This is a genomic window from Intestinirhabdus alba (genome assembly GCF_009711095.1).
Lineage (GTDB): Bacteria > Pseudomonadota > Gammaproteobacteria > Enterobacterales > Enterobacteriaceae > Intestinirhabdus > Intestinirhabdus alba.
Window position 1 is genome coordinate 1 of the sequence record NZ_WMJZ01000026.1, and the last position, 57,036, is coordinate 57,036.

Genomic DNA, 57,036 nt, shown 5'->3' on the forward strand with positions numbered 1-57,036 from the left:
CGTCCTTTTTTACCCGCCCATTACTGGGGATTCCTCAGCGCGTGAGCGGGGTTTCCTGCAACCCGTTAGCGATTACGCGCGAACGAAGTCGATATGGGTCAGCTTCGGCTTGAAAGCGTGACGCTGTACGGCCTGAGCTTTAACTTTTACTTCTTTACCGTCAACAACGATGGTCAGAACTTCAGTATAAAAACCTTCTTTAGCCTGCATGTTCATGATCGAATCGTGATCCAGCTCGATAGCAATCGGGGCTTCTGCGCCACCGTAGATGATTGCCGGAAACTTGTTAGCGGCGCGCAGGCGGCGGCTCGCACCCTTACCCTGCTCTTTACGAACTTCAGCGTTAATAGTAAACATTTGAATCTCTCTTCAATAATTCCTGCTACAGGCGACCCAGCAGCAGGTAAACATTCTGCTCTGCGGATGCAAAAGCGGGCGAGATTCTATACTCAATTGGCCTTCACGGCAACGAAAAGTGCGCCCGGCCGCGTAATTCATGCGCCCGGCGGAAGCGTCCCTCATAGTCAAACACCTTTTCGCGCACCTGCCAGTATTGGCCCTTCATCCGGGCGACGACGAAGTCGGGATGACGCAGCAGCGGCAGCTGCGCCACGATGTCGGCGGCGGTTATCCAGCGCAGCGGCACGCCCGGCGTGCGGGTGTGAGGGCGAATAAACAGCTGCTCGAACGCCGTGCGCTGAGCCGGAGTCCGCAGGCGAAAACGCTCGCTGACGTCGGCACCGTCTTCATCAAAATAGATGATTTTCAGCCATTCGCCTTTCTCGTCGCTGCCGTGCTGCATGGTCATACCGCTGCAGCGCAGCACCAGCGCGTCCTTCAGCTTCAGCGCCGCTTTCAGCATATCGTCCGGGTCCACCAGCACCGTATCGCACTCCCGACAGCGGCGGGCCGCAATGTCGTTTTCCGCATTGCACTGGGGACAGTTTTTAAAGCGGAAGCGGAAGTCGCACTGTTCACGATGGCCCTCGTCATCCTCAAACCAGCCCTGGCAGCGGCGGCCAAAGTGTTCGATCAGGGTGCCGTCAGCGGTGGTTTTTCCCCAGAAAGTGTTGGCGAAGCCGCAGGCGGGACAGAAGACCTGCACCGGCACGCTGTCGCTTTTGCCTTTCGGGCTGCCCACTTCCGGCGAATAGAGATCGTGAGGGTTACCGGCATAGTCGAGAATCAGGCAGTCGGTCTTGCCGGGTGCCAGGCGCAGGCCGCGGCCAACGATCTGTTGGTAAAGGCTTACCGACTCGGTCGGGCGCAGGATGGCGATGAGATCGACATGTGGGGCGTCGAAGCCGGTGGTCAGCACCGCGACGTTAACCAGGTATCGAAAACGCTGCGCTTTGAAGGCCTCAATCAGCGTGTCGCGCCCGGCACCCGGCGTTTCGCCGGTAATCAGCGCCGCCTCGTCGGCGGGCAGCAGGCCAACAATTTCCTTCGCGTGCTCTACGGTGGCGGCGAAGATCATCACCCCTTTGCGGGCTGCGGCGAACTCGACGATCTGGCTGACGATGTGCGGCGTAATGCGCCGCTGCTTTTTCAGCTCCCGGTTCAGGTCGGCCTCGCTGAACAGACCGTTGTTCCGGGCCTGCAGACGGCTGAAGTCATACTGCACCACCGGCATGTCCAGTCGCTCCGGCGGCGTCAGGTAGCCGTGCTTAATCATGTAGCGCAGCGGCAGCTCGTAGATGCAGTCGCGAAACAGCGCCTTCTCCGTGCCGCGCACCATGCCGTGATAGTGGAACTGGTAAATCCAGCCTTTGCCCAGGCGAAACGGGGTGGCGGTCAGGCCGAGCAGGCGCAGGCGGGGGTTGACGCTGCTCAGGTGGCTAAGGATTTGCTGGTACTGACTCTCCTCATCGTCGCTGATGCGGTGGCACTCATCGACAATCAGCAGGGAGAACTCGCTGCTGAAAGCCTCCAGGCTGCGGGCCACCGACTGCACGCTGCCGAACACCACCTTGCCGTGGCTCTCTTTGCGCTTCAGCCCGGCGGCGAAAATATCCGCCTCCAGGCCCAGCGCAAGATACTTGGCATGGTTCTGTGCCACCAGCTCCTTCACGTGCGCCAGTACCAGCACGCGCCCGCGGGCCAGGCGCGCCAGCTCGGCGATAACCAGACTTTTGCCCGCACCGGTGGGCAGGACGATGACCGCCGGGGTGCGATGTCGACGAAAATGGGCAAGCGTGGCGTCCACGGCTTCCTGCTGATAGGGGCGAAGAGTAAAATTCATATTTTCACAGTACGTCGTTAATTCAGTGAGATTCCGCTATTCTGCGGGCAGGCAGTGCCGTCCGGCCCGCGCCGTTGACCCGGCTGCGGCGTAAGCCGACGCGCCGTCTGCTCAGGTGAGGTTCTCTGGCGTCAGAATAAGTAAGGCACTCTTCCTGCGCGCCGGTCATCGCGTTCATAGCCCGCGCCGCGCGCGTTAGTATGCCACGATTCTTTTTCCCTTGAGGGAAGTTGTTAGCCCGTTATACTGAGCGGACTTTAGCGCTGTTTTTCAGGCACCGCACCTGACTTTCTTATCTTTACAGGCCAAATCAACGTTATGCGACTTGATAAATTTATCGCTCAGCAGCTCGGCGTCAGCCGCGCTATTGCCGGGCGTGAGATCCGCGCTAACCGGATCACCGTGGATGGCGAAGTTACCCGAAACGCCGCGTTTAAACTGCTGCCGGAACACCGCGTCGCCTTTGACGGCAACGCGCTGGCGCAGCAGCATGGCCCGCGCTACTTCATGCTGAATAAGCCCCAGGGCTATGTCTGTTCCACCGACGATCCGGATCATCCGACGGTGCTTTATTTTCTTGATGAACCGGTCGCTTATAAGCTACATGCGGCGGGACGCCTGGATATCGATACCACCGGACTGGTGCTGATGACCGATGACGGACAGTGGTCGCACCGCATCACCTCGCCGCGCCATCGCTGCGAAAAGCGCTATCTGGTGACTCTTGAGTCCCCGATAGCGGAAGAGACCGCCGCGCAGTTTGCCAGAGGGGTACAGCTGCACAATGAGAAAGAGCTGACCAGGCCGGCGCAGCTGGAGGTGATTACCCCGACCCGGGTGCGTCTGACCATCAGCGAAGGCCGCTACCATCAGGTGAAGCGTATGTTTGCCGCAGTGGGCAACCACGTGGTGGAGCTGCACCGTGAACGGATCGGCGGCATTGAGCTGGATCCCGACCTCGCCCCCGGCGAGTATCGTCCGCTGTCCGCTGACGAAATTGCCAGCGTCGGCCTGCCGTCGTAAAAGAGGACTCAGCCAAATGAGTGGCGCGCTTGCCATTATAAAGCACAGAGCGCGACCCCTTCAGCGAGCGCACGCCGGGTCTGAACGACAGAGGAAGACGCCAGGCCCGCGAAATTTTTTAATCGCCCGTTAACTCCAGGAGCATAATGTGACCACCCGGCAGCACTCATCACTTGCCATTGTTTTTATTCTTGGCCTTCTGGCCATGCTGATGCCGCTGTCTATTGATATGTATCTTCCGGCGCTGCCGGTGATCTCGGCGCAGTTCGGCGTGTCGGCAGGCAGTGCGCAGATGACCCTGAGCACCTATATTCTGGGTTTTGCGCTGGGTCAGCTGATTTACGGGCCGATGGCCGACAGCCTGGGGCGGAAGCCGGTGATTCTTGGCGGTACGCTGGTGTTTGCGGCGGCGGCGGCAGCCTGCGCGCTGGCGCAGACCATCGATCAGCTGATTGTGATGCGCTTTTTCCACGGGCTGGCCGCCGCCGCCGCCAGCGTGGTGATCAACGCGCTGATGCGCGATATCTATCCGAAGGAAGAGTTTTCGCGGATGATGTCGTTCGTCATGCTGGTTACCACCATTGCACCGCTGATGGCACCCATCGTCGGCGGCTGGGTGCTGGTGTGGCTGAGCTGGCACTATATCTTCTGGATCCTGGCGCTGGCGGCGATCCTCGCCTCGGCCATGATTTTCCTGCTGATTAAAGAGACGCTGCCGCCGGATCGCCGACAGCCGTTTCGTATGCGCACCACGCTGGGCAACTTTGCCTCGCTGTTTCGCCATAAGCGCGTGCTGAGCTACATGCTGGCCAGCGGCTTCAGCTTTGCCGGGATGTTCTCATTTCTGAGCGCCGGGCCGTTTGTCTATATCGAGATCAACCACGTTCCGCCGCAGGAGTTTGGCTACTACTTCGCGCTGAACATTGTGTTTCTGTTTGTAATGACCATCTTCAACAGCCGCTTTGTACGGCGCATTGGCGCACTGAATATGTTTCGCGCCGGCCTGTGGATCCAGTTTGCGGTGGCGATCTGGCTGGTGCTCAGCGCGCTGACCGGCATCGGGTTCTGGGCGCTGGTGGTCGGGGTGGCGATATTCGTCGGCTGCGTGTCGATGGTTTCCTCCAATGCGATGGCGGTGATCCTGGATGAATTTCCGCACATGGCGGGGACGGCCTCTTCGCTGGCGGGCACCTTCCGTTTTGGTATCGGGGCCATAGTTGGCGCGCTGCTGTCGCTGGCGACCTTTAACTCGGCGTGGCCGATGATCTGGTCAATTGCGTTTTGTGCCGCTAGCTCAATTATCTTTTGTATCTATGCAAGCCGCCCTAAAAAACGGTGATCGGATACACAACATGAGGCTCCTGTGGGCTCCTTTCTTGACTCAGGTCAAAGAAAAATCGTTCATTTTTTCGCTGTTTGTTTAGTTTATGTAAAATTCATTTATTTAAAAAGTCACGTTCTTGTAGTTAAATAGGTTGAGTTGGATCGCAAAAACGAGTACATATAGCCCGTAAATGTATCCTTGCCTGAATTATTTATTTTAACAATGGTTTCAGAAGCCACGTGGGATAAGGAGCGCAGCAGCTGGCAACGGTTGGAAGACGGTTTGTCAACGCTGTGTTAATATGGATGTAAACAAATTGTGAAGTGACTGTGCTTCCGGGGAAAGAAAGTGATGACATTACAGCTCTCAATCGTTCATCGTTTACCACAAAACTATCGTTGGAGCGCGGGTTTTGCAGGTTCTAAAGTTGAACCGATTCCGCAAGACGGACACGCTACGGAAAACGAGCTGGTGGCGCTTAAACTGCTGAGTCCGAACGGCGACAAGGCGTGGCCGGTGATGCACAAGCTCAGCCAGGCGCTCAGCGATATCGAGGTGGCCTGCTCCGTGCTGGAGTGCGAAGGCGAGCCGTGTCTGTTCGTCAATTGTCAGGACGAATTCGCCGCTACCTGCCGGCTGAAGAACTTCGGCGTCGCCATCGCGGAGCCTTTTTCTCACCATAATCCATTCTGACCGCGCCGCCTCTTCGGGGCCTGGCGATGGCCGCCGGCGCACCGGAGCAGGGCGGCCAGATCTGCCACGACTCTTCCCGCGCCGTAGAGCGCGCTGTTCATCCACTCAGATCAAAGGCAAGCGTGAACGCTTCGCGCACGCGCCAGTCGCTGGACGTTAAAAAACCAGCCTGAGCGAGCGATAAGGGACGCAGCGTGCGCTGTGAACCGGACAACGGGCGACCGGTGGAGCAGACACATGCCGTGCAGGGCGTAAGGCCATTTTCGCGGTGGGTGAAGGCTGGCGTGGGACAAAAAAAGCACCGCTTGCGCAGTGCTCTCTATTTTGACGTCCTGTCAGACCCCAGGGAAAATAACCAGCTGCGTCAGCTGCGGTTCAGCACGCGCCTCGCCTCGTTATAGCGTTTATTCCAGTAGGGATCGTTCATGCTGGAGATCATCACGCCGCTGCTGGTAGAGGCGTGGACAAACTGATCGTTACCAATGTAAATGCCTACGTGACGGCCCGTAGAGCCGGCGCGGAAAAGCACCAGATCGCCGGTGCGCAGATTGCTGCGCGAAACGGATTTGCCAATCGCCCGCTGTTGCGACGTTGAGCGCGGCAGCTCTAAACCAAACTGTTCACGAAAGGTACGCTGCACAAAGCTGGAGCAGTCGATACCTTTTTTACTGGTGCCGCCCAGGCGGTAGCGCACGCCCTTCCAGTCGGCATATTGATCCATAATCCGCGACTTGACGTCGAGATTACGCACCATACTTTCAAATTCATCCTGAGAGGCTTGCAGTGAAGAGCTTTCTTGCCCCACAGCATGCGTCTCAGAATGCACGTTCTGTGCGGTATGGGTTGTGCTACAAGCAGAAAGCAGTACCGCGACCGCCGCTGCAGGAATTGCCCGCAAAAAATATCTCAAAAAAGGTTGAGATTTGACCATTTTGTTTATGTTCCCTTGAAGTCCTTAACGACAAAATATCGTTATAAAAATGTCAAACGTGACGAGACTAATTACCAGCGCACTATCAGACAATTCTTTAAGCATAAAAATGTGGGGGATCGCACAGTTTTATTTTGCAAGGCGAATTTTTGTCCCGCGAGGCAAAGCGAGTTCGAGATTAACCGATTGTCCCGCCCAATGCGAGGGGTTTGGCGAGATTTTATATAAGGAAATATGATACGGAAAGTAAATATCCCCGCCATCCTTCACGTTGCCTGTACGCTGGCTTTATTCGGCCCTGGCCCTGAAGGGCCGCCGCCAGCGGCGTTCAAATCGACTAAGCCGATTTGTCCTCGCTCACTCATTACAGCCAACATCCGGGAGAAGAGGCAACCCGTTAATTTTAATATGAAATTTATCAGGGAAGGAGGAGGGGAGACGCTTTGCGTTACTTCTTAAACATCATCAGGCATGAGGCGAAAGCCTGATGATGTTAATTATATTTACTTTTCTGTTTCAATTTTGTACGAATTTCCCGGCAGATAATTGTCGAACAGGGAAATCAGCCGATCGCTTAATGAGGTCATTAGCCACCACGGCAGGCCAATCAATGCCACGGTGAAAGAACCTACGGCGATATCGGTAAACCAGTGAGCGCCGATGATGACCCGTGGAAAAGCGAAAACCACAAAAATAATAAGGGCGACCACGCCTGCTCCCTTCCCGAAATACCGCAGCATAAAGGCGGAAAAAATAAGCAGCATCATACCGTGGTCGCCGGGAAAACTGTCTTTAGAGGCATCTTTAGTGGGAAGAGACAGCAGATCCTTGACCCGATGGACGTGCTCAAAGGTCAGGGTGGGGCTGGCGCGTTTTACCGGGAGCAGGGCCTGGCCAAGCTGGTTCAGCACCACCGCAGCCAGCAGCATCACCAGCCCGATAATCAGGATCCGTCGGCGACCTGCCGCGCTCTCTTTACGCCAGAAGCTGAGCATCAGCGCCCCCATCGCCAGCAGTGAACAGCCGTCAAAGGCCCGGTTATTGGTTAATGCCACCAGCCAGAGGAACGCCCGGCTTTCAACCAGCTTCTGGTTAAAAAAGTGAAACATCCCGGCATCGAGCGCCGACCAGAAGCCGTGTCCGGCGGGAAGATACCATGAGAGAAAAAGCGCAACCCCCGCTATATTCAGGATCAGTATCCGGGGCCACTGGGTTTTTATATCCATGTTTCGGTGTTCAACATTCACAGGCAATCCACCACTTTACAAGATTTCAGTTAAACGAAGCTTCAACAGTGACGACTGCAGCGCATTCCAGTCCGCTTCATCGCTTGAGATAAGTTCTATCCGGCTGTCCGGCGGGGCGACGCTCTGGGTCTCGATATGCAGATCCTCGCCCTGGCGGTTAATGCGCACCAGCCCTTCTGCAATTCGCATGACGCCCTTTACCCGTCCGACCGGCGCGAGCCGCGCCCACTCCAGCAGCCCGATAGTGTCGAAGACGGTCCCGGCATCAAAAATCCAGCCGCAGGCCTGGTAACCCTGCCCGCTGTTCAGGCTGCGACGCCAGCGCTGGTGGGCCGGCAGGCTGAGGGCGGCCAGCCCTTTTTTCTCCCCCTGACCGTGCGGGTGGGCGGCGCTGGCGGGCAGCGTGACCAGGTTATGGCGCGGCCGATCGAGCAGCCGAGCGTCAATCTGCCCGCGTTCGGCGTGTACAAGCTGGCGCTCGCCGCCGTAGTGCTGCCACCAGGCCTGCAGCGCGCGTTCGCTCTCCTCGCTGGCGCGATCGCCTTTGTTGGCGAGGATGATATCCGCAGCCGCCAGCTGATCGCGGAAGTTTTCATTAGTGACCGCCCGTTCATCCAGCAGCTGGCGAGGATCGAGCACGCACAGGGTGGCGCGCAGATCGATCCACGGCTCGTAGACCGGGGCGGTCAGCAGATCGAGGATCTGCCTGGGATGCCCCAGCCCGGTAGGCTCAATCAGCAGCCGGTCCGGTCTGCCCTGGCGCAGCAGGGTATTCAGGCCCACCTGCATCGGCAGGCCGTTGACGCAGCACATGCAGCCGCCGGGGATCTCTTTGAGCAGCGCGCCGCTGTCGGCGAGCAGCGCGCCGTCGATGCCGACTTCGCCAAACTCATTGACCAGCACCGCCCATTTCTCCGTGGGGTTCTTCTGCGCCAGTAAATGAAGAATAGTGGTGGTTTTTCCGCTGCCGAGGAAACCGGTGATAAGGTTAGTTTTGGTCACTTCTGCTCCGGGAGAGTGTGTTATCCGCGATCCTTCAGGCTGACTCCGGGCGGGGACGCCGCGACGCGCGTTTGTTAACAGGACGCCCGTCGCAACATCCGATCCTGGCCATCCTGTTATTCATGACGCAGGCTCTTGCCCTGTACAGCCTGAGCGGTTCAGGCGGTAGACGGTGATGTTGTCGTTAATCCTGGCTAAAAAAAGGGAAAAAGAGAAGGAAAGGGCGAACGAAGCGGTGCTTCGTTCGCCTGAATGGCAGGAAAGGTTAAATTTTTAACGTCTCAATCACCGCCCGGCGAGCGCCGAGGTGGGTGAGGCGATGCCATGCCTGTTCGACGGACGCCACAAAGCGAGGGTCTTGTCCGAGGTCCGCGCCGAAAATTTCCTGTAAGGAAAGCAGCGCCCGGACGCGCTCATTCTCGCTGCTGCCGGCCACCGCCGCGCGGATTTTGTCGGCCAGCGGATCGCGCACGTCGATGGCCTCCCCGGCGTCGTCAACCCCGTTGACGTAGCGCATCCAGCCCGCAAGCCCCAGCGCCAGCAGCGGCCAGTCGCTCTGCCGCGTCAGGTGAACCCGGATCCCCGCCAGCATCCGCTGGGGCAGCTTCTGGCTGCCGTCCATCGCGATTTGCCAGGTTCTGTGCTTCAGGGCCGGGTTGGCGAAGCGCTCCAGCAGGCTGTCGGCATACTGTTCCAAATCTACGCCGGTAATGCGCAGGGTCGGTGCCTGCTCTTTCAGCATCAGCCGCCGGGCGGCCTCGCGAAACGCGCTCTCGTTCATGCAGTCGCTGATGTGCTGAAATCCGGCCAGGTAGCCGAGGTAAGCGAGAAACGAGTGGCTGCCGTTGAGCATACGCAGCTTCATCTCTTCCCACGGCAGAACGTCACTGACCATCTGCACGCCGGCCGCCTCCCAGGCCGGACGCCCGGCGACGAAATTGTCTTCAACCACCCACTGGATAAAGGGTTCACAGCTGATGGCGCAGGGATCGGCCACGCCCAGGGCGCTGGCGATCCCTGCGAGCGTTTCATCTGTCGCGGCCGGAACGATGCGGTCCACCATGGTTCCGGGAAAGCTGACCTGCTCTTTAATCCATGCCGCCAGCGCGGAGGAGCGTTTTTCCGCCATCCCCAGCACCGCGTTTTTCACCACGTGGCCGTTATCGGGAATATTGTCGCAGGAGAGGACGGTAAACGGCGGCAGCCCGCGCTCGCGGCGACGGTGCAGCGCTTCGACGAGGATCCCCGGCGCGGAGTGCGGCTCGCCGGGGTTTTGCAGGTCATGGATAATACGCGGGTTATTGACGTCAAGAGCGCCGCTGGCCGGATCGATGCAGTAACCTTTTTCGGTAATGGTCAGCGAAACGATGGCCACCTGCGGCTCGCAGAATTTTTCGACGATCGCCGCCAGCGAATCCAGCCGGGCGTTAAGGCACTCGTTGACCGCGCCCACGACAATCGCCTGACTGCCGTGGGCACCTTTCTCCAGCACGGTATATAAATGATCCTGCGCGCGCAGCTGGCTCATCAGCACGTCGCCGCTGAACAGGCTAATTTCGCAGATCCCCCAGTCGCCGCCCTGGGCGTTAAGCACCCTGTCGGTGAGCAGCGCCTGATGGGCGCGATGAAACGCGCCGAAGCCAAAATGCACGATACGCGACCGGAGCTGTCGACGATCGTACCGCGGGGTCTGCACGCCTTCCGGCAGCGCTGCTGATGCAATAGTAGTCATTGATGCCTACACCTGAATAACCGTTAATTAACAGCGCCAGTGTAAAGTTATATGACAAAAATTTGAATTGGTAAGCCGTATTTATCGGGGGAGTGTGAGCTGGATCAACCAATCATGCCCCCCGGATTGATCCTGTTGGGGAAGCCTGTATGGTAGTCATCATTCAGGTAACTTATTTTGGTATAACAACTTGTGAGGTGAAGCGATGGAACAAACCTGGCGTTGGTACGGACCTGGCGATCCGGTCTCCCTTGATGATGTGCGTCAGGCTGGCGCAACCGGCGTGGTCACGGCGCTGCATCACATTCCCAACGGCGAAGTGTGGCCGGTGGAAGAAATCCAGAAACGTCAGGCGCTGCTGGCTGAAAAAGGGCTGACCTGGTCGGTGGTGGAAAGTATTCCGGTGCATGAAGATATTAAAACCCGCTCCGGCCAGTACCAGACCTGGATCGCCAACTACCAGCAGAGCATCCGCAACCTCGCGACCTGCGGGATTGATACCGTCTGCTACAACTTTATGCCGATCCTCGACTGGACACGTACCGACCTTGAGTATGAGCTGCCGGACGGATCAAAAGCCCTGCGCTTTGATCAGATCGCGTTCGCCGCGTTTGAGCTGCATATACTCAAGCGCAGCGGGGCCGCGGCGGATTATACCGCGGAAGAGCAGCGCCAGGCGCTGGAATACTTCAACGGGATGAGCGAAGCGGATGTTGCAAAGCTGACCCGCAATATTATCGCCGGCCTGCCGGGGGCGGAAGAGGGGTATACCCTCGATCAATTCCGCGCGCGCCTGGCGGAGTATGACAACATCAGCAAAGACGATCTGCGTGAAAATATGGCCGTTTTCCTGCGCGCCATCGTTCCGGTAGCCGAAGAGGCGGGCGTGCGCCTGGCGGTTCACCCGGACGATCCGCCGCGGCCGATCCTCGGCCTGCCGCGCATTGTCTCAACCATTGAGGATATGCAGTGGCTGAAAGAGACCGTCGACAGCATTTATAACGGCTTCACCATGTGCACCGGCTCTTACGGCGTACGCGCCGATAACGATCTGGTGAAGATGATTGAAACCTTCGGTGACCGCATTCACTTTACCCACCTGCGCGCCACCTGCCGCGAAGCGAACCCGAAAACCTTCCACGAAGGTGCCCATCTGCAGGGCGACGTCGACATGGTGGCGGTGGTAACGGCGATCCTCAAAGAGGAGCAGCGGCGGAAAAAGGCGGGCGATCTGCGGCCGATTCCGATGCGTCCGGATCACGGCCATCAGATGCTTGACGATCTGCGTAAGAAAACCAACCCTGGCTACTCGGCAATTGGTCGTCTGAAGGGGCTGGCGGAAGTGCGCGGCGTAGAGCTGGCGCTGAAAATGACCCAGTTCCGCGATCTGCTGTAATTCGTCCGGCAGAGGTAAAAAGGAGACTGATGACAAACCCCAGGCCGAACTCGTTCAGCCATAACCACCACAAAAATAAACAAGGAAAATCAATGTATTGATTTTCGGTTGCTAACCACAAAGAGGGAAAAAAGACATTTTTCCCTCTTTAGTCATCAACCTGAAAGGGACGGCCTGCGGGCCGTCCCTTTTTTATAATGCTCAGCGGTTATTCCGGCTGGCGCAGGCCGCCTGAACGCAGGGAAAGATGAGTGGCGAAGCGCTTCCCCACGTCCGGTCGGGTTCAATAACCTTACGGGATAATCGCTTAATCGGCGCGGCCCATATAGCGGCGCTCTTCGATGTGAATGCGAATTTTCTCCCCGGCGCTCAGGTATTCCGGAACCTGGATCACCAGGCCGGTGCTGAGCGTCGCGGGCTTGTTGCGCGCACTGGCGGAAGCGCCCTTAATGCCCGGCGCGGTATCGACGATTTCCAGATCGACGGTCTGGGGCAGCTCAAGGGCCAGCAGCTGGCCGTCCCACAGCAGCACCTGCATATCCGGCATACCACCCTCCGGCATGAACTGCAGCTCCTCTTCAATCTGATCTTTGGTGAAGGTATAGGGGGTATAGTCTTCTTTATCCATGAAGACGTATTCGTTGCCGTCGACGTAGGAAAAATCAACGCCCCGGCGGTTCAGGGTCACGGTATCAACGAGATCGTCGCCCTTGAAGCGCTCTTCGACCTTCAGGCCGGTGCGAACGTCGGAAAAACGCATTTTATACAGCGTCGCCGCGCCGCGGGCGGTGGGGGATTGAATATCGATATCTTTCACAATCAGCAGCTTGCCGTTGTAGTTCAGTACCATACCCTTTTTAATTTCATTCGCTCTTGGCATTTACAAAAATCCTGTTGTGGAGAGTGTGAAAATATCGCGTCAAACTACTCGCGCCGCAGCGTTCAGGCAAGTGGAAATGTCACTTTTGCCGGCCTGAAAAAGATGCGATACACTTCCCGCGCCCGCTCTCTCCGGGCGCGTACTGTGCGGATGCGCGGGTATCTGCGTCGCTCCTCGCAGGCGTAAATGAGTTATTTACCTGCCGCTTCGGGCATTCGTGTAGCGCGTTGGCACCTGTTAAATAAAGAGAATACGTTATGGAATGCCGTCCGGACTGCGGCGCGTGCTGCACCGCGCCTTCGATCTCCAGCCCCATTCCCGGTATGCCCGAGGGCAAACCGGCCAACACGCCCTGCGTCCAGCTGGATGAGCATCAGCGGTGTCGGATCTTTCACTCGCCGCTGCGGCCGAAGGTGTGCGCCGGGCTGCAGCCCGCCGCAGAAATGTGCGGCCGATCGCGGGAGGAGGCGATGACCTGGCTTATTGCGCTGGAGGCGCTGACCGCGCCGGAACGTCCTTAATTCGCGCCAGGCAGACAAGGGTGCCGACGATCATCACCAGCGCGAACCAGAAGACCGCGTGATAGTTCCAGATTTCGGCCGCCACTCCCGCCAGCGAACCGGCGATAATCCAGCCCACGCGGATGGTGTTGGTGTACAGCGTGGTGGCCGATCCCGCCTGGCCCGGCATCAGATCCTGAAAATAGAGCATCCCGATGCCGCCAAGAATACCGATATAGATGGCGTTCAGCAGCTGTAGCGCCAGCAGCGCGGCGGGCGAATGCGCCACCAGCATACCGGCATAGAAGCAAAAGCCTCCCGCGGCGGCAATGCACATCAGCAGGCGCTTACCCAGCCGCCTGGCGAAATAGCCGGCGATCAACATGACAGGGATCTCCAGCCCGGCGGCGGTTCCCATCATCACCCCCGCCAGCTTCGCCGGCAGATGCAGCTCGTTAATGATAAACAGCGGCATATTAATGATGTACAGGCTGTTGGTGCCCCACATTAAGGTGCAGATAATAAACAGCAGCAGCGCGTCGCGACGGTTACGGCGCGGCGCTTCCAGGCTGCCGGCAGCAAGCGGAGCCTCTTTACGCATTGAGGGGAGAAAGAACCAGACGATCGCCCCGCAAACGATGAAGGCCACCGCCGCGCTCAGGTACATCACCACGAAGCTAAAGCCCATTGCCAGCGCCCAGGCCAGCGGCGGGCCAATCACCCACGCCAGCGAGACCTGAGCGCGAAGAATCGAACTGAACATCACCGCTTCCCGGCCGGTGCGATCGGCGTGCTCCCGGGCCAGCGCGAACATCTGCGGGTTGGCGGTAGAGCCAAAGCTGCTGAGGAACACGCCGAGGAACAGCAGAATGAAATAGTTGCGGTTCCAGGCAAACAGCACGCAGGCCAGCGTACCGAGCAGGCAGCAGAAGACAATCAGCTTTTTACGATCGCCCTTGCGGTCGGAGCGGCCGGCGAGAAACTGGCTGACCACAATACCGATGACGGCGCTGCCGGTGAAGAAGAAGCCGACCATACCGGGGCGGGCGTGAACCTCATCCGTCAGAAAGATACTCAGGGTGGGCGTCTGTAGCGCGCCGGCGATGCCGGTCAGAAACGCGACGGTCAGGAAGGCCATCGACGTCAGGTCAATTGATTTTGCAGCGGCGGCTGGGGCGTTATGCATGTTTCTGTATCAGTGATGAAAAGAGGCGGAGTTTACGCCGCCCGGCGACAAATAAACAGATATTGAAATCAAATTGCCACGAAAAATCAAAAGCGTAATGCGCACTGTGACGGCGGCAGCTGAAGCTGCTGAAGCCTCCCGGCGGAACGCCGAACCGGCTGCCGCTGCGGGCGCGGTGCAGAAAAAAATGTGCATTATCTCTAATTTTTACGATCAAAAAGAGGGGCTGTTGTTGCGCGCGGCGGCAGAAAGCGTAAGATCTAGTGAAACGTTTCAGTGATATCCTCTCATTCATGACGCAACGCCGCGTCTTTTCTTACGCAGGCGGGATCGCTTTGGTCCGGCAAGCGCCTGTAACCCAGCATTATTAATAAACTAACAGTGAAATTATCGTGAACAGTATTAACGGAAGCAGCAAATCAGCCGATGGAAAGCGCCTGATGCAGGCCGCGGCTTTGGACGTCAGATCCGGCGTCCGGCGGGCAGATGCTGAACGGAGGCTGACAGCCGCCGGGGCCGGTTCGGCGGAGGGGGCGCAATGAGCAGACGTGTTGCCACCATTACTCTTAATCCGGCCTACGATCTGGTCGGTTTCTGCCCGGAAATTGAGCGTGGCGAAGTCAACCTGGTGAAAACCACCGGCCTGCATGCGGCAGGCAAGGGCATTAATGTTGCGAAGGTCCTTAAGGATCTCGGCATTGACGTTACGGTCGGCGGTTTCCTCGGTAAAGATAATCAGGACGGGTTTCAGCAGCTGTTCAGCGAGCTGGGCATCGCCAACCGCTTTCAGGTGGTGCCGGGGCGCACCCGGATCAACGTTAAGCTGACGGAAAAAGAGGGCGGAGATACTGACTTTAACTTCTCCGGCTTTGACGTTGCTCCCGCCGACTGGGAGCGCTTTGTTAATGATTCCCTGAGCTGGCTGGGGCAGTTCGATATGGTCTGCGTCAGCGGCAGTCTGCCTGAAGGGGTCAGCCCGGAAGCCTTTACCGACTGGATGACCCGCCTGCGCAGCCAGTGTCCGTGCATTATCTTTGACAGCAGCCGTGAAGCGCTGGTTGCGGGACTGAAGGCCGCGCCCTGGCTGGTGAAGCCAAATCGCCGCGAGCTGGAGATCTGGGCAGGCCGCAAGCTTCCGCAGATGAAAGAGGTGATCGAGGCGGCGCACGCGCTGCGCGAGCAGGGCATTGCTCACGTGGTGATTTCGCTGGGGGCCGAGGGCGCGCTGTGGGTCAACGCCTCCGGCGAGTGGATCGCCAGGCCGCCGGCCGTTGAGGTGGTCAGCACCGTCGGGGCGGGTGACTCGATGGTTGGCGGCCTGATCTACGGTCTGCTGATGCGCGAGTCCAGCGAACATACGCTGCGCCTGGCGACGGCGGTGGCCGCCCTGGCGGTCAGCCAGAGCAGCGTGGGAATCACCGATCGCCCCCAGCTGGCCGCCATGATGGCCCGCGTCGACCTGAAGCCGTTCGACTGACGGCGAAGAAAACTCCTTCCGGCCGGAGCCGGCAACGCCCGCCGGTCCGGATAATGCCGGGCTGGCGGGCAGCCAGCGAAAGCCCCGGCGCTACAGCGGGGCTTCCGCTTTCAGCCAGGCAATCTCCTCCGCCCAGATATCCGGGTTGATGGTTTCCAGCACCAGCGGAATACCGTCAAAACGCGGATCCTGCATCAGCCAGCGAAACGCATCATGACCAATATTACCTTCTCCCAGACTGTGGTGGCGATCCACGCGGCTGCCGAAGGCGCTTTTGGCGTCGTTGAGATGCATCCCGCGCAGATAGTTAAAGCCGACGATACGGCCAAATTCGGCAAAGGTTGCTTCGCAGGCTTCGGGCGTGCGCAGATCGTAGCCGGCGGCGAAGGCGTGGCAGGTGTCGATACAGACCCCGACGCGCGATTTGTCCTCCACGCCGTCGATGATGGCCGCCAGCTGTTCGAACCGGTATCCCAGGTTGCTGCCCTGGCCGGCGGTGTTTTCAATCACCGCGGTCACGCCCTGGGTTTTATCAAGAACGCGGTTGATGGACTCGGCTATCCGCGCCAGGCACGCCTCTTCCGCTATTTGCTGCAGATGGCTGCCGGGATGAAAGTTCAGCAGCGACAGGCCGAGCTGCTCGCAGCGCTGCATCTCATCAAGAAACGCTTCGCGTGATTTTTCCAGCGCCTCGCTGGCCGGATGGCCAAGATTGATCAGGTAGCTGTCGTGCGGCAGGATTTGCCCGGCGGTGAAGTGATATTTCTCGCAGGCGGCCTGAAAGTCATCGATCGCCTGGGCGGTAAGCGGCGCGGCGCGCCACTGGCGCTGGTTTTTAGTGAACAGGGCAAACGCGGTGGCGTTTATCTCCGCGGCGCGAATAACGGCGTTTGCCAGGCCGCCGGCCGCGCTGACGTGCGCTCCGATATACTTCATCAAAAGGCCCCCTGGGGAGCCTGCCCCGGCGGACGGCGGAGCAAAGGGATGCGGGCTGCTCTTTTTTTGACCACTCTCAATACCTCTTAGTTTTTCCGCGTAGTTGGCAAGGCCATAAAACGCGCCTGATGCCCGCAGCTTCATCGGCGGCGGGGCGGGGCACAGCAAAGGCCGTCGCGGCGACGGGCTTCCGGGCGCGGCTATACCCCAGGAAGCCGACAAAAATGACGCTGCCAATAATAGCGGGTTAACCGGTCCGGGGCGTAGCGGTTTATGCAATAAGCCAGTGCACCGCCAGGTTAATCGCCCCGCCGCCGACAATCAGCCAGATAAACAGCGCCAGCGCCATCAGCAGAGGCCTGGCTCCGGCCTTCTTCAGGGCGCTGACGTGGGTAGTCAGCCCCAGGGCGGCCATCGCCATCGCCAGCAGCACGGTGTCCAGCGCGATCAGCGCCGACACGGCGGCCTCCGGCAGCAGGTGGAACGAGTTAACGATCGCCACCGCAATAAACAGAACGGCAAACCACGGAATGGCGATCTTGCTCTTTTGCCCGCCGCCCGCCGGCGACAGCTGTTTTACCCGCGCGGCGAGAAGAATCAGGAACGGTGCCAGCATCATAACCCGCAGCATTTTGGCAATCACCGCCGTGTTCTCCGCATCCGGGCTGACGGCGTGTCCGGCCGCCACCACCTGAGCCACTTCATGCATGGTGGAGCCAATGTAGATGCCGAAGGTTTCCGGGCTGAACCAGGCGGCGAGCAGCGGATACATCGCCGGGTAGAGGAAGATGGCCAGGGTGCCAAATATCACCACGGTGGCGACGGCGACCGTGACCTTGCTGGCCCCGGCCTTTACAACCGGCTCGGTTGCCAGCACCGCCGCCGCCCCGCAGATGCTGCTGCCCGCGCCGATAAGCCAGCTGGTCTGCTTATCGAGGCCGAACACTTTCTGTCCGAGCAGGCAGGCCAGCAGAAAGGTGCTGGTGAGCGTCAGAACATCTATGGCGATGCCGCTGACGCCGACGTCGGCGATCTGGGAAAAGGTGAGGCGAAAGCCGTAGAGAATAATGCCCAGCCGCAGCAGATGCTGCTTGGCGAACAGCACCCCGTCGTCGCAGCGCGGGTGCAGCCGGGGGTAAAGCGTGTTGCCGATAACCATTCCCAGCAAAATCGCCAGGGTAAGGGCGCTGAAGCCCGCCCCGGCCACGGCGGGAACGGCACCTCCCCACAGGGCGGCCCCGGTAATCACTGCGCTAAGGGCCAGACCCGGAATAAAGTGCCATGCGCGATGGCGCTGATGCGGTAACGTAAGTTCTGTCATAACCTTCTCCTTTGTCCGGGCAGAGGTTAGGACGGTCTGGTTTGAAAATAAAATTGATTATATATTTATAATTAATCTTTATAAGTGGTAAGCGACGATGCACATCACCCTGCGACAGCTGGAAATCTTCACCGAAGTATTAAAAAGCGGGTCAACGACCCAGGCGTCGGCGAAGCTGGCGCTGTCTCAATCTGCGGTCAGCGCCGCCCTGACCGATCTGGAGGGGCAGCTCGGGGTGAAGCTGTTTGACCGGGTTGGCAAGCGGCTGGTTGTCAACGAGCACGGCCGCCTGCTTTACCCCCGGGCGCTGGCGCTGCTGGAGCGGGCGGTGGAGATCGAACGGCTGTTCCTTGAAGACAACGGCGCTATTCGCGTCTATGCCAGCAGTACCATCGGCAACTATGTGCTGCCCGCAGCCATTGCCCGCTACCGGCGCGACTTTCCGGATCTGCCGCTGGAGGTGTGCGTGGGCAATAGCCTGGAGGCGATCAACGCGGTGCTGGATTTTCGCGTCGACATCGGCCTGATTGAAGGCCCCTGCCACAATACGGATATCGTCTCCGTGCCGTGGCTGGAAGACGATCTGGTGGCGTTTGCCGCCCCCTCTTCGCCGCTTGTCCAGGGGCCGGTGACCCTCAGCCAGCTGGCCGCCGCCCCGTGGATCCTGCGCGAACGCGGCTCCGGCACCCGCGAGATCGTCGATTACCTGCTGCTGTCGCATCTGCCGCGCTTTCAGATGTCCATGGAGCTGGGTAATTCAGAGGCCATTAAGCACGCCGTGCGGCACGGACTGGGGGTCAGTTGCCTGTCGCGGCGGGTGATTGAAGAGCAACTGCAGGCGGGCACCCTGAGCGAAATCCCGCTGCCGTTGCCGCGCCTGAGGCGCACCCTGTGGCGCATCCACCACCGCCAGAAACATCTCTCCAGTGCGCTGCTGCGCTTTTTGCGCTACTGCGACGGCTGAGACGCCTGGTCTGCTACTTATAATTCCCGGCCGGTCATGAAGGTCTCTTATAACCGCGTATTTGTGCCGCAGGCCGGCCCGTTCGTCTGCTACAATCGCGCCTCATTTTTTGGATGGATAGCATTGTCACATGGTTTCCGAAAATAAAAGCACCCAGACGCCCGGGCTGCGCCGCGAACTGAAGGCGCGCCACCTGACGATGATCGCCATCGGCGGCTCTATCGGCACAGGGCTTTTTGTCGCCTCCGGCGCAACCATTTCTGCGGCTGGCCCCGGCGGGGCGCTGTTTTCTTATATTCTTATCGGCCTGATGGTTTATTTCCTGATGACCAGCCTCGGCGAGCTGGCGGCCTATATGCCGGTTTCCGGCTCCTTCGCCACCTACGGGCAGAACTATGTCGACGAGGGGTTTGGCTTCGCGCTGGGCTGGAACTACTGGTACAACTGGGCGGTGACCATCGCCGTTGACCTGGTGGCGGCGCAGCTGGTGATGAGCTGGTGGTTCCCGGACACGCCGGGCTGGATCTGGAGCGCCCTGTTCCTGGGCGTGATTTTCCTGCTCAACTATATCTCGGTCAGGGGCTTTGGCGAGGCGGAATACTGGTTTTCGCTGATCAAAGTGACAACGGTAATTATTTTTATCGTGGTGGGCCTGATGATGATCCTCGGCATCTTTAAGGGCGCGCAGCCGGTGGGCTGGGGCAACTGGACGACCGGGGATGCGCCGTTTGCCGGCGGCTTTGCGGCGATGATCGGTGTGGCGATGATTGTCGGCTTCTCCTTCCAGGGCACCGAGCTGATTGGCATCGCCGCCGGTGAATCGGAAGATCCCCAGAAGAACATTCCGCGCGCGGTGCGCCAGGTGTTCTGGCGTATTCTGCTGTTCTATGTCTTTGCGATCCTGATTATCAGCCTGATCGTTCCGTACACCGATCCGAGCCTGCTGCGTAACGATGTTAAAGACATCAGCGTCAGCCCGTTCACCCTGGTGTTTCAACATGCCGGCCTGCTTTCGGCGGCGGCGGTGATGAATGCGGTGATTCTGACGGCGGTGTTGTCGGCGGGCAACTCCGGGATGTACGCCTCCACCCGTATGCTCTACACCCTGGCCTGCGACGGCAAGGCCCCGCGCCTTTTCGCGAAGCTCTCCCGCGGCGGGGTGCCCCGCAACGCCCTGTACGCCACCACGGCCATCGCCGGCCTCTGTTTCCTGACCTCTATGTTTGGCAACCAGACCGTCTACCTGTGGCTGCTGAACACCTCCGGGATGACCGGCTTTATCGCCTGGCTGGGGATCGCCATCAGCCACTACCGCTTCCGCCGTGGCTACGTGCTGCAGGGTAATGACGTGGGAGATCTGCCTTACCGCTCAGGCTTCTTCCCGCTGGGGCCGATCTTCGCCTTCGTGCTGTGTCTGATCATTACGCTGGGGCAGAACTACGAGGCGTTCCTGAAGGAGACCATCGACTGGGGCGGCGTGGCGGCGACCTACATCGGTATTCCGCTGTTCCTGGCTATCTGGTTTGGCTATAAGCTGGTGAAGGGCACGCGCTTTGTGCGCTACAGCGAAATGCACTTCCCGGAGCAGGGCAAGAGGCAGCGCTAAGCGCATCGTCCGACAGCGCTCCCCACGCCGGGAGCGCGGTTTTCTGGCCGTCAGCGTTTCAATCCCCATCTTTGCAGATTACCGCTCCCCGGCACCGGCTGATGCGGCTGGATGCGCAAAGGCGGCCGCCGCCTTTGCGCGCCGGGAGTGAAAATTCTCCCTCAGCGACGGCCCGATTTCTCTTGCGCCGCCGCGTTTTGCCCTCGTCAGCCTGTCCGGCTCCGGAAGCGGTAGAACGCTCCGGCGGGAAATAAAATCGCCCCGGCAGGATAAACCGGCCGGGGCGTTAGCGGGGTCAGATCAGAAATTCCAGGTCAGACCAACCGTGTAGCGACGTCCGTCGAGAACGGTGTCGTAATTTTCATAATCGATCTGCTTATCAAGAAGGTTATACACGCCCGCGGTTGCCAGCAGATTTTTGTTGACGTTATAGCGCACGCCCACGTCCACCTGGGTGTAGGAGGGCTTGCCCTGCGACATGGAGGCCCGGCTCAGGTATTCCGAGGTTTTACCGCGGAAGTTGAGGCGGCTCCAGAAGCCCAGATCCTGGGTAGCCTGCCAGTCGAGAGTGGTGTTGAACATATGCTTTGGCATTTTGTTCAGCGGCTTACCGGAGAACTGGCCGCTTTTTTGCTCAGACTCCGTGTAAGTGTAATTCGCCGTCCAGTTAACCTCAGGGGTGATCTTCCAGCCAAAGGTGGACTCCACGCCGCGCATATTGGCTTTATCCACGTTGACGCGATCGCTGACGAAGTCGTACTGGGTGCCGCCGATAGCGCAGGCCGGATCGTCTTCGCAGCGGCGTACCTCGCTGATTTTGTCCTTGAAGTCCGTATTGAACAGCGTGACGCCGGCGTTGAGGTTATCGCCGTTGTCCCACAGCAGGGCCAGCTCCTCGCTCACGCTTTTTTCCGGCTTCAGGTCCGGGTTGCCGACGATAATGCCGTTGCGGCTGCCGCCGCCGGTGACCTGCCCCCAGCCGGCGGTGGACTGGCGCAGATCCGGCGCGCGATAGCCCGCCGAGACGCCGCCTTTTAAGGTCCAGCGATCGTTGATATGCCAGACGCCATAGCCACGCGGGGTCCAGTTGTCGCCGTAGTTCTCGTCCTTATCCATGCGGATGCCGCCGGTCAGGGTAAAGTTGTCGGCGATCGCCCACTCATCTTCGGCGAACAGCGCCCAGCTCCAGCGGGTCAGCTGGCTGAGATCCTGATAGGCTTTCAGCTGGTTGCCGGCGTCGCTCAGCTTCTCGTAGCGGTACTGGCCGCCCAACGTCAGGGTATGGGCACCGAGGAAGATCTGATTCTGGGTGTTAAAGAGGGTGTTGTAAGACTTCATGCTACGCCCCGGGTTGTTGGTCTCTTCCCGCTGCAGATAGCTGGTGGTGTTGAAATCGTCGTAGTAGCCGCTGTGGGTCACGGAGTAAGTGGTGTGCTCATAGCGGCTTCTGCTTTCGGTATTGGGCTTACATTTTCCTTTGGAGCAGGATTCCGTGGCTTTTGACTTGCCGGGGGTGCTGTTGCGGTCCTGCAGCTCGCGGGCGATGTCGAAATCGATGTCGTTTTTGTCGTCTGGGGTGAAGCTCAGCGTCAACGCGCCGTTGCGCAGGCGCTGTTCGTTATAGCCGTTGACGATCTGGTCTTCCGCGCGCCGGGAGAGCAGCCCGGTCACCTTCGCGCCCAGCAGGCCGTCAATCAACGGGCCGGCGGCGTAGGCGTTGGTCTGGTAAATATCGCCGGAGTCGCGGTCTTCCTGAAAGGTGGCGTCGCCGTGCAGCGAGCCGTTCCAGCCCTGGGTATTGGAGATTTTTTTGGTGATTACGTTAATCACGCCGCCCATTGCGTCAGATCCATACAGCGATGACATCGGCCCGCGGATCACTTCGATGCGCTCAATGGACTCCAGCGGCGGCAGCCAGCCCTGTTCGATGCCGGAGTTATCGCTGTTCGGCCGGGTGGTGCGGGTGCTGATGCGTTTGCCGTTGACCAGAAAAAGGGTGTACTGCGAGCCCATCCCGCGAATGCTGATGTCGCTGCTGCTTCCGCCGCCGGTCACCACCACGCCGGGCACATCTTTCAGCGCATCGGTCACGTCGCGGTAGGCTTTGTCCTCCAGCTGCTGTTTGCTGATGACGGAGATAGAGGCGGGAGCGTTCTGGATTTTCTGTTCAAACCCCGTTGCGCTGACCACCATCGTATCCTGGTCGGCCGCGTAGACAAGCGATGGGAGGCTGGCTACGCACACGGCGGCAGCGAGAGCCTTAACGTGAAATCTGGTCATTTTGTCATTCCATTCAATAATAAAACCGTGCGCCGGGAAAAAGCGTAGTGACGGTATGTATTTGTCTTTTAAGAACTCTTTTAGATAAAGCAGCGAGGGAATTGTACAAAAGTATGAAGTTTTGTAAACACTAATGATAATCAAAATCATTTGATTTGTCTGAGGGTGCTGCGAAAAAGATTAGAAATCAAGCAGATAAGTTCCGATAAAAATGAAGAAATAATGAAGAAAAAGTGAGGAAACGCGGAAGATGCTGGGGCGGGTGGAACAGAGAGGGAGAGCAGTGCCCTGACAGGCACCGCTCGCGAACGCACAGACGCGCTTATTTGAGCAGATACTGCGCGTGAAAGCGCAGATGCTCCTCAATAAAAGAAGCGATGAAGTAATAGCTGTGATCGTAGCCGGGCTGAATGCGCAGGGTCATTGGCCAGGCCTTCTGCCGGGCGGCCTCCGCCAGAACGGCGGGCTGTAGCTGCCCGGCCAGAAAGGTATCGTTGTCGCCCTGGTCGATAAGGGTTGGGATCGCCTGTTCCGGGCGGCTGGCGTACATCAGGGCGCAGCTGTCCCATTCGGTCCACGCTGAGCGATCCGCGCCCAGGTAGGCGGTGAACGCCTTCTCGCCCCAGGGCACGCGGCACGGGTTGACGATCGGCGCGAAAGCGGAAACGCTGGCGTAGCGGCCCGGATTTTTCAGCGCCATGATCAGCGCCCCGTGGCCGCCCATTGAATGGCCGCTGATGGCCCGGCGATCGCCGAGCGTAAACTGCGACTGAATCAGCGCCGGTAGCTCATCGCGCAGGTAGTCATACATCCGGTAGTGTGCCGCCCAGGGCTGCCGCGTGGCGTTGAGATAAAACCCGGCACCCTGGCCCAGATCGTAGCTCTCGTCGTCGGCCACCGCGTCGCCGCGCGGGCTGGTGTCGGGCATCACCAGCGCGATCCCCAGCCCGGCGGCCACGCGCTGCGCGCCGGCTTTGCTGGCGAAGTTCTCGTCGGTGCAGGTCAGGCCGGACAGCCACCAGAGCACCGGCGGCGGCGCGCCGTCGCGGGGAGGGGGAAGAAAAATAGTGAAGGTCATGGCGCAGTTCAGGGTGCTGGCGTGGTGCCGCCAGCGCTGCTGCCGACCGCCAAAGCAGCGGTGCTCTTCGAGCATTTCCATGCAGGGCTCCTTATTATCGTCAACCGGGTTGCGTTTGCTGAAGCTCATCATACAGATTATTTATCTCTTGGTGCCCCGCTTTCACGCTCCTGATAAAGCAGTATGCTCCATTATCGGCGTCGCGCTACCCGTCCGTGCGGTTTCAGCCCGGCGTCGTCCGGCTGATTTCAACAATTATCGCGCCGCAGACTGGATTATGTGCGCCGCCTCACGCACAATAATCGGGCTGTAAACCAGCCCGAAACTTTGCCCCACGCAGGGCGGAGACGCCACACCTGCAGGAGAAAAATAATGTCATCACTCAGTAAAGAAGCCGCTCTGGTTCATGAAGCGCTGGTTGCGCGGGGGCTGGAAACGCCGCTGCGTCCGCCGGTGCTTGAGATGGATAACGAAACGCGCAAGAGCCGGATCGCCGGCCATATGACCGAGATTATGCAGCTGCTGAATCTTGATTTGAGCGATGACAGCCTGACGGAAACCCCGCACCGCATCGCCAAAATGTACGTTGATGAGATTTTCTCCGGCCTTGATTACGCGAATTTCCCGAAGATCACCGTGATTGAAAATAAAATGAAGGTTGACGAAATGGTGACGGTGCGCGATATCACCCTGACCAGCACCTGCGAACACCACTTTGTCACCATCGACGGCAGGGCGACGGTGGCCTATATCCCGAAGGATTCGGTGATCGGCCTGTCGAAAATCAACCGCATCGTGCAGTTCTTCGCCCAGCGTCCCCAGGTGCAGGAGCGTCTGACCCAGCAGATCCTGACCGCGCTGCAGACGCTGCTCGGCACCAATAACGTGGCGGTCTCCATTGACGCGGTGCACTACTGCGTGAAGGCGCGCGGCATTCGCGACGCCACCAGCGCCACCACCACCACCTCCCTCGGCGGGCTGTTTAAGTCCAGCCAGAACACGCGGCAGGAGTTCCTGCGCGCCGTGCGACATCATAACTAAGTAAGGCAGGGGTCCATGACGCGCAATGTGACGCTGGATTTTGTTCGCGGCGTTGCCCTTCTGGGGATCCTGCTGATGAATATTAACAGCTTTGGCCTTCCCCAGGCGGCGTACCTGAACCCCGCCTGGCGCGGCGTCCCGGCCGCGGGCGACGCCTGGACCTGGGCGGCGATTGGCGTTATCGCCCAGGGCAAATTTCTCACTCTCTTCGCGCTGCTGTTTGGTGCCGGCCTGCAGATGCTGCTGCCGCGCGGCAAGCACTGGATCCAGTCGCGCCTCACGCTGCTTGTTCTGCTGGGCTTTATTCACGCGCTGCTGCTCTGGGAAGGCGATATTCTGCTGCCCTATGGCCTGATTGGGCTGATCTGCTGGCGGCTGGTGCGCGACGCCGCCTCGGCGAAAAGCCTGTTCAATACCGGAGTGCTGCTTTATCTGGTCAGCGTCGGCGTGCTGCTGCTGCTGGGGATGATCCCCATCAATGAAGCCGGCGACGCCTGGTCACCGGGAGCCGCCGCCGTATATGACGAAAAGCTGTGGAAGCTCGGCGGCGGGCTGGAGGCCGTCTGCAGGCGGGCCATCATGCTGGCGGACCAGCTGCTGTCGCTGGGAGCGCTGTACGGCTGGCAGCTGATGGGGACGATGCTGACAGGCGCGGCGCTGATGCGTAGCGGCTGGCTGAAGGGGCAGTTCCCCCTGCGCCACTACCGTCGCACCGGCGCGCTGCTGGTCTTCAGCGGCGTGGTCATCGTCCTGCCCGCCGTCGCCGCGCAGTGGCATCTCGGGTGGCGGTTCTTCTGGGGCACCTGGCCGCTGCATATCCCGTTCCAGCTTGCCGCGCTGCTACAGGCTATAGGCTATGCCGCGCTGATATTCGGCTACTGGCCGCAGCTCTGCCGCCTGAGGATCGTGTTGGCGGTGGCCTGCGTCGGGCGTATGGCGCTCACTAACTATCTGCTGCAGACCCTTATCTGCACTACGCTGTTTTACCGGTTCGGTCTGTTCATGCAGTTTGACCGCCCGACGCTGCTGCTTTTTGTGCTGCCGGTGTGGCTGGTGAATATTCTCTTCTCGGCGATTTGGCTGCGTTTTTACCGCCAGGGGCCGGTGGAGTGGCTGTGGCGTCAGCTGACCCGGCGCACCTCGGGAAGCTCGTTGCCGCATACATATGGATAACGATCTCGATCACAATCATTAACAAAAATGATGTAAACGCTCCCATTAATGTGACTCCTCTCACGCAGATCCGGCCCTGGCGCTGACAAAATAGCGGCCAGCCGCTGTGCAACCTCCAACAGGGCCGTACCTATGATCACCATTCGCGATGTGGCGCGCCAGGCCGGCGTTTCCGTGGCGACCGTCTCCCGCGTGTTAAATAACAGCCCGCTGGTCACTCCCGATACCCGCGAGGCGGTCAGGCAGGCGGCTGCGCTGCTGGACTACCGCCCGAACGCCAACGCTCAGGCGCTGGCCAGCCAGGTAAGCGATATCATCGGCGTAGTGGTGATGGACGTTTCGGACCCCTTTTTCGGCGCGCTGGTAAAGGCCGTTGATATGGTGGCCCAGCGCCATCGAAAGTATGTGCTGATCGGCAACGGCTATCATGAGGCGGAGAAAGAGCGCCACGCCGTTGAGGTGCTGATCCGCCAGCGCTGCGGCGCGCTGATTGTTCATGCCAAGGCCCTGAGCGATGAGGAACTGAGCGCGTTTATGGCGCAGATCCCCGGTATGGTGCTGATCAACCGGCTGGTGTCCGGCTACGCTCACCGCTGCGTCTGCCTGGATAACGCCAGCGGGGCGAAGTTGGCCACCCGGATGCTGCTCGACTGCGGACACCGGCGCATTGGCTATCTCGCCTCCAGCCACGGCATCGAAGATAACGACAGGCGGCGGGAGGGCTGGCGTCTTGCGCTGCAGGAGCGCGGAATTACGCCACCCGACGGCTGGATCGGCACCGGCTCGCCCGATATGCAGGGCGGGGAGGCGGCGATGGTGGAGCTGCTGGGGCGCAACCCCCAGCTTAGCGCCGTGTTCGCCTATAACGACGGCATGGCCGCCGGCGCGCTGGCCGCCCTGAAGGATAACGGCATCGCCGTTCCGCGACACCTCTCTCTTATCGGCTTCGACGACATTTCCATTGCCCGCTATACCGATCCGCAGCTGACCACCGTGCGCTATCCCGTGGCTTCGATGGCGAAGCTGGCGACCGAACTGGCGCTGCAGGGGGCGGCGGGCATCCTGAATGACGCGGCGACGCACTGCTTTATGCCAACCCTGGTACGCCGCCATTCGGTGGCGTTATCGCAGGCCGCGCCGGATGTAACCGCTTTCAATCTGTGAGTAAATTCACAGTATATTAACATTGCGCTCGTTATGATGGCCTCGCCTGCGCCATCGTAACGTTCGCGCAACGATGATTAAACAATTCTGGTAAGAACAGGGCGCGTTAAGCGGTCAACAGCGCGGGTTCTGGCGCGCTACCGGGCAAGGAAGGCGGTTATTTAGATCTGTACCCCTGGCGCTACTTAACATGGTTTTAACTTGTCGTCCCGCCAGGCGTTTATCTCAGGCACTACCCTGCATAATAAAACCGGAGATCCCATGAATAAGAAGGCGTTGATCCTGGCTGCCGTAATGGCGGGCTTGTTATTCGGCACCGCAGCCCATGCCGCCAACACCCGCATCGGCGTGACGATTTATAAATATGACGATAACTTTATGTCCGTGGTGCGTAAGGCGATTGAGGCGGACGGGAAGGCGACGCCTGGCGTTCAACTACTGATGAACGACTCCCAGAACGATCAGTCCAGACAAAACGATCAGATCGACGTACTGCTGGCCAGGGGCGTAAAGGCGCTGGCGATTAACCTCGTCGATCCGGCCGCGGCGGGGACGGTTATCGAGAAGGCGCGCGGGCAGAACGTGCCGGTGGTGTTCTTCAATAAGGAGCCGTCCCGCAAGGCGCTGGACAGCTATGACAAGGCTTATTACGTCGGCACCGACTCGAAAGAGTCTGGCGTTATCCAGGGCGATCTGATTGCCAAACACTGGGCGGCGCACCCGGACTGGGACCTGAACAAAGACGGACAGATCCAGTTTGTGCTGCTGAAGGGAGAACCGGGCCATCCGGACGCCGAGGCGCGCACCGCCTGGGTGGTAAAAGAGCTGAACGAGAAGGGCATCAAGACCCAGCGGCTGCAGCTGGATACCGCCATGTGGGATACCGCCCAGGCCAAGGACAAAATGGACGCCTGGCTCTCCGGCCCGAACGCCAGCAAAATTGAGGTGGTTATCGCCAACAACGACGCCATGGCGATGGGGGCGATAGAGGCCCTGAAGGCGCATAACCGATCCAGCGTACCGGTGTTCGGCGTGGATGCGCTGCCGGAAGCGCTGGCGCTGGTGAAATCCGGGGCGATGGCCGGGACGGTGCTTAACGACGCCGGTAATCAGGCGAAGGCCACCTTTGAGCTGGCGAAGAACCTCGCCGACGGCAAAGGTGCGGCTGACGGCACCCGCTGGAAGCTCGACAATAAAATCGTCCGCGTTCCCTACGTCGGCGTGGATAAAGACAACCTGGCTGAATTCAGCAACAAATAGCGCGGGCGGGCGCGGTCTCGCCGCGCCCGTTCTTTACGCACCCGGCGAGGCCCACAGGGTAATATTATGGACACCACTACTACTCCGTCGTCAGGCGAATACCTGCTGGAAATGCGCGGTATCAGCAAATCCTTTCCCGGCGTTAAGGCGCTTGAAAACGTTAATCTGAACGTTCGCCCGCACTCTGTTCATGCCCTGATGGGGGAGAACGGCGCGGGGAAATCCACCTTATTAAAATGCCTTTTTGGCATCTATCAAAAAGATTCCGGCACCATCTTATTTGAAGGTAAAGCGATCGATTTCCACTCCGCGAAAGAGGCGCTGGAAAACGGTATTTCGATGGTGCATCAGGAGCTGAACCTGGTATTACAGCGTTCGGTAATGGATAACATGTGGCTGGGGCGCTACCCGACCAAAGGCCTGTTTGTCGATCGGGAAAAGATGTACCGCGACACCAAAGCCATATTCGACGAGCTGGATATTGATATCGATCCGCACGCCCGCGTCGGCACCCTGTCGGTTTCGCAAATGCAGATGGTCGAAATCGCCAGAGCGTTTTCTTACCATGCCCGCATTGTCATTATGGATGAACCCACCTCTTCGCTAACGGAAAAGGAGGTGAACCATCTGTTCACCATTATCCGCAAGCTGAAGGCGCGCGGCTGCGGCATTATCTATATTTCGCATAAGATGGAAGAGATCTTTCAACTGTGCGACGAGGTCACCGTGCTGCGTGACGGCCAGTGGATTGCCACGCAGCCGCTGGACGGGCTGGATATGGACAAAATTATCGCCATGATGGTGGGCCGCTCGCTGAACCAGCGCTTTCCGGACAAAGAGAACCAGCCGGGGGAGGTGATCCTGGAGGTGCGTAACCTGACCTCCCGACGCCAGCCGTCGATCCGCGACGTCTCATTCGATCTGCGCAAGGGCGAGATCCTCGGCATTGCCGGTCTGGTGGGCGCAAAGCGCACCGATATTGTTGAAACGCTGTTTGGCATCCGCGAGAAGTCGTCGGGCACCCTTACCCTGCACGGCAAACCAATCCACAACCATAGCGCCAATGAGGCCATTAACCACGGCTTCGCGCTGGTGACCGAGGAGCGCCGCTCAACGGGCATCTATGCATACCTGGACATCGGCTTTAACGCGCTGATCTCCAATATTCACCGCTATAAAAATAGCGCCGGGCTGCTGGATAATGCCCGCATGAAAAGCGACACCCAGTGGGTGATTGACGCCATGCGGGTTAAAACGCCGGGCCATCGCACCTATATTGGCTCGCTGTCCGGCGGCAACCAGCAGAAGGTGATTATCGGCCGCTGGCTACTGACGCAGCCGGAAATATTAATGCTGGATGAACCCACCCGCGGTATTGACGTGGGGGCGAAGTTTGAAATCTATCAGCTTATTGCGGAGCTGGCGAAGAAGGGCAAAGGGATCATTATTATCTCCTCCGAAATGCCGGAGCTGTTAGGGATAACCGATCGTATTCTGGTCATGAGCAACGGCCTTGTCTCCGGAATTGTTGACACCAAAACGACCACGCAAAACGAAATACTGCGTCTTGCGTCTTTGCATCTTTAGGCTCGGGGATATTCATGGGCGCGTTAAATAAGAAAAGTGTGCTGACGTACCTGAAAGAGGGCGGTATTTACCTCGTTCTTTTTATTTTGCTGGCGATTATTATCTTTCAGGACCCCTCGTTTTTAAGCCTGCTTAACCTGAGCAATATCCTGACCCAGTCCTCGGTGCGGATTATTATCGCCCTCGGCGTGGCGGGGTTGATCGTCACCCAGGGCACCGATCTGTCGGCGGGGCGGCAGGTCGGCCTGGCGGCGGTGGTGGCCGCCACGCTGCTGCAGTCGCTGGAAAACGCCAATAAGGTGTTTCCGGATATGGCGACCCTGCCCATTGCGCTGGTGATCCTGATTGTCTGCGCGGTGGGGGCCATTATCGGCCTGGTGAACGGCATTATTATCGCTTATCTGAACGTGACCCCGTTTATCACCACCCTCGGCACGATGATTATTGTCTACGGCATCAACTCTCTCTATTACGACTACGTCGGAGCCTCGCCCGTTTCCGGTTTTGACAGCGGCTTCTCCACCTTCACCCAGGGGTTTATCGCGCTGGGCAGCTTCCGGCTTTCATATATCACCTTCTATGCGCTGATTGCGGTGGTTTTCGTCTGGGTGCTATGGAATAAAACACGCTTTGGCAAAAACATTTTCGCCATCGGCGGCAACCCGGAGGCGGCGAAGGTTTCCGGGGTTAACGTGGCGCTAAACCTGATGCTGGTATACGCGCTCTCCGGCGTGTTTTACGCCTTCGGCGGCCTGCTGGAGGCCGGGCGCATCGGCTCGGCCACCAATAACCTGGGCTTTATGTATGAACTTGACGCCATCGCCGCCTGCGTGGTGGGCGGCGTGTCGTTTAGCGGCGGCGTCGGCACCGTGCTCGGCGTGGTCACCGGGGTGATTATCTTTACCGTCATCAACTACGGCCTGACCTATATTGGGGTAAACCCGTACTGGCAGTATATTATCAAGGGCGGCATCATTATCTTCGCGGTAGCGCTGGACTCCCTGAAGTACGCGCGCAGGAAGTAGCCCAGCCAGCGGCCCGCCGCGTTAATCCGCGCGGGCTACGACTCTCTACCGGGCGCAATAGAGTATAAGGCCGATCGCGGCGAGATCGATAAGCGTACGCGGGAGCAGGGGAGGGGCGAAGATAAGCGACTCGTCATGTCGCCAGACCGTTGTCCGCGGCCGAAAATACGCCCCGATGACGCTTTTTTTCAGGCACGGTAATTGTCGAAAAGCTCCCAAAGGAAGGTCAGTCCAAAGACCGGGGACACGACAACCCCTGTCGTATCCATCTTGTCAGCCTGCCGGCGCTATTTTTCCTGTTTTTTCTGTAGCTCCAGCAGCTGTTCGGGTGTGACCGCCGGATAGCCCTGAGCGTCGTCAGGCACCTGATGCTGGCTGGGGATTGGCACCAGCGGGCCTAAAAAGCGCGGCTCGCGTTTAAAAATCCACAGATCCGCCAGCGCCCCGAACCGGGCACCAAATTCACGTATGCGCACCGACAGCATATTTTTCGGCGAAGGCACCGCATAGCACTGCGCCTGAATACCCATATGCAGGGCGATAAACAGCGCGCGCTCGCAGTGAAAGCGCTGGGTGATGATGATGAAGTCGTTGGTATCAAAGACCTTGCGGGTGCGTACGATGGAGTCCAGCGTGCGGAAGCCGGCGTAATCAAGGACGATATCCGCCGGATCGACGCCCCCGGCGATAAGATCCCTGCGCATGGTGCGCGGTTCGTTATAGCTTTGCATGGCGTTGTCGCCGCTGAGCAGCAGATAGTTAACTTTGCCGCTGTTGTAGGCGTTCAGCGCCCCCTGAATACGGTAGCGGTAATACTGGTTGATTGCCCCGGTGCGATAGTATTTGGCGGTGCCCAGCACCACCCCTACCTGGCGCCAGGGCAGATCCCGCAGCTCATCGTAAATATAGGGGGCGGTTTTCCAGCTCATCCATCGGTCAAGGCCCAGCACGATCAACAGCAGCAGACCAATCAGGGCTAACAGGCTGGAGAGGATGCGCTTTAACATGACGTGGGCCCGACGCAGGTGAAAATTTGATTCAGGCTACTGTACCCGACGGCGTAGCGCAAGAAACGGCGAGCCGTTTGCGGCGATTTTCAGCAAAGCGCCGGATGAAAATCAGTATCCGGCGGCGTTGCGAAAACCCGCCCCTTTTAGCCCGGCGGCCCCTATGCGAGCCTGAGGGCTACCCATTCGATCTGCTGACAGCCCAGCGCCTTCAGGGTGGCGGCGGTGGCCTCCCACTGGCTGAGCGCGGTCCCGGTTTTTTCCGCAAGGATCGCGCGCTGAATATCCGGGTAGTCATAGCCGTTAAGGTTAAGCAGGTTCAGCGCGCCCTGCAGCGGCGGCAGCGACGGGTTGAAAGCGGCGTTTTCGGCATAGCTGCCGCTGAAGATAGCGCCGTCCTGACACGCCAGCGCCAGGCCGCTGGGGGAGCGGCTGTAGGGCATATGGCTGCGGTTCGCCGCCGCGATAGCCGCCCTCGCCAGGGCATCGCCTTCAGGGATAAAGCCGTGATGCTGTTCGTCCATCAGCAGGGTGGTTATCTGCAGATCCCTGGGGCCGAACGCATCCGGCAGATAGTCGCCCAGGGGGCGCGTCTCGCGTCCCGGCAGATGAATGCGCAGGTCAAGGCCGCTGTTCAGCTCGTTCATAAACTGGCGGCAGTGGCCGCACGGGGTGTAGTTGACGGTAATGGCGGACAGGCCTTTTTCACCGCGCAGCCAGGCATGGCCGATAGCGCTCTGCTCCGCGTGTACGGTCTGCTGCAGGGTAGCGCCGATAAACTCCATATTGGCACCAAAATACCAGTTGCCGCTGACGCCCCGGGCGATGGCTCCGACGTTAAAAGCGGAGAGATCGGCGCGCGCGCAGGCGGCGGCCAGCGGCAGAAGCGCGAGGGCCAGCGCGTCGTCGTCCAGCCCAGAGGCTTCCCGCAGCGCCGAAACCTGCTCCGCGTGCAGCAGGGCGGGAAAGTGCCTGTCCGCCAGCAGCGGAGCCAGCGCGGACTGCAGCTCCGGCATAAGCTGACCAAAGGCAGTTTGAAAACGGGGATGCATGGCGTTGCCTCATAACAATGTAACGGGACGCCAGTTTACGGACCCACTGGCCGGTTATGTGTGATCTGCATCCCACTAAAGTTGCAAATTATGAAACCTAAAGGGGAAATGTGCGAATAACCGCATATTCTAGCCCACCACCGAGAGGATCACCGGAAAGAGCACCGGGGCGACCAGCGAGGTGATAATCCCGCAGATAACCAGCGCCAGGGAGCTGAAGGCCCCTTCCTGATAGTCCAGCTCCGCACAGCGGGCGGTGCCGAGGGCGTGGGAGGCGGTGCCCATCGCCAGCCCGCGAGCGGCCTTAGTGCGGATACGCATCAGGTTGAGCAGCGTATGGCCAAATACCGCGCCGAGGATGCCGACGAAAATCACGCACACCGCGCTCACCGCCGGGATGCCGCCGATGCTGCTGCTCACCGCCATGGCGATAGGGGTGGTAACCGACTTCGGTATCACCGACGCGGCGATCTGCGGGGTGGCCCCCATCAGCAGCGCCACGGAGGTGCCGGTGACCATCGCCACCACGCTGCCGACGAAGCAGATGGTGATAATGGACTTCCAGCGGGCGCGGATCTGGTGGATCTGCTCATACAGCGGATAGGCCAGCGCAACGACGGCGGGCTGCAGCAGGTCGTTCAGCAGCTCGCTGCCTTTGAAGTAGTGTTCGTAGGAAATGCCGGTAAGCATCAGGAACGGGATAATCACCAGCATGGAGATAAGCAGCGGATTCAGCAGCGGAAATTTAAAGCGTGCCGCCAGCCAGCGCGCGGCGAAGAATACCGCAAGGGTTAGCGGCAATGACCACCAGATATATGCCATCATTTTTTGGCCTCTTTCTGCCCAATGACTTTACGTTCACCATGCACCAGATGCGAGCTCCAGCTCACCACCAGGAAAACCACCAGCGTACTGATGGCGCAGGAAACCACTACCGGACCAAACTGCGCGCGCAGCAGATCGAAATACTGCATCACGCCGACACCGATCGGTACAAACAGCAGCGCCATATAGCGGATCAGGGCATAACAGCCGGGGTTGACCCACTTCGCCGGAATAATTTGCAGCGCCAGCAGCACAAACAGGAGCAGCATACCGATGATGCTGCCGGAAATGGTGATGGGGAGCAGGGACGCGACGTAAATTCCCGCGTACAGGCAGGCGTAGATCAGGATGAAAGCGCGTGCATATTGCCAGATGAAATTTAATGTCTTACTCATGGCGTAATTCCTTAATGAGAAGGATTCATCATACAATTAATCTCTAAAATGTGCTATGGATCACATCATGATTTGTTAGCATACTCCCTATAGACAGCAGGAACACGCGCTCTTTGCCCGGCCTGCGGGCGACCCGGTAAAGCCATAACGCAGCGCTGACCGTACAGAAAGCATAGAGAGCTTATAAAGACTTTGCGCATACTTTAGCGGGCGCACCAACGCATCGCGTTTTAAGCGCCCTTCAGGGAGGGCAGCGCGGCGTACTGCCTTATTTATCCCGCTACAGAGTTTAAGCCGATAGTGTTCCGCGCCCGGCCCTTTTAAGGGCGGGAAAGAGACGCTACCATAGCGCCTCTTTTCTTTGCGGATAACACTATGCGTGTGCTACTTGCGCCGATGGAAGGCGTACTCGACTCGCTGGTACGCGAGCTTCTGACCGAGGTAAACGACTACGATCTGTGCATCACCGAGTTTGTGCGGGTAGTGGATCGGCTGCTGCCGGTTAAGGTCTTCCACCGCCTCTGCCCGGAGCTGCACAACGGCAGCCGCACCCCCTCCGGCACCCCGGTGCGGGTACAGCTGCTGGGACAATATCCGCAGTGGCTGGCGGAGAACGCCGCCCGCGCCGCGGAGCTTGGCTCCTGGGGCGTCGATCTGAACTGCGGCTGCCCGTCGAAAATGGTCAACGGCAGCGGCGGCGGGGCGACGCTGTTAAAGGACCCGGAGCTGATTTATCAGGGGGCAAAAGCCATGCGCGAGGCGGTGCCGTCCCATCTGCCGGTGACGGTAAAGGTGCGCCTCGGCTGGGACAGCAGCGAGCGCAAGTTTGAGATTGCCGACGCGGTCCAGCAGGCGGGGGCCACGGAAATGGTGGTGCATGGGCGTACCAAAGAGCAGGGCTACCGGGCGGAGCATATCGACTGGCGGGCCATTGGCGAAATCCGCAGGCGGCTGAAGATACCGGTGATCGCCAACGGTGAAATCCGGGACTGGCAAAGCGCCCGGGCGTGCATGGCGGCAAGCGGCTGCGACGCGGTGATGATCGGCCGCGGAGCGCTGAACGTGCCTAACCTCAGCCGGGTGGTAAAAGATAACGCGCCGCCGATGCCGTGGCCGGAGGTGGTGGCGCTGCTGCAAAAATATACCCGACTGGAGAAGCAGGGGGATACCGGACTGTATCACGTGGCGCGGATCAAGCAGTGGCTGGGGTATTTACGCAAGACGTATCCGCAGGCGACCGCGCTGTTCCAGGCGATCCGCGCGCTGAATAATTCGCCTGATATCGCGCGGGCGGTTCAGGCGCTTCGCTGCTGAAAAGCCGGAAAGGGCGCAGCGCCGCCTTCCGGCCCTGCCGCAGCGTTAATCCGACGCGCGGTCAGAAAATCATCTTAAATACGCCGGTCACCACCAGCAGCCCAATCAGAAAAATAATTAAAATTACCCACAGCAGAATTTTCATCGCCTTTCCTTTTTCGCCAGGTTCAGGGCAAGTATAGGAAAAGAATGTGCGTTCCGCCCGCCGCCGCCGGTCGCTTCTATACTTAGGCGGTGTCCCTTACCGTTCACGAGTGTCGCAAGGCTCTTGACGCCAGCCCCGGTGAAGGAATACAGCCCGGCCCTCTGAGGCCCTGACTAACCCGGAGAACGGTATGGCAAACGTGGCGATTGTAACGGCATCCGATTCAGGCATTGGCAAGGCGTGCGCGCTACGGCTGGCGCGTAATGGATTCGATATCGGCATTACCTGGCACTCTGACGAAGAGGGGGCGCGGGAAACGGCGCGCGAGGTGCGGCAGTACGGGGGGCGGGCGGAAACCCATCGCCTCGATCTCAGCCAGCTTCCTCACGGGGCCGGGGCGCTGGAGGCGCTGATCGCGCGGCTGGGGCGCATCGACGTGCTGGTGAATAACGCCGGCACGATGAGCAAGGCGGCGTTTCTTGAGACCTCCTACGCCGACTGGCGAAAGATCTTCACGGTGGACGTTGACGGAGCCTTCCTCTGCGCACAGCTTGCCGCCCGCCGGATGGTGGCCCAGGGGCAGGGCGGGAGAATCATCAATATCTCCTCGGTACATGAGCATACGCCGCTGCCGGAAGCCTGCGCTTATACCGCCGCCAAGCACGCGCTGGGCGGCCTGACCCGGTCGATGGCGCTGGAGCTGGCGGCGCATCGCATACTGGTTAACGCCGTGGCTCCGGGGGCCATCGCCACGTCGATGAACGATCGGCAGGATGGCGACGTCAGGCCCGGAGAGGAGCCGTCGATTCCGCTGGGTCGCATGGGCGCGCCGGACGAGGTGGCCAGCCTGGTGGCCTGGCTCTGTTCGGACGACGCGGCTTATACCACCGGCCAGTCGCTGATCGTGGACGGCGGGTTTATGCTGGCCAATGCCCATTTTAAGCCGGGCGGGGGCGGTTAATCCCTCTCCCTGCTGCGACGCTTCAGCCACCAGCGCACGCCCACCACCAGCGCCACGGCCAGAAGCAGCCAGATCCAGTGCTTAAGATGCTTGTCCAGATCGTGCAGCCACGGGCCGATGGCTTCGCCGCCGACGTAGCCGAGGCTGGTAAAAATCAGCGCCCACAGCAGCGCCCCGACGATATTGAGCGGCAGAAAAATTTTTGGCGGCAGCCGGCTGGCACCGATCATCAGCGGGCCGATAATGCGAAACCCGTACATAAAGCGGGTGCCAATGACGAACAGCCAGGGGTGGCGCTGGATCAGCTTCTGCGCCCGGCGGATCCGACCGCGATGGCGGGCGAAGCGGCGCAGGAGTCGGCCGCCGTAGCGGCGTCCCAACAGCCAGAGCAGCTGATCGCCAATCATCCCCCCCAGCGCCACGGAGAGCACCACCAGCGGGAATCTGAGTAATCCCTGATGGGCCGCCACGCCCCCCAGCAGGGTAATGGTCTCCCCTTCGGCCATGCTGCCAATAACCAGCGCGGCATAGCCATAGTGTGAAATAAGGCTGTTGATATCCATACGTTGTAATAACCTCCGCTCTTTTCAGCATACATCCTGAACGCCGGCGCTGCCGGATGCCGGTGAAATCGTTGACGCAGCGGCCCGTCAACGGCGGCTGCCGCTGGAGGGAAGCGCAGCGCTGGCCTACACTGAAACGGACGCGGCGCTCCGGCCGTTTCTCTGCCACCTGTGTAAAACGGCGCGTGCAACTTTTGGTGACCAATTTCTGATGGCGGCGGCGGTGACGGGTCGCTATGATGCGCCGGCCAGCTTGGGTAACGTGGCAGGACCTGGCCCGACGGGTTAACGCCTGCGGACGATCCGCCTTCAGGATCTCTGCGCCGGCCAGGCCTTACTCCAGCGGCGCGCGTTATGCGCGTATGAATCATTATCTGAAAACTTATCATGCAGACATTTCGAGCTTCACTTTTAAGCCTTGCCCTGATGCTGGCCGTCCCCCTTGTACCGCAGGCGCTGGCCGCCGCACCGTCTGCGGCCGCCCGGCCGGAGATTGCCTCCGGCAGCGCGATGATCGTCGATCTGAATACGCAACAGGTGCTCTATACCAACCATCCGGACCTGGTGCGGCCGATTGCCTCAATTACTAAATTAATGACCGCGATGGTGGTGCTCGACGCGCGGCTGCCGCTGGATGAAAAGCTGAAGGTTGATATCAGCCAGACGCCGGAGATGAAAGGCATCTACTCCCGGGTGCGTCTGAACAGCGAAATCAGCCGTAAGGAGATGCTGCTGCTGGCGCTGATGTCCTCGGAAAACCGGGCGGCGGCGAGCCTGGCGCACCATTTCCCCGGCGGCTACAGCGCCTTTATTAAGGCGATGAACGACAAGGCGAAGGTGCTGGGGATGGCCCATACCCGCTTCGTGGAGCCGACGGGGCTGTCGGAGCATAACGTCTCCACCGCCAGGGATCTGACGAAGCTGCTGATCGCCAGCAGGCACTACCCGCTAATCGGCCAACTGAGCACCACCCGTGAAGAGATGGCGACCTTTTCGCACCCCACCTATACGCTGCCGTTTCGCAATACCAACCACCTGGTCTGGCGCGATAACTGGAACATCCAGCTGACCAAGACCGGCTTTACCAACGCGGCGGGCCACTGCCTGGTGATGCGCACGGCGATCGGCAACCGGCCGGTGGCGCTGGTGGTGATGGACGCCTTCGGGAAATACACCCATTTTGCCGACGCCAGCCGTCTGCGCACATGGCTTGAAACCGGGAAGGTGATGCCGGTTCCCGCCGCCGCCCTGAGCTATAAAAAGCAGAAGGCCGCGCAGATGGCCGCCGGCGGGCAGACCGCGCAGAACGATTAGCGCCCTCCGGGGGCGTTGCAGGGAACGTTGGCCGGGGAGAAAACGCCGGAGAGAACGCTCCGGCGTTATTGAGGAGAGCGGGGCTGACGGTTTTCAGCTCTCCGGTTCGGAGGCGGCCTCTTTCCAGTACTTCCGCTTGCTGGTTTTACCGATGCCGGGGTTCATGCTGTTGGTCGGATCGTTTTCGCGATAGAAGCTGACCAGCGTCTCCGGTGCCTCATACAGATGGCCCACGTTATGCTCGGCCGGATACTGCGCCCCGCGCTGGCGCAGCAGCTCCAGCATTTGCTCCTTCAGGGCGTGGGCGTCAACGCCTTTTTTCACAATGTAGTCCTGATGGAAGACGTGACACATAAAGTGGCCGTAGTAGAGTTTATGCACCAGCTTGTCGTTGATTTCCGGCGGCAGATGCTCATACCACTCGGTGTCGTTACGCCGCAGGGCGATATCCAGCGCCAGAATATCCTCCACCTCGTCGGCGTGCACCGCATGATAGCGAATCGCCGCCCCCGCCGCCGCAAAGCGGTGCAGGAACGCCTTGTTGCCCTCCTCCGGCGTACAGGCGAAAAAGTCGCCTTCGGCCTCTTTAAAGAAGTCGGTAAGCCAGCTCTGGGCTTCGGCCACGCCGTCGCCCGCCATCTTCAGCATCAGGTGGTGCTCATACTTGTCGCGCCAGGTTTTCATCCGCGCCGGCAGATGGCTGGGGAACAGATGACTAAACTTCTGCATCGTCCGCTCGGTAAAGTGGGGGCGGAAAATTTTTACTTTTTCCAGCATCGCATCGGTGCGCCCCTTCAGGTTGAAGAAGAAGGGCATCCTGTCGGTGCCGAGCTTGTCGATCATCAGGAAGGTGTCTTTGGCGTACTTCTCCGCGATGTCATAGATGTCCCGATGCATATACTCGCCGGCCACCGGCAGGCTGGCGAAGTTGGCGAGGATATGGCGGCGGATCTGCGTCAGCACCTCCGGTCGGTTAGTGCCGATATAAAACACCTGCTGATTTTTTTCCGCTTCGAAGGTGTCGAGGCGTACGGCGAAAATCGCCAGCCTGCCGGCGCAGCCGGAGGCCTCAAACAGCCGATCCGGATCGGCGTTATAGCGCGCCGGAGTGTCGGCCTCCACGTCCCTGACGCGGGTGACGTAGTCGTGATCGTGGGCGTGGCGGCCGTCGTGGCGCACATCTTCCGCTCTGATGCGCTCATCGTCCAGCTTGCTGAGGATCTGCTCCGGCGTCTGGCCGAGGTCGATGCCCAGATGGTTCACCAACTGCAGCTCGCCCTGCTCGTTGATGCGGGCGAACAGCGACATTTCGGTGTAGGCCGGGCCGCGCTGAACCAGTGAACCGCCGGAGTTGTTGCAGATGCCGCCGATCACCGACGCGCCGATGCAGGAGGAGCCGATTACCGAGTGCGGCTCGCGCCCCAGCGGCTTAAGCGCTTTCTCCAGCGAGTAGAGGGTGGTGCCGGGGAAGGCCAGCACCTGTTCGCCTTTGTCGAGCAGCTGCAGTTTGTCGAGGCGCAGCACGTTAATAATCACGATATCACGATCGTAGTCGTTGCCGTTGGGGGTGGAGCCTTCCGTCAGTCCGGTGTTGGCGGCCTGCATCAGAATAATTTTATCCGCCTTCACGCAGGCGCTGAGCACGCGCCACAGCTCCAGCAGCGAGCCGGGGAACACGACCGCCAGCGCGTCGCCCTGGCCGGAGCGGAAGCCCTTGCGATAGCGGGCGGTTTTAGCCGGTTCGGTCAGCAGATGGGAAGCGCCGACCAGGCGGGAGAGTTCGTTCAGGAATGCTTTATTATCAGGTGTCATGTTGTCAGGCATTTTCCACTCCTTGTGGTGAGTCAAAATGGCGTCCCTAAGCATAGCGCGTCATATCACGATATGCGCGTCCGATTTGCGCGCTCGCGGGCCAGGTCCCGAAAATTGGTGAATATCCTTCGCTTTCTGCTTCCGCCACGATTACGCTTAAAGCAAACTGCGGTTTTTGCTATATTTTTGCCGCTACGTCGGGCTAACAGAAAGAGAGAAACAACATGAAATGGCTATGTGCAGTGGGTGTCGCGGTGAGTCTGGCAGCGCAGCCGACGCTGGCGGAGACGGCCTCCGGCAACCTTCCCCTGACGCCCGAGGCGCGGGATGCGTTCGTCACCGATCTGCTCGGAAAAATGACCGTCGATGAGAAAATAGGCCAGCTGCGCCTAATCAGCGTCGGGCCGGATAATCCGAAAGAGGCGATCCGCGACATGATCGGCAAAGGGCAGGTGGGGGCGATCTTCAACACCGTCACCCGCCCGGATATCCGGGTGATGCAGGATCAGGCGATGACGCTGGGCCGCCTGAAGATCCCGCTCTTTTTCGCCTTTGATGTGGTGCACGGCCAGCGCACCGTTTTTCCCATCAGCCTGGGCCTGGCCTCCTCATTTAACCTGGAGGCGGTCAAAACCGTGGGCCGGGTGTCGGCTTACGAAGCGGCGGACGACGGCCTGAACATGACCTGGGCACCGATGGTGGATGTGTCGCGGGATCCGCGCTGGGGGCGGGCCTCCGAGGGCTTCGGTGAAGATACTTATCTGACCGCCATTATGGGAAAAACCATGGTTGAAGAGATGCAGGGCAAAAGCCCGGCGGATCGCTATTCGGTGATGACCAGCGTCAAACACTTCGCCGCCTACGGCGCGGTGGAGGGTGGCAAGGAGTACAACTCCGTCGATATGAGCCCCCAGCGCCTGTTTAACGACTACCTGCCGCCCTACAAGGCGGCGCTGGACGCGGGCAGCGGCGGGGTAATGATGGCCCTCAACGCCCTGAACGGCACCCCGGCGGCGGCGGACGCCTGGCTGCTGAAGGATCTGCTGCGCGACGAGTGGGGCTTTAAGGGCATTACCATTTCCGATCACGGGGCGATTAAGGAGCTGATTAACCACGGCGTCGCCGCCGATCCGCAGGATGCGGTGCGGGTCGCCCTGAAAGCTGGTATCGACATGAGCATGGCCGACGAGTATTACAGCAAATACCTGCCGGGTCTGGTTGAAAGCGGTAAGGTGACGATGGCCGAGCTGGACGACGCGGCGCGCCACGTGCTGAACGTTAAATATGATATGGGGCTGTTTAACGATCCCTACAGCCATCTGGGGCCGAAGGGATCCGACCCGCAGGACACCTTTGCCGAAAGCCGCCTGCACCGTCAGGAGGCGCGCGAGGTGGCGCGGGAAAGCCTGGTGCTGCTGAAAAACCGCCTTGACACCCTGCCGCTGAAAAAATCGGGCGTTATTGCGGTGGTGGGGCCGCTGGCCGACAGCAAGCGCGACGTGATGGGCAGCTGGTCCGCGGCGGGGGTGGTAGCCCAGTCGGTGACCGTGCTGACCGGCATTAAAAACGCGGTGGGCGACGCCGGCAGCGTGATTTACGCCAAAGGGGCCAATCTGACCGATAACAAAGGCATCATCGACTTTCTCAACCAGTATGAACCGGCGGTGCAGGTTGATGAACGGACGCCCCGGGCGATGATCGACGAGGCGGTAAGCGCCGCCCGGCGCGCCGACGTGGTGGTGGCGGTGGTGGGTGAAGCGCAGGGTATGGCGCATGAAGCCTCCAGCCGCACCGATATTACCATTCCGCAAAGCCAGCGCGATCTGATCGCGGCGCTGAAGGCCACCGGCAAGCCGCTGGTGCTGGTGCTGATGAACGGTCGCCCGCTGGCGCTGGTGAAAGAGAGCCAGCAGGCCGATGCGATACTTGAAACCTGGTTTGCCGGCACCGAGGGCGGCAACGCTATCGCCGACGTGCTGTTCGGCGACGTCAACCCGTCGGGCAAGCTGCCGATCTCCTTCCCGCGGTCGGTGGGGCAGATCCCGGTCTACTACAGCCATCTGAACACCGGGCGGCCCTATAACGCCGAGCGGCCGAACAAATACACCTCGCGCTACTTCGACGAGGCCAACGGTCCGCTCTATCCGTTTGGCTACGGGCTGAGTTACACCACCTTCACGGTGTCTGACGTGACGCTCTCCGCCCCGGCCATGCGGCGCGACGGCAGCGTGACCGCCAGCGTGCAGGTAACCAACACCGGCAGGCGCGAGGGGGCGACGGTAGTGCAGATGTACCTGCAGGACGTCACCGCCTCCATAAGCCGCCCGGTGAAGCAGCTGAAGGGCTTTGAGAAGATCTCCCTGAAGCCGGGTGAAACCCGCACCGTCAGCTTCCCGATAGATATCGAGGCGCTGAAGTTCTGGAACCAGCGGATGAAGTTCGATGCCGAGCCGGGCAGGTTCAACGTCTTTATCGGCCTCGACTCCGCCCGCGTGAAGCAGGGCGAATTCGAACTGCTGTAGCGGTTCGCCGTCGTTAACGGGCCGGGAACGCGGCCCTTTTTTATATCTCCGGCGTCCTGACGGGGGCACAGAGGCGGGGTCTTAGTCCGAAACTGGCGCTCAGTCCCGGCGCTGCGTTGTCGGGAAGCGCCATTTTCAACTATGCTCATTTCTCAAGTTCCTGAAAAGGGATACAAAAGCGTGAGGAAAGCAGCATGAAAACGTTAAACCGCATTGCGGGTGCGCTGGCCCTGCTGGCAGCAATAAGCCTGCCGCTGCAGGCGGCATCGCCGGTTAAGGTCGGATCGAAAATAGACACCGAAGGGGCGCTGCTGGGCAATATTATTTTGCAGGTGCTGGAGAGCCACGGCGTTAAAACGGTGAACAAGCTGCAGCTCGGCACCACCCCGGTGGTGCGCGGAGCCATCACCTCCGGCGAGCTGGATATCTACCCTGAATACACCGGCAACGGCGCGTTTTTCTTCAAAGCGGAGAGCGATCCGGCGTGGAAAAACCCCCAGGCGGGCTATGAGAAGGTGAAAAAGCTGGACGCCGGGCAAAACCGGCTGATCTGGCTGACCCCCGCCCCCGCCAACAATACCTGGACCATTGCGGTGCGCCAGGACCTGGCCGAAAAAAACAAGCTGGTCTCGCTGGCCGACCTCGGGCGCTACCTGAAGGCGGGGGGAGCCTTCCGGCTGGCCGCTTCGGCGGAATTTATTGAGCGTCCGGACGCGCTGCCCGCCTTTGAAAAAGCCTATGACTTTAAGCTCGGCCAGGATCAGCTGCTGTCGCTGGCCGGCGGCGATACCGCGGTGACCATCAAGGCCGCGGCCCAGCAGACCTCCGGCGTGAACGCGGCGATGGCCTACGGCACCGACGGTCCGGTGGCGGCGCTGGGCCTGCGCACCCTCAGCGATCCCCAGGGCGTTCAGCCGATCTACGCGCCCGCGCCGGTGGTCCGGGAGGCGGTTCTGCAGGACTGGCCGCAGATCGGCGACTGGCTGCAGCCGGTGTTCGCCAGCCTTGACGAAAAAACGCTGCAGCGGCTTAACGCCCGCATCGCGGTGGAGGGGCTGGACGCCGGCGCGGTAGCGGCGGAGTACCTGAAGCAAAAGGGATGGGTCAAGTAACGGCGTCATATAAGGCTGGAAGCTGTGTCAACATTCAGGATTAACCGCGTCCTGCTGCTGCTCGTGCTGCTGACGGCGGTGGCGGTCGCGCTTCCCTTCGTGAGCTATGCCCCCAATCGCCTGCTCTCCGGAGAGGGACGCCAGCTGTGGGAGATCTGGCCGGGTGCCGTCTGGATGCTGGCCGGGGCGGCCAGCGCGCTGTTTACCCTCTGCTTTGTGCCGGGAAAACGCGGCGGCGTGCTGACCCTGCTGGCCGCCGAGACGCTGGTTGCGCTGATGCTGTGGGGGGCGGGCGAGGCGGCGAGGGATCTCGCCCGGACGGGCAGCCCGCTGGCGCGCACCGGTCCCGGCAGCGGGCTGTGGCTTGGGCTGGCGCTGGGCCTGCTGGCGTGCAGCGACGCCGTTCGCCGGATAACAACCTCGCCGGTGTGGCGCTGGGCGCTGCATGTGCAGATTGCGCTGGCACCGCTGGCGTTGCTGCTGTGCGGCGCGTTCGACGATCTCGCCCTGCTGAAGGAGTACGTCAACCGCCGGGAGGTGTTTAACCAGGCGCTGGCGCAGCATATGATTCTGCTGGTGGGGGCCGTACTGCCCGCGCTGGCCATCGGCGTGCCGCTCGGCCTTTGGTGCGCCGTATCTCCCGCCCGCCAGGGGCCGGTTTTTGCCGTGCTGAACGTCATCCAGACTATTCCCTCCGTGGCCCTGTTTGGCCTGCTGATCGCGCCGCTCGCCGGGCTGGCGAAGGCGTTTCCCTGGCTTGCCGCCCTCGGCGTCTCCGGCACCGGCCTGACCCCGGCCCTCATCGCCCTGATGCTCTACGCGCTGCTGCCGCTGACCCGCGGCGTGGCGGCGGGGCTGAACCAGGTGCCGGTCGAGGCGCTGGAGAGCGCCCGCGCGATGGGGATGAGCGGGCGACAGCGCTTTGTGCACGTCCAGCTGCCGCTGGCGCTACCGCTCTTTTTACGCAGCCTGCGGGTGGTGATGGTGCAGACGGTCGGCATGGCGACCGTCGCCGCGCTGATCGGCGCGGGCGGCTTTGGCGCGCTGGTGTTTCAGGGGCTGTTCAGCAGCGCCGTAGACCTGGTGCTGCTGGGGGCGATCCCGGTGATTGCGCTGGCGGTGCTCATCGACGCGCTGTTCGACGTCGTTATCGCGCTCCTGAAGGTAACTCACAATGATTAAATTCAGCCACGTCAGCAAAGCCTTCGGCGGGCAGATGGCGGTTAACGATCTCAATCTGCACTTTCCGGAGGGGAGCTTCTCGGTGCTGATCGGCACCTCCGGTTCCGGAAAATCGACCACCCTGAAGATGATCAACCGGCTGGAGGAGCACGACAGCGGCCAGATCCACTTCGCGGGTGAGGAGATCCGCAGCCTGCCGGTGCTGGAGCTGCGCCGACGAATGGGCTACGCCATTCAGTCCATCGGCCTGTTTCCCCACTGGACGGTGGCCCGGAACATCGCCACCGTGCCGCAGCTGCAAAAGTGGCCGCGGGGGCGCATCGACGATCGCATCGACGCGCTGATGGCCCTGCTGGGGCTGGAGCCGGGGCTGCGGGAACGTTACCCGCATCAGCTCTCCGGCGGCCAGCAGCAGCGGGTGGGGGTGGCACGCGCCCTGGCGGCGGACCCGCAGGTGCTGCTGATGGACGAACCCTTCGGTGCGCTGGACCCGGTGACCCGCGCCGCCCTGCAGCAGGAGATGTTGCGCATTCACCGTCTGCTGGGGCGCACCGTGGTGCTGGTGACCCACGACATCGACGAGGCGCTGCGGCTGGCGCAGCATCTGGTCCTGATGGACGGCGGGCGGGTGGTGCAGCAGGGAACGCCGCTGGCGATGCTGACCGCCCCGGCCAGCGACTTTGTGGCGGCGTTTTTCGGCCGCAGCGAGCTGGGGGTGCGCCTGCTGTCGCTGCGCCGCGTGGGCGACTACGTTCGCCGCGATGAGCGCCGGGACGGCGAGGCGCTGACGGAGGCGATGACCCTGCGCGATGCTCTTTCAGCCTTTGTCGCTCACGGCTGCGAGGTGCTGCCGGTGGCCGATCCCCAGGGGCTGCCCTGCGGTACGCTGCATTTTCGCGATCTGCTGTCGGAGGCCCCGGCCCATGAAACGACTGGCTGATCCGCTGTTGTGGCCGATCCTTCTCTTTGTGCTGCTGCTGGTTGGGTTGCCCCACAGCCAGGGGCTGTGGAGCGCGCTGTTTCCCGGTTTGTCGCGCCCGGTGTATCAGCAGGAGAGCTTCGTCGCCCTGGCGCTGGCGCACTTCTGGCTGGTGGGGATCTCCAGCCTGTTTGCCGTGGCGATGGGCGTCGGGGCGGGTATCGCGGTGACGCGGCCCTGGGGCGCTGAGTTTCGCCCGCTGGTGGAGACCATCGCCGCCGTCGGCCAGACCTTTCCGCCGGTGGCGGTGCTGGCGATTGCCGTCCCGGCGATGGGTTTCGGCCAGCAGCCGGCGCTGATTGCGCTGATCCTCTACGGCATACTGCCGGTGCTGCAGGCCACCCTGGCGGGGCTGGGAGCGGTTTCGCCAGAGGTAATGAGCGTGGCCAGCGGGATGGGGATGAGCCGCGGGCAGCGGCTGTGGAGGGTAGAGCTACCGCTGGCGGCACCGGTGATCCTGGCCGGTATCCGCACCTCGGTCATCATTAATATTGGCACCGCCGCCATCGCCTCTACGGTCGGCGTCAGCACCCTCGGCACGCCGATTATTATTGGCCTGAGCGGTTTTAACACCGCCTATATTCTTCAGGGAGGGCTGCTGGTGGCGCTGGCGGCGATCGTCGTCGATCGCCTGTTTGAGCGGTTAGGCCGCCATCTTACCCGGCATGTAAAATAAAGGTATAGCCCGCGAGCATCACCCCGCCGATGCCGCCGATGGCCATCAGCATGAAAAGGGTGATGACGGCAAATTTTGCTGCACGCATAATGTGCTCCTTATGTTAACTAACGGATTGTACTCTGAGACGCGGTCGTTAATGAACCATTAAATTACGCCCGGCGTCGCGCGCTTGCGACGGATCAATTCCGGCCTCTGCCGCCGCCGTGCGCCCTGTTTAACGTTAGCCGCGCGACGGCGGTTTGCGTGGCAAAAAAAGCCAGCCCGCGCGGCCGGGCGATGATTTCAGACGATGGCGCTCGTTAAGTTACGTTTTTTTGCAACACTTCAAAGAACATAAGGCGCAGACAGGGTATGTTACACGGTTTTAAAAGAAGTGTGGTTGTTGGGTATGTACGAGTTTAATCTGGTGTTGCTGCTGCTTCAGCAGATGTGCGTGTTTCTGGTTATCGCCTGGCTGATGAGCAAAACGCGCCTGTTTATTCCGCTAATGCAGGTTACCGTCCGGCTGCCGCACAAGCTTCTCTGCTATGTCACCTTCTCTATTTTTTGCATTATGGGCACCTATTTCGGCCTGCATATTGAAGACTCTATCGCCAACACCCGCGCCGTGGGTGCGGTAATGGGCGGCCTGCTCGGCGGGCCGGTGGTGGGAGGGCTGGTGGGCCTGACCGGGGGGCTGCACCGCTACTCTATGGGCGGTATGACGGCGCTCAGCTGCATGATTTCCACCATCGTCGAAGGGCTGTTGGGCGGTCTGGTGCACAGCGTGCTGATCCGCCGGGGGCGTACCGATCGGGTATTTGATCCGCTGACGGCGGGGGCGGTCACCTTCGTGGCCGAAATGGTGCAGATGCTGATTATTCTGCTGATTGCCCGCCCCTTTCAGGACGCCCTGCAGCTGGTGAGCAATATCGCCGCGCCGATGATGGTCACCAACACCGTCGGCGCGGCGCTGTTTATGCGCATTCTGCTCGACAAGCGCGCCATGTTTGAAAAATACACCTCGGCGTTCTCCGCCACCGCCCTGAAGGTGGCCGCCTCCACCGAGGGCATTCTGCGCCAGGGCTTTAACGAGGTGAACAGCATGAAGGTCGCCCAGGTGCTGTACCAGGAGCTGGAGATTGGCGCGGTGGCCATTACCGACCGCGAGAAGCTGCTGGCCTTTACCGGCATCGGCGACGATCACCATCTGCCGGGCAGGCCGATCTCCTCTGGCTATACCCTGCGGGCGATTGAGAGCGGAGAGGTGGTGTACGCCGACGGCAACGAGGTGCCGTACCGCTGCTCGCTGCATCCCCAGTGCAAGCTTGGCTCGACGCTGGTGATCCCGCTGCGCGGCGAAAATCAGCGGGTGGTGGGCACCATCAAGCTGTATGAGGCCAAAAATCGGCTCTTCAGCTCCATTAATCGTACCCTGGGAGAGGGGATTGCCCGGCTGCTGTCGGCGCAGATCCTCGCCGGACAATACGAGCGGCAAAAGGCGCTGCTGACCCAGTCGGAAATTAAGCTGCTGCACGCGCAGGTCAACCCTCATTTTCTGTTTAACGCCCTGAACACCATCAAGGCGGTGATCCGCCGCGACGGGGAGCAGGCCGGCCAGCTGGTGCAGTATCTGTCGACCTTCTTTCGTAAAAACCTTAAGCGCCCGGCGGAAATTGTCACGCTGGCCGATGAAATCGACCACGTAAACGCCTATCTGCAGATTGAGAAGGCGCGCTTTCAGACGCGGCTGCAGGTCAGCCTGAACGTTCCGCCCGTCCTGGCCCAGCAGAAGCTGCCCGCTTTTACCCTGCAGCCGATCGTGGAAAACGCTATTAAGCACGGCACGTCGCAGCTGCTGGGCAGAGGCGAAGTGACGATTACCGCCCGCCGGACCGGGCAGCATCTGACGCTGGAGGTCGAGGATAACGCCGGCCTGTATCAGCCGAAGGATAGCGTCAGCGGGCTGGGGATGAGCCTGGTGGACAAACGTTTACGGGCGCGCTTTGGCGACGATTACGGTATCAGCGTCGCCTGCGAACAGGAGAGGTTTACCCGAATAACCCTACGACTGCCGCTGGAGGAGGGCGCATGATTAAGGTGCTGATTGTGGATGATGAGCCGTTGGCGCGGGAAAATCTGCGGGTTTTGCTTCAGGAGCAGCGCGATATTGAGATCGTGGGCGAATGCGCCAACGCGCTGGAGGCTATCGGCGCGGTGCATAAGCTGCGCCCCGACGCGCTGTTCCTCGACATTCAGATGCCGCGCATCAGCGGGCTGGAGATGGTCGGTATGCTGGACCCGGAGCAACGCCCCTATATCGTCTTTCTGACCGCCTTCGAAGAGTATGCGATTCGCGCCTTTGAAGAGCAGGCCTTTGACTATCTGCTGAAGCCCATCGAGGAGGCGCGGCTGGAGAAAACCCTCGCCAGGCTGCGTCTGGATCGCAGCAAACAGGAGACGTCGCAGCGTGAGGAGCCTCAGCAGGCGCTGAAGTTTATTCCCTGCGCCGGGCACAGCCGTATATATCTGCTGCAGATGGAGGAGGTGGCCTTCGTCAACAGCCGGATGAGCGGAGTGTGCGTAACCAGCAGCGAAGGTAAAGAGGGATTCACCGAGCTGACGCTGCGCACCCTTGAGAGCCGCACGCCGCTGCTGCGCTGCCATCGCCAGTATCTGGTCAACATGGCGCAGCTGCAGGAGATCCGCCTGGAGGACAACGGCCAGGCCGAGCTGATTTTACGCAACGGGCTGACGGTGCCGGTAAGCCGCCGCTATCTGAAAAGCCTGAAAGAGGCGATTGGGCTGTAAAGCGGCACAATCGTGGTAGACTTAGCGGCAAAATTTTTCATCATGAAGGTATTATGATCGGTAACGATATTTTGCGTAGCCTGCGCTACACCCTGAAAACCAACAATGACGGCCTGGCGCGGATTTTTGCCCTGGCGGATGCGCCGGTCAGCGCGGAGCAGCTGATACCGTGGCTGAAAAAGGAGGACGAGGAGGGGTTTGTACGCTGCCCGGATATCGTGCTGTCGAACTTCCTTAACGGCCTGATTTATGACAAACGCGGCAGGGATGAGTCCGCGCCGCCGCTGACGCCGGAGCGCCGGGTCAACAATAATATAGTCCTGAAAAAGCTGCGCATCGCCTTTTCGCTGAAAACCGACGATATTCTCGCCATCCTGACCGCCCAGCAGTTCCGCGTCTCGATGCCGGAAATTACCGCCATGATGCGCGCGCCGGAGCATAAAAATTACCGCGAATGCGGCGATCAGTTTCTGCGCTACTTCCTGCGCGGCCTGACGGCCCGCGAGCAGGAGAGTAAAGCGTAAAGGCGCGCAGGCGGCCGGGCGCGAAGGCTGGCCGCCTGCCTGTTTCATCTTCTGCGCCTCCGGGGCGACACCGCCCCTTATACCGGCGCTCCGGGCACCCTGTTTTCCAACTGAAGATAAAGCAAAGCTAACGTATTCAACGTGCTGATGGGCAGATCGGCGCGCTTTTCGTGCAGCTGCCGCAGCAGGCGCGCCAGATGGGTAAAGCCATATTCCGCCAGATCGGCGGCGAGCGTCTGCGCATCCTGAAAAAAGGCGTGCTGCTGGTAGCGCAGGCCGTTGTGCAGAATATGTATTAACAGGGCGCGGCAGCGCCCAAGGCACCGGCTGGCTTCGTCGGGCTGCGGTGAGGGCAGGGCGGCGGGCAGAGGGCCGACGGCCTGCGGCTCGGCGTCCAGCACCCAGGCGCGCGTGGCGGTCATCATCACCAGCGGCTCCAGCGTCAGCTGACCGTGGCTGGCGCTGACCAGGCCGGAAACCATCACCAGCGGATCGTCACTCTGTTCCAGCAGCGCGGCCATGCGCTCAATGGCCCAGGGCGCGCTGGCGGAGGCCGCAAGCGACAGAGGCAGAATATTATTTTCCCCCTCACCGCTGTATACCCGGGCCTCCAGCCTTTGTCGGGCGGCGTCCCAGCCCTGAACGATGACGCCATCAACCGGCAAAATAAACAAATTATCGACCTGATCCAGCGGGCGTACACAGGCGGGCGGGCGCTGGCGCAGATAGTCGCGCAGCGCCGCCACCCCCGGCTGGCGCAGCGGGGCGGGAAGCTGTCGCCAGGCGTCCGGGGTCAGCGGAACGCAGCTGCTCAGGCGATGGCGCGTCTCCAGCGCCAGCTCGCCGTCGGCCCTGCGGCGGGCGGCCCGGGAGATAATCTTTCCGCCCGCCAGCGAGCCGGCCTGAAAGGTAAACAGCCGCCGTGTCCAGGCCGGGCTTTGCGCCTGCTCCGCCAGCGGCCAGCCGCGCGTGAGGTGTAAAATGTTGCCGGTATCCGGGTCGCTGAACCAGATCCGCAGGCCGTACTGCTGCCGATCCTGCCAGCAGCGCATCCCCAGCGAAACGAGGCGCAGACGATCGAGCGACGCCTCCCCGGCAACACCCAGCCCAACGACGGCGCGCCACGGCAGCGGCGGCGTCTCACCGGCGTCGGCCAGCTGCGCCATCCGCCCGGCGCTCGTCAGACGCGACTCAAGCCCCGCAAGCAGCTGCAGCAGCGGCGGATAGTGGCTGGCGCGCTGCTGAAAGGCCTCCACGCCGTGGCGGAGCTGCGTCAGGGTGCCGGTAACCCAGCGCCAGTCGGCCCCCTGCGCCGCCCGCAGCGCGCGGGTAAACGCGGCGTCAAAGCGGATTAGCGGCTGGCTGATGCCCTCCTGCCACAGCAGGCGGCTCAACTGCTCAACGCTTTGCCGACAGGCCTCGCCTTCGGCCGTGTCGAACGGGCCGCCGCGGGCGGCGACCTTCTGGCTGCGCGTTTGCCAGACCAGATGCGTAAAGCCCGGCTGCTGCTGTTCCGCCTCGGCAAAGGCCTGGACCGCCAGCGCCACGTGCTCGCACAGGGAACCTGCCACGCAGTCGCAGCGCGCAAAGTGCATACTGGCCCGGGAGTAAAAGCGGACGTCGCTCATCGGCAGCTTTGCCGAAGGGGGGCCGCCGGGCGGGCAGGAGAGCACGATCGCCAGCCCTTTATCCGCCAGCTGCTGCGCCCGACGGCGGGTTTCCCCGGGCAGGCTGGCCAGCTCGCTCAGCCAGTCGCCGGGCCGCCAGCGCGCCTCCTGCCCGGGCGCGGCGTCATCGGGAGCGCCCCCGGCGTGAGCGCGCTGATAGCTCAGTACCAGCATCACGCGGTGGCGGCACATGCCGCTGGCGCTGCAGGTGCAGCTGGCCTCTTTTAGCGCCTGCCGCGGTGCCAGCCTGGTGCGCGTTCCGTCGCTGAAGGCGGCGGTCAGGGTGCCATTCTCCTCCTGCGCCAGCTGCGGAATATTACCGCTATCCAGCTCTTTCAGGCTGCGTTTGACGAATCCGGCGTTGCTGAGCGCGATCAGCGCCTGCCCGGTCAGCTCCAGCAGTTCGGGGCGTAAAAGCTTCATGATTGCAGATTCTCCGCCAGCCACGCCGCCAGCTCGCCGGGCGTCATGGCGGCAATTTGCGCCCCGACGTTAACCAGCGCCTGGGCGGTGTCGTGGCAGTAGCTGGGGGCGGCGCGGCTGTCCAGCGCCGCCAGCCCGAGCACCCTGGTCCCGTTTTGTATGCACTGCTTCACTTTGTGAATTAACGTGGCCGTCGAACCGCCTTCGTAAAAGTCGCTGACCAGCACGATGATGCTTTTCTGCGGCCGTTCGATAAGCTGGCGGGCGTAGTCCACCGCCTGCGCTATCCGGGTGCCGCCGCCGAGCTGAACCTTCATCAGCAGCTCGACCGGATCGCTGACGTCGGCGGTAAGATCCACCACGCTGGTGTCGAAAGCCACAAGGTGGGTGCGGATGCCGGGAAGCTGCCATAAGCAGGCTGCCATCACCGCCGAATGAATGACGGAATCCACCATCGAGCCGCTCTGATCGATCAGCAAAATAAGCTGCCATTTTTCGCAATGGCGCTTAACGCGGCTGAAGAATTTTGGCGACGTGATATACAGTTTGCCGCGCTGCGGGTTCCAGTGCTGCAGATTGGTGCGGAGCGTATGCTTAAAGTTGAAATTGCTCGCCCGCGCCAGTCGGGAGGGACGCCGCCGGTCGCGCGTGCCGGAAAAAGCCTGGCGAACCGTGTGGTTCAGCCGGGCCATAATCTGCATCACAACCTGTCGGACCAGCCGGCGGGCGGCGTTCAGCACCTCCGGGTTCATCAGATGTTTGGTATGCAGCACCGCCCGCAGCAGGCTTTCGGAAGGCTCAATACGCTCCAGCACCTCCAGATTCGTCACCACCTCGTCAATGCCGTAGCGCAGTACCGCGTCGCTCTCCAGCCGCTCGATAACCTGCTGCGGAAAGAGCTGGTGAATCGCGCTAATCCACCCCGGCGTCGTCAGGCTGCTGCTGCCCAGGCCGCCCTGGCGCTCGCCGCGCCCTACGCGCTCCGGATCGCGGCCGTAGAGCCACTCCAGCGCATGATCTATCCGGCGGGCGGCACCGTCCAGCGGGCCAAGTCGGCTCTCGGCCGCCTCGCCCAGAAGCAGCCGCCAGCGCTGCAGCTCGCGGGAGGCCAGAAGATCGGACAGTTTTTTTGGCATTAGTGAAGCCCCCAGCGCTGAAGCTCCGCCAGCGCCCGCTGCTCCAGCCGTTGATGTTGAACAATATGCTGCGGCTGGCAGCGAACCGGTGCCTGCAGCGTATGCGCCGGCATGGCGGCTATCTGATAGTGCTCCAGCACCTGGCGGGCCAGCTCGCCCCGCTCGCGCGGCGGCAGCCAGGCCATGGCGGCGCGCAGATCCGGCAGGGCGAGCATGAAGTCGTCGTCCGACAGCCGGGTGAGCAGGCCGCTGAAGCCGGCAATAAACGACGGCTGGCAGGCGAGCTGGTGGCGGGCCAGCGCCAGCATACCGTGTAACGCCTCGCCCAGCCGCTGCGGCGGGAGCTGCGTCAGCAGGGCCAGCGCGGCCTGGGCGGTGGCGGTGGGGTGTTCAAGGCGGATCAGCGCGCCAAAGGCCGCTCCCCTGACGAGCGGGGCGGCCTCCCTCGCGCCGATACGTCGCTGCAGCAGGCTCCGGGCGGCGCTCAGCGAAACGCCGGGTAAGGCGGTGCCGTGATGGATATCGCGCAGAATATGACAGAGCATCTGCCAGCCGTGCAGACAGGCATGAAACTGCGCCTCGTCGATCGCGCCGCTGCTTTCACACAGCCAGAGCGCCCGATCGATCGTGGCGCAGAGGATCTTCTGCAGCACCGGCGAATCCGGCATCCCGGCGGGATCGTCCTGTCGCCACAGCGCGTACAGCACCTCCAGCGCCGCGCCCATTTCCGCAAACTGACTCTCCCTGGCGATAAGCTGCGCCAGCTGTTCCAGCAGCCGCTGGCTGAAGGCGGCCAGCCCCGCCAGCGCCGCCTGGTTCAGGCAGGCGGTCAGCGGCGCAATACCGGCGGCGTTGGTCATCCGCGCCTCCAGACGCTGGCGCGCGGCCTCAGTCAGCGTGGCACCGTAGCGCGCGGCTTCAATCAGCGCGGCCTGCTGCTCCAGCGGGCGGCTTAACGCCCAGCGCTCATCGCCGTCGCCGCTCATCGTCGTGGCGTGGCCCTGTCGACGCCGGATACCCGGAATCTCGAGGATCGCCAGCCGGTGCAGAACCTGGCTTTGCGCCAGCCCGGCGGCGTCAAAGCGGTTGAGCGTCAACTCCCCCGCCAGGACGATGCCGGTACGGGCCAGCTCGCGGGCCACCTCCTCCGGCAGCGGCGGCTGCGGCGTGCCGGGGGCCAGCTGGCCAAAGCCGCTGCCTGCCAGCGCGTCGATAAGGGTTAGCAGGATCGGGTCGGTATCCCGGTGCACAACCCCGCGATAGCTCCAGGGGAGCGGGGCGTTCAGGGCTTCTTTAATGAGCGATCCCGCGAGGGCGTCAAGCCAGTCGCTGCGCAGCGGCAGGAGGTGGCCGCGCAGCTGCGCCAGCGCCAGCGCCCGCAGATGGGCGGCGGCCAGATCGGCGGTGGAGGCGGGCTGGCGGCGCTGGCGCAGGCTGCTGAGAAGGGTCTTCAGCAGCCGTTCACCGGCCTGCTGCAGACCGAAACGCCAGCACCAGCCCTGCCACACCGGGGCGGGCATTCCGGACAGATAGCCTGTCAGCACGTCGAGCCTTTTTTCGCTGTAGGGCGTCAGATAGCAGCCGGTGATGGCACCGGCGGAGGGCGGAGGGGGAACGGTCGGGACCTGCGCTTCACAGCCGCGCCAGAGCGCGGCCAGCGCCGGGGCATGCCAGCCGCCGCAGACCACCACCACCGGGCCGTCGTTTTGCCGCATTGCCCACGCCAGCCAGCGCGCCATAAAGGCTTCCCGCCGCTGGTTATGCTCATCCCCCTTGTCGCCGCCGCGCAGGCCTGAAAAATAGGTCTCCAGCGCCGGCTGCAGGTTAGCCTGCTGCGCTTCATCCTCAAACAGATGATCCCAGAGGGCGTCGATATTCTCCATGCCGCTGTTCTGCAGCAGATGCGAATAGCCGTGGTTGCTGCGGACCGCGGGTGACGGCGCGCTGTCGTCGGGCTGCATCCAGCCCGGCAGGTCGATAAAGCGGATCTGTGCGCCGGTTTTCCGGGCGGCCAGCAGCGCCTGCCACTCCGGAGAGAATTCAGCGAACGGCGTCCAGACACCGTGTCCCGCCGCGCTGCTCTCCTGAGGCTGGCAGTAGCTGTAGATCGCGATGGGCAACTGATGCGGTAAAAAAAGCTCGTCAAGGCGGTGATTAAAATCAACCGGACCTTCAATCAGCACGTAGCGCGGCCGTAGCTTTTCTATACGCTCTTTCACCAGCCTGGCGCAGGCCGGGCTATGGTGGCGAACGCCGATGATGAGCGGCTGTTCAGGCACGGTCGGCTCCTTACGGCAGACGATGGCGGGCCTGATAATAGGCCTGCCAGTGGGCTTCTTTCCGCACGCCGACGCGCTGCCCGAAATAGCGGCGCAGGCGGGCGCGATCGTCTTCGTTATCTTTAACGATGGTGCCGGCGATGCACTCCACCAGATCGGCAGGCTCACCGGCGCGCCCGGCTAAAAACCACGCCCTGACGCCAACGGCGTGGGCGACGTTGACCGCCTCGGCCGTGGACATCGTGGCGTTAAGCGTGTCCATGGAGGTTTTCTGGTCACCGCTGGCGCGCAGATCGCGGAAGGTGTGGATCAGCAGTTCCAGCACCGGCTCCGGGACGCAGTGCGGAATACCGCTGTGCTCCAGCAGGCGGGCGGAGGTGCGGGCGACCAGCTCCAGCTCCTGCTGAAAATCCATAATCGGGAAGACGGTTTCGAAGTCAAAGCGGCGCTTTAGCGCGGCGCTCATCTCATTGACGCCGCGATCGCGGGTGTTGGCGGTGGCGATAATATTAAACCCGGCGCGGGCGTAGAGCTGGCTCTCCTCGCCGGTCAGCTCCGGAACGGCCATCACCCGGTCGGAAAGCATACCCAGCAGGCAGTCCTGAACCTCCAGCGGCGTACGGGTGATTTCCTCAAAACGGACAATCTTTCCGTCGCGCATCCCCTGATACAGCGGCGCGGGAATCAGCGCCTGCGCTGACGGCCCCTGGTTTATCAGCAGCGCATAGTTCCAGGCGTACTTTATTTGATCTTCCGTAATGGAAGCTCCGCCCTGAATGGTTAATCCGGCATCGCCGCAGATGGCCGTCGCCAGCAGCTCGGACAGCAGGGACTTTGCCGTGCCTGGCTCGCCGACCAGCATCAGGCCGCGTCCGGTCGCCAGCGTTACCAGCATCCGCTCCACGGCCGCAGGGCTTATGACCACCTTGGGGCTGACGCCCCGCGCCTCGTCGCCGAGAATAAAGGCGCGCGCGGCGGGCAGGCTCAGCCGCCAGCCGGGCGGGCAGGGGTGGGATTCATCCTGTCTCAGCCGCGCCAGCTCGTCGGCATAAAGTACGGAGGCCGGGGGGCGCTGAAGATGCTTTTCCGATAGTGTCACGATCTCTTCCTTAAAAGGGCGCGGGGCCAGCCCGTCAGGTGGCGGAGCGCTCGCGAAAAATAATCTCTGCCGCGCTCAGCGCCTCGCTGAGTGCGCGGGGCGAGAGCGGCGAAAAGGGTGCCGGTTTCCCGTCGCGGTAAAGCGTAATCGACTGAAACTCCTGCTTTTGCCTGGCGTCAACCTGATAG

General features: G+C 60.9%; 50 protein-coding genes (1 of these 50 only partly in view). 25 read left to right on the top strand and 25 right to left on the bottom strand.

Going from position 1 to position 57,036, the window contains the following annotated elements; genetic code table 11:
- Window positions 1-72 precede the first annotated feature (72 nt).
- Window positions 73-357 (bottom strand): 50S ribosomal protein L25, encoded by a 285-nt coding sequence (rplY, locus tag GJV78_RS16840; protein ID WP_155109430.1) that lies wholly within the window; start codon window positions 355-357, stop codon window positions 73-75.
- 103 nt (window positions 358-460) lie between these two features.
- A complete protein-coding gene (locus tag GJV78_RS16845) occupies window positions 461-2,242 on the bottom strand; it encodes a DEAD/DEAH box helicase (protein ID WP_155109431.1) in 1,782 nt (593 codons plus the stop codon).
- A 318-nt stretch (window positions 2,243-2,560) separates the two neighbouring features.
- On the opposite strand from GJV78_RS16845, the gene rsuA reads away from it, so the two are divergent.
- The 3 genes from rsuA (at window position 2,561) to GJV78_RS16860 (ending at window position 5,282) form a co-directional block, all read left to right on the top strand.
- Window positions 2,561-3,265 (top strand): 16S rRNA pseudouridine(516) synthase RsuA, encoded by a 705-nt coding sequence (rsuA, locus tag GJV78_RS16850; RefSeq protein WP_155109432.1) that lies wholly within the window; start codon window positions 2,561-2,563, stop codon window positions 3,263-3,265.
- Between the two features lie 148 nt (window positions 3,266-3,413).
- A complete protein-coding gene (locus GJV78_RS16855; RefSeq protein WP_167519615.1) occupies window positions 3,414-4,604 on the top strand; it encodes a Bcr/CflA family multidrug efflux MFS transporter in 1,191 nt (396 codons plus the stop codon).
- A gap of 333 nt (window positions 4,605-4,937) precedes the next feature.
- Window positions 4,938-5,282: a YejG family protein gene (locus GJV78_RS16860; protein ID WP_167519616.1), complete on the top strand. Its 345-nt coding sequence runs from the start codon at window positions 4,938-4,940 to the stop codon at window positions 5,280-5,282.
- Between the two features lie 364 nt (window positions 5,283-5,646).
- Here GJV78_RS16860 and mepS read toward each other — a convergent pair whose 3' ends face one another.
- The 4 genes from mepS to GJV78_RS16880 form a co-directional block, all read right to left on the bottom strand.
- A complete protein-coding gene (gene mepS, locus GJV78_RS16865) occupies window positions 5,647-6,213 on the bottom strand; it encodes a bifunctional murein DD-endopeptidase/murein LD-carboxypeptidase (RefSeq protein ID WP_155109434.1) in 567 nt (188 codons plus the stop codon).
- A gap of 503 nt (window positions 6,214-6,716) precedes the next feature.
- Window positions 6,717-7,439: a phosphatase PAP2 family protein gene (locus tag GJV78_RS16870; protein WP_155109435.1), complete on the bottom strand. Its 723-nt coding sequence runs from the start codon at window positions 7,437-7,439 to the stop codon at window positions 6,717-6,719.
- Between the two features lie 36 nt (window positions 7,440-7,475).
- Complete coding sequence (locus GJV78_RS16875) at window positions 7,476-8,462, bottom strand: CobW family GTP-binding protein (protein WP_167519617.1); 987 nt, start codon at window positions 8,460-8,462, stop codon at window positions 7,476-7,478.
- A gap of 265 nt (window positions 8,463-8,727) precedes the next feature.
- Window positions 8,728-10,194, bottom strand: coding sequence for a mannitol dehydrogenase family protein (locus tag GJV78_RS16880; protein WP_155109437.1), 1,467 nt, complete (start codon window positions 10,192-10,194; stop codon window positions 8,728-8,730).
- 205 nt (window positions 10,195-10,399) lie between these two features.
- Between GJV78_RS16880 and uxuA the strand changes: the two genes are divergently transcribed.
- A complete protein-coding gene (gene uxuA, locus GJV78_RS16885; protein WP_155109438.1) occupies window positions 10,400-11,590 on the top strand; it encodes a mannonate dehydratase in 1,191 nt (396 codons plus the stop codon).
- A 307-nt stretch (window positions 11,591-11,897) separates the two neighbouring features.
- Here uxuA and yeiP read toward each other — a convergent pair whose 3' ends face one another.
- A complete protein-coding gene (gene yeiP / locus GJV78_RS16890; protein ID WP_155109439.1) occupies window positions 11,898-12,470 on the bottom strand; it encodes an elongation factor P-like protein YeiP in 573 nt (190 codons plus the stop codon).
- A 257-nt stretch (window positions 12,471-12,727) separates the two neighbouring features.
- On the opposite strand from yeiP, the gene GJV78_RS16895 reads away from it, so the two are divergent.
- Complete coding sequence (locus GJV78_RS16895) at window positions 12,728-12,991, top strand: YkgJ family cysteine cluster protein (RefSeq protein ID WP_155109440.1); 264 nt, start codon at window positions 12,728-12,730, stop codon at window positions 12,989-12,991.
- Here GJV78_RS16895 and setB read toward each other — a convergent pair.
- Window positions 12,951-14,156, bottom strand: coding sequence for a sugar efflux transporter SetB (gene setB, locus GJV78_RS16900; protein WP_155109441.1), 1,206 nt, complete (start codon window positions 14,154-14,156; stop codon window positions 12,951-12,953). The genes GJV78_RS16895 and setB overlap by 41 nt on opposite strands.
- A gap of 538 nt (window positions 14,157-14,694) precedes the next feature.
- Between setB and fruK the strand changes: the two genes are divergently transcribed.
- On the top strand, window positions 14,695-15,633 hold the full coding sequence (gene fruK / locus GJV78_RS16905) for a 1-phosphofructokinase (RefSeq protein WP_155109442.1): 939 nt from the start codon (window positions 14,695-14,697) through the stop codon (window positions 15,631-15,633).
- A 90-nt stretch (window positions 15,634-15,723) separates the two neighbouring features.
- On the opposite strand, the gene nfo is transcribed toward fruK, so the two are convergent.
- Window positions 15,724-16,569: a deoxyribonuclease IV gene (gene nfo, locus GJV78_RS16910; RefSeq protein WP_155109443.1), complete on the bottom strand. Its 846-nt coding sequence runs from the start codon at window positions 16,567-16,569 to the stop codon at window positions 15,724-15,726.
- A 271-nt stretch (window positions 16,570-16,840) separates the two neighbouring features.
- Window positions 16,841-17,890 (bottom strand): YeiH family protein, encoded by a 1,050-nt coding sequence (locus GJV78_RS16915; protein ID WP_155109444.1) that lies wholly within the window; start codon window positions 17,888-17,890, stop codon window positions 16,841-16,843.
- A gap of 97 nt (window positions 17,891-17,987) precedes the next feature.
- On the opposite strand from GJV78_RS16915, the gene yieE reads away from it, so the two are divergent.
- Both yieE and GJV78_RS16925 read left to right on the top strand, forming a co-directional pair.
- On the top strand, window positions 17,988-18,854 hold the full coding sequence (gene yieE, locus GJV78_RS16920) for a DNA-binding transcriptional regulator YeiE (RefSeq protein WP_155109445.1): 867 nt from the start codon (window positions 17,988-17,990) through the stop codon (window positions 18,852-18,854).
- Between the two features lie 130 nt (window positions 18,855-18,984).
- On the top strand, window positions 18,985-20,460 hold the full coding sequence (locus tag GJV78_RS16925; protein WP_155109446.1) for an amino acid permease: 1,476 nt from the start codon (window positions 18,985-18,987) through the stop codon (window positions 20,458-20,460).
- Between the two features lie 300 nt (window positions 20,461-20,760).
- Here the strand turns inward: GJV78_RS16925 and GJV78_RS16930 are convergent, their stop codons facing one another.
- Together GJV78_RS16930 and fghA are read right to left on the bottom strand one after the other, a co-directional pair.
- Window positions 20,761-22,740, bottom strand: coding sequence for a ligand-gated channel protein (locus GJV78_RS16930; RefSeq protein ID WP_155109447.1), 1,980 nt, complete (start codon window positions 22,738-22,740; stop codon window positions 20,761-20,763).
- A gap of 322 nt (window positions 22,741-23,062) precedes the next feature.
- Complete coding sequence (fghA, locus tag GJV78_RS16935) at window positions 23,063-23,899, bottom strand: S-formylglutathione hydrolase (protein WP_155109448.1); 837 nt, start codon at window positions 23,897-23,899, stop codon at window positions 23,063-23,065.
- A 291-nt stretch (window positions 23,900-24,190) separates the two neighbouring features.
- Between fghA and folE the strand changes: the two genes are divergently transcribed.
- The 6 genes from folE (at window position 24,191) to mglC (ending at window position 31,068) form a co-directional block, all read left to right on the top strand.
- Window positions 24,191-24,859, top strand: a complete 669-nt coding sequence (gene folE, locus GJV78_RS16940) for a GTP cyclohydrolase I FolE (RefSeq protein WP_155109449.1) — start codon at window positions 24,191-24,193, stop codon at window positions 24,857-24,859.
- A 15-nt stretch (window positions 24,860-24,874) separates the two neighbouring features.
- Window positions 24,875-26,032 carry a DUF418 domain-containing protein YeiB gene (gene yeiB / locus GJV78_RS16945; RefSeq protein WP_155109450.1) on the top strand — a complete coding sequence of 386 codons (1,158 nt, stop codon included), beginning with the start codon at window positions 24,875-24,877 and terminating at the stop codon, window positions 26,030-26,032.
- A gap of 132 nt (window positions 26,033-26,164) precedes the next feature.
- The gene (gene galS / locus GJV78_RS16950; RefSeq protein ID WP_155109451.1) at window positions 26,165-27,196 is read left to right on the top strand and encodes an HTH-type transcriptional regulator GalS; all 1,032 of its coding nucleotides are present in this window, start codon (window positions 26,165-26,167) and stop codon (window positions 27,194-27,196) included.
- 261 nt (window positions 27,197-27,457) lie between these two features.
- Complete coding sequence (mglB, locus tag GJV78_RS16955) at window positions 27,458-28,456, top strand: galactose/glucose ABC transporter substrate-binding protein MglB (RefSeq protein WP_155109452.1); 999 nt, start codon at window positions 27,458-27,460, stop codon at window positions 28,454-28,456.
- 66 nt (window positions 28,457-28,522) lie between these two features.
- Window positions 28,523-30,043, top strand: coding sequence for a galactose/methyl galactoside ABC transporter ATP-binding protein MglA (gene mglA, locus GJV78_RS16960; protein WP_155109453.1), 1,521 nt, complete (start codon window positions 28,523-28,525; stop codon window positions 30,041-30,043).
- Between the two features lie 14 nt (window positions 30,044-30,057).
- Entirely contained in the window at window positions 30,058-31,068 is a 1,011-nt protein-coding gene (mglC, locus tag GJV78_RS16965) for a galactose/methyl galactoside ABC transporter permease MglC (RefSeq protein WP_155109454.1), read from the top strand.
- A 287-nt stretch (window positions 31,069-31,355) separates the two neighbouring features.
- On the opposite strand, the gene sanA is transcribed toward mglC, so the two are convergent.
- The 4 genes from sanA to GJV78_RS16985 form a co-directional block, all read right to left on the bottom strand.
- Window positions 31,356-32,075 (bottom strand): outer membrane permeability protein SanA, encoded by a 720-nt coding sequence (sanA, locus tag GJV78_RS16970; RefSeq protein WP_155109455.1) that lies wholly within the window; start codon window positions 32,073-32,075, stop codon window positions 31,356-31,358.
- 161 nt (window positions 32,076-32,236) lie between these two features.
- Window positions 32,237-33,127 carry a cytidine deaminase gene (cdd, locus tag GJV78_RS16975; protein ID WP_155109456.1) on the bottom strand — a complete coding sequence of 297 codons (891 nt, stop codon included), beginning with the start codon at window positions 33,125-33,127 and terminating at the stop codon, window positions 32,237-32,239.
- 129 nt (window positions 33,128-33,256) lie between these two features.
- Window positions 33,257-33,952, bottom strand: a complete 696-nt coding sequence (locus tag GJV78_RS16980) for a CidB/LrgB family autolysis modulator (RefSeq protein ID WP_155109457.1) — start codon at window positions 33,950-33,952, stop codon at window positions 33,257-33,259.
- Window positions 33,949-34,347: a CidA/LrgA family protein gene (locus GJV78_RS16985; protein ID WP_155109458.1), complete on the bottom strand. Its 399-nt coding sequence runs from the start codon at window positions 34,345-34,347 to the stop codon at window positions 33,949-33,951. The genes GJV78_RS16980 and GJV78_RS16985 overlap by 4 nt, the downstream gene beginning before the upstream one ends.
- Window positions 34,348-34,722: 375 nt before the next feature.
- Here GJV78_RS16985 and dusC point away from each other — a divergent pair, with 375 nt between their 5' ends.
- On the top strand, window positions 34,723-35,661 hold the full coding sequence (gene dusC, locus GJV78_RS16990; protein WP_155109459.1) for a tRNA dihydrouridine(16) synthase DusC: 939 nt from the start codon (window positions 34,723-34,725) through the stop codon (window positions 35,659-35,661).
- Window positions 35,662-35,722: 61 nt separating this feature from the next.
- Here the strand turns inward: dusC and yohP are convergent, their stop codons facing one another.
- Window positions 35,723-35,806: a small membrane protein YohP gene (gene yohP, locus GJV78_RS24290; protein WP_015572324.1), complete on the bottom strand. Its 84-nt coding sequence runs from the start codon at window positions 35,804-35,806 to the stop codon at window positions 35,723-35,725.
- Window positions 35,807-35,996: 190 nt separating this feature from the next.
- Here yohP and GJV78_RS16995 point away from each other — a divergent pair, with 190 nt between their 5' ends.
- A complete protein-coding gene (locus GJV78_RS16995) occupies window positions 35,997-36,767 on the top strand; it encodes an SDR family oxidoreductase (protein WP_155109460.1) in 771 nt (256 codons plus the stop codon).
- Here the strand turns inward: GJV78_RS16995 and GJV78_RS17000 are convergent.
- Window positions 36,764-37,330, bottom strand: coding sequence for a DedA family protein (locus GJV78_RS17000; protein ID WP_155109461.1), 567 nt, complete (start codon window positions 37,328-37,330; stop codon window positions 36,764-36,766). The genes GJV78_RS16995 and GJV78_RS17000 overlap by 4 nt on opposite strands.
- Before the next feature lie 387 nt (window positions 37,331-37,717).
- On the opposite strand from GJV78_RS17000, the gene pbpG reads away from it, so the two are divergent.
- Complete coding sequence (gene pbpG, locus GJV78_RS17005) at window positions 37,718-38,644, top strand: D-alanyl-D-alanine endopeptidase (protein ID WP_155109462.1); 927 nt, start codon at window positions 37,718-37,720, stop codon at window positions 38,642-38,644.
- A gap of 93 nt (window positions 38,645-38,737) precedes the next feature.
- On the opposite strand, the gene dld is transcribed toward pbpG, so the two are convergent.
- The gene (dld, locus tag GJV78_RS17010; protein ID WP_155109463.1) at window positions 38,738-40,468 is read right to left on the bottom strand and encodes a D-lactate dehydrogenase; all 1,731 of its coding nucleotides are present in this window, start codon (window positions 40,466-40,468) and stop codon (window positions 38,738-38,740) included.
- 212 nt (window positions 40,469-40,680) lie between these two features.
- Between dld and bglX the strand changes: the two genes are divergently transcribed.
- The 5 genes from bglX (at window position 40,681) to GJV78_RS17035 (ending at window position 46,927) form a co-directional block, all read left to right on the top strand.
- The gene (bglX, locus tag GJV78_RS17015) at window positions 40,681-42,978 is read left to right on the top strand and encodes a beta-glucosidase BglX (RefSeq protein ID WP_155109464.1); all 2,298 of its coding nucleotides are present in this window, start codon (window positions 40,681-40,683) and stop codon (window positions 42,976-42,978) included.
- A gap of 194 nt (window positions 42,979-43,172) precedes the next feature.
- Window positions 43,173-44,090 (top strand): glycine betaine ABC transporter substrate-binding protein OsmF, encoded by a 918-nt coding sequence (gene osmF / locus GJV78_RS17020; protein ID WP_155109465.1) that lies wholly within the window; start codon window positions 43,173-43,175, stop codon window positions 44,088-44,090.
- 24 nt (window positions 44,091-44,114) lie between these two features.
- Window positions 44,115-45,272, top strand: coding sequence for an ABC transporter permease (locus GJV78_RS17025; protein WP_167519619.1), 1,158 nt, complete (start codon window positions 44,115-44,117; stop codon window positions 45,270-45,272).
- On the top strand, window positions 45,265-46,212 hold the full coding sequence (locus GJV78_RS17030) for an ABC transporter ATP-binding protein (protein ID WP_155109467.1): 948 nt from the start codon (window positions 45,265-45,267) through the stop codon (window positions 46,210-46,212). The genes GJV78_RS17025 and GJV78_RS17030 overlap by 8 nt, the downstream gene beginning before the upstream one ends.
- Window positions 46,196-46,927, top strand: a complete 732-nt coding sequence (locus GJV78_RS17035) for an ABC transporter permease (RefSeq protein ID WP_155109468.1) — start codon at window positions 46,196-46,198, stop codon at window positions 46,925-46,927. Before GJV78_RS17030 ends, GJV78_RS17035 begins: the two co-directional genes overlap by 17 nt.
- Here the strand turns inward: GJV78_RS17035 and GJV78_RS17040 are convergent.
- Window positions 46,908-47,015: a protein YohO gene (locus tag GJV78_RS17040; RefSeq protein ID WP_155109469.1), complete on the bottom strand. Its 108-nt coding sequence runs from the start codon at window positions 47,013-47,015 to the stop codon at window positions 46,908-46,910. The two genes, GJV78_RS17035 and GJV78_RS17040, sit on opposite strands and share 20 nt — an antisense overlap.
- Before the next feature lie 303 nt (window positions 47,016-47,318).
- Between GJV78_RS17040 and GJV78_RS17045 the strand changes: the two genes are divergently transcribed.
- From GJV78_RS17045 to GJV78_RS17055, 3 genes are read left to right on the top strand one after another with little or no spacing between them, the layout of a single operon-like run.
- A complete protein-coding gene (locus GJV78_RS17045; RefSeq protein WP_155109470.1) occupies window positions 47,319-49,004 on the top strand; it encodes a sensor histidine kinase in 1,686 nt (561 codons plus the stop codon).
- Complete coding sequence (gene btsR / locus GJV78_RS17050) at window positions 49,001-49,720, top strand: two-component system response regulator BtsR (RefSeq protein ID WP_155109471.1); 720 nt, start codon at window positions 49,001-49,003, stop codon at window positions 49,718-49,720. Before GJV78_RS17045 ends, btsR begins: the two co-directional genes overlap by 4 nt.
- A 53-nt stretch (window positions 49,721-49,773) precedes the next feature.
- Entirely contained in the window at window positions 49,774-50,244 is a 471-nt protein-coding gene (locus GJV78_RS17055) for a YehS family protein (protein WP_155109472.1), read from the top strand.
- A gap of 77 nt (window positions 50,245-50,321) precedes the next feature.
- Here the strand turns inward: GJV78_RS17055 and GJV78_RS17060 are convergent, their stop codons facing one another.
- The 5 genes in view from GJV78_RS17060 to GJV78_RS17080 are tightly spaced (at most 34 nt apart) and all read right to left on the bottom strand, a layout consistent with a single transcriptional unit that may run on beyond the window.
- Window positions 50,322-52,334, bottom strand: coding sequence for an SWIM zinc finger family protein (locus tag GJV78_RS17060; protein ID WP_155109473.1), 2,013 nt, complete (start codon window positions 52,332-52,334; stop codon window positions 50,322-50,324).
- The gene (locus GJV78_RS17065; RefSeq protein ID WP_155109474.1) at window positions 52,331-53,470 is read right to left on the bottom strand and encodes a vWA domain-containing protein; all 1,140 of its coding nucleotides are present in this window, start codon (window positions 53,468-53,470) and stop codon (window positions 52,331-52,333) included. The genes GJV78_RS17060 and GJV78_RS17065 overlap by 4 nt, the downstream gene beginning before the upstream one ends.
- Window positions 53,470-55,749, bottom strand: coding sequence for a DUF5682 family protein (locus GJV78_RS17070; protein WP_167519620.1), 2,280 nt, complete (start codon window positions 55,747-55,749; stop codon window positions 53,470-53,472). Before GJV78_RS17070 ends, GJV78_RS17065 begins: the two co-directional genes overlap by 1 nt.
- A gap of 10 nt (window positions 55,750-55,759) precedes the next feature.
- A complete protein-coding gene (locus GJV78_RS17075; protein ID WP_330998818.1) occupies window positions 55,760-56,848 on the bottom strand; it encodes an ATP-binding protein in 1,089 nt (362 codons plus the stop codon).
- Between the two features lie 34 nt (window positions 56,849-56,882).
- On the bottom strand, window positions 56,883-57,036 hold the end of the coding sequence (locus GJV78_RS17080) for a WGR and DUF4132 domain-containing protein (protein WP_167519621.1). It continues 3,686 nt past the right edge of the window; 154 of the gene's 3,840 nt are visible here — the last part of the coding sequence; the start codon falls outside the window, past its right edge; it ends in the stop codon at window positions 56,883-56,885.

What these genes read in the sequence shown, in the direction of transcription:
- rplY (WP_155109430.1), bottom strand. Translation starts at nt 357, where the DNA reads ATGTTTACTATTAACGCTGAAGTTCGTAAAGAGCAGGGTAAGGGTGCG.
- GJV78_RS16845 (WP_155109431.1), bottom strand. Translation starts at nt 2,242, where the DNA reads ATGAATTTTACTCTTCGCCCCTATCAGCAGGAAGCCGTGGACGCCACG.
- rsuA (WP_155109432.1), top strand. Translation starts at nt 2,561, where the DNA reads ATGCGACTTGATAAATTTATCGCTCAGCAGCTCGGCGTCAGCCGCGCT.
- mepS (WP_155109434.1), bottom strand. Translation starts at nt 6,213, where the DNA reads ATGGTCAAATCTCAACCTTTTTTGAGATATTTTTTGCGGGCAATTCCT.
- GJV78_RS16870 (WP_155109435.1), bottom strand. Translation starts at nt 7,439, where the DNA reads ATGGATATAAAAACCCAGTGGCCCCGGATACTGATCCTGAATATAGCG.
- GJV78_RS16880 (WP_155109437.1), bottom strand. Translation starts at nt 10,194, where the DNA reads ATGACTACTATTGCATCAGCAGCGCTGCCGGAAGGCGTGCAGACCCCG.
- uxuA (WP_155109438.1), top strand. Translation starts at nt 10,400, where the DNA reads ATGGAACAAACCTGGCGTTGGTACGGACCTGGCGATCCGGTCTCCCTT.
- yeiP (WP_155109439.1), bottom strand. Translation starts at nt 12,470, where the DNA reads ATGCCAAGAGCGAATGAAATTAAAAAGGGTATGGTACTGAACTACAAC.
- GJV78_RS16895 (WP_155109440.1), top strand. Translation starts at nt 12,728, where the DNA reads ATGGAATGCCGTCCGGACTGCGGCGCGTGCTGCACCGCGCCTTCGATC.
- setB (WP_155109441.1), bottom strand. Translation starts at nt 14,156, where the DNA reads ATGCATAACGCCCCAGCCGCCGCTGCAAAATCAATTGACCTGACGTCG.
- fruK (WP_155109442.1), top strand. Translation starts at nt 14,695, where the DNA reads ATGAGCAGACGTGTTGCCACCATTACTCTTAATCCGGCCTACGATCTG.
- nfo (WP_155109443.1), bottom strand. Translation starts at nt 16,569, where the DNA reads ATGAAGTATATCGGAGCGCACGTCAGCGCGGCCGGCGGCCTGGCAAAC.
- GJV78_RS16915 (WP_155109444.1), bottom strand. Translation starts at nt 17,890, where the DNA reads ATGACAGAACTTACGTTACCGCATCAGCGCCATCGCGCATGGCACTTT.
- yieE (WP_155109445.1), top strand. Translation starts at nt 17,988, where the DNA reads ATGCACATCACCCTGCGACAGCTGGAAATCTTCACCGAAGTATTAAAA.
- GJV78_RS16925 (WP_155109446.1), top strand. Translation starts at nt 18,985, where the DNA reads ATGGTTTCCGAAAATAAAAGCACCCAGACGCCCGGGCTGCGCCGCGAA.
- GJV78_RS16930 (WP_155109447.1), bottom strand. Translation starts at nt 22,740, where the DNA reads ATGACCAGATTTCACGTTAAGGCTCTCGCTGCCGCCGTGTGCGTAGCC.
- fghA (WP_155109448.1), bottom strand. Translation starts at nt 23,899, where the DNA reads ATGGAAATGCTCGAAGAGCACCGCTGCTTTGGCGGTCGGCAGCAGCGC.
- folE (WP_155109449.1), top strand. Translation starts at nt 24,191, where the DNA reads ATGTCATCACTCAGTAAAGAAGCCGCTCTGGTTCATGAAGCGCTGGTT.
- yeiB (WP_155109450.1), top strand. Translation starts at nt 24,875, where the DNA reads ATGACGCGCAATGTGACGCTGGATTTTGTTCGCGGCGTTGCCCTTCTG.
- galS (WP_155109451.1), top strand. Translation starts at nt 26,165, where the DNA reads ATGATCACCATTCGCGATGTGGCGCGCCAGGCCGGCGTTTCCGTGGCG.
- mglB (WP_155109452.1), top strand. Translation starts at nt 27,458, where the DNA reads ATGAATAAGAAGGCGTTGATCCTGGCTGCCGTAATGGCGGGCTTGTTA.
- mglA (WP_155109453.1), top strand. Translation starts at nt 28,523, where the DNA reads ATGGACACCACTACTACTCCGTCGTCAGGCGAATACCTGCTGGAAATG.
- mglC (WP_155109454.1), top strand. Translation starts at nt 30,058, where the DNA reads ATGGGCGCGTTAAATAAGAAAAGTGTGCTGACGTACCTGAAAGAGGGC.
- sanA (WP_155109455.1), bottom strand. Translation starts at nt 32,075, where the DNA reads ATGTTAAAGCGCATCCTCTCCAGCCTGTTAGCCCTGATTGGTCTGCTG.
- cdd (WP_155109456.1), bottom strand. Translation starts at nt 33,127, where the DNA reads ATGCATCCCCGTTTTCAAACTGCCTTTGGTCAGCTTATGCCGGAGCTG.
- GJV78_RS16980 (WP_155109457.1), bottom strand. Translation starts at nt 33,952, where the DNA reads ATGATGGCATATATCTGGTGGTCATTGCCGCTAACCCTTGCGGTATTC.
- GJV78_RS16985 (WP_155109458.1), bottom strand. Translation starts at nt 34,347, where the DNA reads ATGAGTAAGACATTAAATTTCATCTGGCAATATGCACGCGCTTTCATC.
- dusC (WP_155109459.1), top strand. Translation starts at nt 34,723, where the DNA reads ATGCGTGTGCTACTTGCGCCGATGGAAGGCGTACTCGACTCGCTGGTA.
- yohP (WP_015572324.1), bottom strand. Translation starts at nt 35,806, where the DNA reads ATGAAAATTCTGCTGTGGGTAATTTTAATTATTTTTCTGATTGGGCTG.
- GJV78_RS16995 (WP_155109460.1), top strand. Translation starts at nt 35,997, where the DNA reads ATGGCAAACGTGGCGATTGTAACGGCATCCGATTCAGGCATTGGCAAG.
- GJV78_RS17000 (WP_155109461.1), bottom strand. Translation starts at nt 37,330, where the DNA reads ATGGATATCAACAGCCTTATTTCACACTATGGCTATGCCGCGCTGGTT.
- pbpG (WP_155109462.1), top strand. Translation starts at nt 37,718, where the DNA reads ATGCAGACATTTCGAGCTTCACTTTTAAGCCTTGCCCTGATGCTGGCC.
- dld (WP_155109463.1), bottom strand. Translation starts at nt 40,468, where the DNA reads ATGCCTGACAACATGACACCTGATAATAAAGCATTCCTGAACGAACTC.
- bglX (WP_155109464.1), top strand. Translation starts at nt 40,681, where the DNA reads ATGAAATGGCTATGTGCAGTGGGTGTCGCGGTGAGTCTGGCAGCGCAG.
- osmF (WP_155109465.1), top strand. Translation starts at nt 43,173, where the DNA reads ATGAAAACGTTAAACCGCATTGCGGGTGCGCTGGCCCTGCTGGCAGCA.
- GJV78_RS17030 (WP_155109467.1), top strand. Translation starts at nt 45,265, where the DNA reads ATGATTAAATTCAGCCACGTCAGCAAAGCCTTCGGCGGGCAGATGGCG.
- GJV78_RS17035 (WP_155109468.1), top strand. Translation starts at nt 46,196, where the DNA reads ATGAAACGACTGGCTGATCCGCTGTTGTGGCCGATCCTTCTCTTTGTG.
- GJV78_RS17040 (WP_155109469.1), bottom strand. Translation starts at nt 47,015, where the DNA reads ATGCGTGCAGCAAAATTTGCCGTCATCACCCTTTTCATGCTGATGGCC.
- GJV78_RS17045 (WP_155109470.1), top strand. Translation starts at nt 47,319, where the DNA reads ATGTACGAGTTTAATCTGGTGTTGCTGCTGCTTCAGCAGATGTGCGTG.
- btsR (WP_155109471.1), top strand. Translation starts at nt 49,001, where the DNA reads ATGATTAAGGTGCTGATTGTGGATGATGAGCCGTTGGCGCGGGAAAAT.
- GJV78_RS17055 (WP_155109472.1), top strand. Translation starts at nt 49,774, where the DNA reads ATGATCGGTAACGATATTTTGCGTAGCCTGCGCTACACCCTGAAAACC.
- GJV78_RS17060 (WP_155109473.1), bottom strand. Translation starts at nt 52,334, where the DNA reads ATGAAGCTTTTACGCCCCGAACTGCTGGAGCTGACCGGGCAGGCGCTG.
- GJV78_RS17065 (WP_155109474.1), bottom strand. Translation starts at nt 53,470, where the DNA reads ATGCCAAAAAAACTGTCCGATCTTCTGGCCTCCCGCGAGCTGCAGCGC.